The sequence below is a fragment of the Paraburkholderia sp. genome, assembly GCF_028283785.1.
Classification (GTDB): domain Bacteria; phylum Pseudomonadota; class Gammaproteobacteria; order Burkholderiales; family Burkholderiaceae; genus Paraburkholderia.
The window spans coordinates 1-57,671 of sequence record NZ_JAPWKB010000003.1; the positions used below are offsets into that span (position 1 = coordinate 1).

Genomic DNA, 57,671 nt, shown 5'->3' on the forward strand with positions numbered 1-57,671 from the left:
GAACTGCTGTGGCACATGACCTTCACTTCGGTCATTGCAGCCATTGTCGCCCATAACGTCGAGAATCACACGTTCGCTTTCAGCGCGGATTTTACCGAGTTCCTCATCGACAAATTGAAGCAGACGAAGAACAATCCGGATTTCTTCGACTCGATGAATACCTGATTAAGCAGGGATTCGATTTCGCTTTCCTTCGGGCCGCCCTGTGCGGCCCGTTTGTTTCAGGATTCGATTCGGATCCGTACCGGCTGGGTGCAGCAGTGTCGAAATCGACGGATACCATTTTTGCCTTATCGAGCGGCGCCCTGCCCGCCGGCGTAGCGGTTGTCCGGCTGAGCGGCGACAATGCCTTTGCAGTGGTCGATGCGCTGACCGGCAGTCTGCCCGAAGCGCGCCGCGCCATGATGAGAACGATTCGGACTCGAAACGGTTCAATTCTCGACAAGGGCATCGTGCTGCTTTTCCCGGGCCCGCGTTCTTTCACGGGCGAAGATTGTGCGGAATTGCAAATCCATGGCGGCAAGGCGGTCGTCGCCGCTTTGCTGGCCGAGCTGTCCTCTTTCGACCACTGCCGTCTGGCCGAGAACGGCGAGTTTTCGCGTCGGGCCTTCGACAACGGTCGTATGGACCTGCTTGAGGCCGAGGGGCTGGCGGATCTTCTGGCAGCCGAGACCGAGATGCAACGCCGGCTGGCGATCGAACACAGTTCGGGCGGCCTGTCGCAGCTTTACGCCGGCTGGGCGAGCCGGCTGACGCATGGTCGCGCGCTGATCGAGGCCGAACTCGACTTTTCCGACGAAGGCGACATTCCCGGTTCGGTATCGGAGCGCGTCTGGGACGACCTGCGCCAGCTCTGCGCGGCGCTTGAAATGCATCTGGAGGGCGCGCGCTTCGGCGAGATTGTCCGCGACGGTCTCAAGGTCGCCATCGTCGGGCCGCCGAACAGCGGGAAATCGTCGCTGCTGAATGCGCTCGCCAATCGCGACGTGGCGATCGTCACCGAGATCGCCGGGACGACGCGCGACGTTCTGGAGGTCAATCTGGATATCGACGGCTACAGTGTCCGCCTTTACGACACGGCCGGGATTCGGCAGACCGACGATGTCGTCGAGACGGAAGGCATTCGCCGGGCGCTGCTGACGATGGAGGGTGCCGACGTTGTCCTGGCACTGGAGGAGGTCAACGCCGCCGCTACGCTGCCAGGAGAAAAGGCCAACACCATCCGCGTCGGTACCAAGTCGGACTTATATGGAGAGTCGGCCGACTACGACGTCTGCATCTCGATGCAGTCCGGTTTTGGCCTGGACCGGCTTCGGACGATGCTGGCGCAGGAACTGGCGCAGCGGGCGGCGGGATTGACGATGGCGGTCCCTGCCCGCCGCCGCCATCGCCTGCTCCTGACCGAGACATTGCAGCACATGATGGCGGCGGTGGGTGACGAGATGGCTGGTCTTGATATCCGCGCCGAGCATTTACGCGCAGCTTCGCAATCATTGGGACGAATCACCGGGCACGTCGATGTCGAGGATCTGCTCGGCGTTATCTTCTCGGAATTCTGCGTCGGCAAATGATTCACGTGAAACATTGTCTCGCGCGTCGAGAACCTATGTTTCACGTGAAACTTCTTGACAAGCCGGCGCTAGTCGGAAAAACACCCGTGAACTTGGAGTGACCCGAATGTCTGATCCCGGATACGATGTCATTGTTGTCGGTGGCGGCCATGCCGGATGCGAGGCCGCAGCTGCTGCCGCCCGCATGGGCGCGCGCACGGCTCTCGTCACCCAGCATCAAGCGACCATCGGCGCCATGTCCTGCAACCCCGCCATTGGCGGTCTGGGCAAGGGTCATCTCGTCCGTGAAATCGATGCGCTCGACGGGCTTATGGGGCGCGTGGCCGATGCAGCGGGCATCCAGTTCAAGGTCTTGAATCGCACCAAGGGCCCCGCCGTGCGCGGTCCACGCGCGCAGGCTGATCGCAAGCTTTATGCGGCTGCCATGCAGGCCGCGATTGCCGAGACGGCGAACCTCATCGTTGTCGAAGGCGAAGCGGCGGAATTGAAACTGGTCGAGGGCCGGGTGACGGGCCTTTCTCTGCTGGATGGCCGCGAGTTTTCCTGCGGCGCCATCGTGCTGACGACAGGCACCTTTCTGCGCGGGCTTATCCATATCGGCGATCAGCGCACGCCCGCTGGCCGCGTCGGCGAGGCGCCGTCCAACAAGCTGTCCGAAAGCCTGATGGCGCATGGCCTCACTTTGGGCCGCCTCAAGACCGGTACGCCGCCGCGCCTCGATGGCCGCACCATTGATTTTGCCTCGCTCACCCGCCAGCCGGGCGATGACGTGCCCGAGCCTTTTTCGTTTCTGACGAAGGCGATTACCACGCCTCAGATCGACTGCTTCATCACCGAGACGACAGAGGCGGGCCATCAGGTCATCCGCGATAATATCCAGCAATCGGCGGTTTATTCCGGCGCGATCTCGGGACGCGGCCCGCGCTATTGCCCGTCGATCGAGGACAAGATCGTGCGCTTCGCCGAGCGCGGCTCGCATCAGATCTTTCTGGAGCCGGAAGGGCTCGACGATCCGACGATCTATCCGAACGGCATTTCGACCTCGCTGCCGGAGACTGTGCAGCGGGCCTTTCTGAAAACCATTCCGGGGCTCGAAAAGGCGGAGATTTTCCGGCCGGGCTATGCCATCGAATATGATTATATCGATCCGCGCAATCTGAAGCCGAGCCTCGAGACCAAGCAGATCGGCGGGCTTTTTCTGGCGGGCCAGATCAATGGCACGACGGGCTATGAAGAGGCGGGAGCGCAGGGCCTGCTCGCGGGCTTGAACGCGGCGCGGCTGGCGGGCGGCAGTGAGGCCGTGCGCTTCGACCGCAGTCAGGCCTATCTCGGCGTGATGGTCGATGATCTTGTCACGCGGGGCGTGACGGAGCCCTATCGCATGTTTACGTCCCGCGCCGAATATCGGCTGCTGCTGCGTGCCGACAATGCTGATCAGCGGCTGACGGGGCTTGGCGTCGAGCTTGGTCTGGTTGGACCGGAACGTGCCAGCGCCTTCAAGGCGCGGCAAGAGAAGATCGAGGCTGCGCGAGCCTTGCTCGACGGCTTTAAAATGACGCCGAACGAGGCCAGCCATCATGGTATCAAGCTCAATCAGGATGGCATTCGCCGCTCGGCTTTCGAGCTTTTGGCCTATCCGGATATCGAGGCCGCGCAGCTTGAAAACATCTGGCCAGAGCTGAAAGCCATTGATTCCGGCGTAATGGCGCAGATCGAAATCGACGCGAAATATTCCGTCTATCTGGAGCGGCAGGCGTCCGATATCGAAGCCTATAAGAAGAACGAGGGCTATGCGCTGCCAGCCGATCTCGACTATCAGGCGCTGCATGGGCTCTCGAACGAGATCCGCGCGCGGCTCGAAATGATCCGGCCCGAGACGCTTGGGCAGGCCAGCCGTATCGAGGGCATGACGCCAGCCGCGCTCACTTTGCTGACGGCGCGCGTCAAGCGGGCCGCTTCTGCGGTATGAAATCGCTTTTCAAAGATGCTCGTAGTCTCCGCCAGGTCTACGAACTCTCCGACGCCTGCCTTGCTCGGCTCGATATCTACGCCGGGCTTCTCACCAAATGGCAGAAGACCATCAATCTCGTCGCGCCTTCCACGCTGCCCGAGCTTTGGGAGCGGCATTTTCTCGATTCGCTACAAGTGTCGGAAGCGGTGCCGCAAGCCAAAGTCTGGGCTGATCTCGGCAGTGGTGGCGGCTTTCCCGGCCTTGTCACGGCAATCCGGCTGGCCGATGTGCCCGGCGCGAAAATGCATCTCATCGAGAGCGACCAGCGCAAATGCGCGTTCTTGCGAACTGTTTCACGTGAAAACAGGGGCGCCCGTCGAAGTTCCATGTCGGCGCGAATCGAAGAGGCTCTCAAAGTCCTGCCCCCTCTCGACGCGATCAGCGCGCGCGGCCTTGCGCCTTTGCCTCAACTGGTCGCGTTGGCGGAAAAGCCTTTGGAAAACGCAAGGGCCATTTGGGGCTTTTTCTGCCTCAAGGCCGGGATTACAAGCGCGACATTGCCGCTGCCCATGGTGACTGGGACCTTCGATATTCTGGTAGATCAGGACAAGCGCCATTCAGCCGGACTCGGTCATTCTCGCGATTCCATCCGCTGCAAATCAGACCTGTAAGCAAAACGTGCCCGTGCGCCCAGTCGCTACGTGAATTCGCGTCATCACCTTGGCGAATCAGAAGGGCGGCGTCGGCAAGACGACGACGGCCATCAATCTTGGCACCGCGCTGGCCGCCATCGGCGAAAAAGTGCTGATCGTCGATCTCGATCCGCAGGGCAATGCCTCGACGGGTCTTGGCATCGATCGCCAGCGCCGCGAGATCTCCTCCTACGACCTGATGATCGGTTCGCATGGCGTTGGCGAAGCGGCGCTGCAGACCGTCGTCCCGGACCTCTATATCGTCCCGTCGACGATGGACCTGCTCGGTGTCGAAATGGAGATTTCGCAGCAGAGCGACCGCGTCTTCCGCCTCAAGCGTGCCCTGCAAGAGCCGGATGCCAAGCAATTTTCCTATATTCTGATCGATTGCCCGCCGTCGTTCAACCTGCTGACGATGAATGCCATGGCGGCGGCCGATTCCGTGCTGGTGCCGCTGCAATGCGAGTTTTTCGCGCTCGAAGGCCTCAGCCAGCTGCTCGAGACGGTTGATCAGGTGCGCCGCACGGTCAATCCGTCCCTGGATATCCAGGGCATTGTGTTAACCATGTTCGACGCGCGCAACAATCTGGCGCAGCAGGTGGTCAACGATGTCCGCACCCATCTCGGCGAAAAGGTCTACCACACATTGATTCCGCGCAATGTGCGCGTCTCGGAAGCGCCGTCCTACGGCAAGCCGGCCATCCTCTACGATCTGAAATGCGCCGGCAGCCAGGCCTATCTGCAGCTCGCTTCCGAGGTTATCCAGAGAGAGCGGCAGCGCAAAGTGGCGGCCTGAGGCCGTCGATTGAGAAGAAGCGAGCATAGACGATGAACGATGATCTTTCGAAGCGGCGCCTGGGGCGCGGTCTGGCGGCGCTGATCGGCGAAATGGACCAGTCGGCGCCGGTCGATGCCGGCAGGCCGCCGGTCAATCCGGATCGCCTGGTGCCGATCGAATTCATCAGCCGCAACCCCAAAAACCCACGCCGGACGTTTCACGAGGCAGAGTTGCAGGACCTGGCCTCGTCCATCCGCCAGCATGGCATCGTCCAGCCGGTCGTGGTGCGGACGACGACGGCCGGCCGTTTCGAGATCATCGCCGGCGAACGGCGCTGGCGGGCGGCGCAGCTGTCCGGGCTGATCGAGATTCCGGTCATCGTCCGCGACGTCGACGACAAGACGGCGCTGGAGATCGCCATCGTCGAAAATGTCCAGCGCGCCGACCTCAATCCGCTGGAAGAGGCGCTCGGTTACGACCAGCTGATCGCCGAGCATGGCTATACCCAGAACGATCTCGGCGAGATCATCGGCAAGAGCCGCAGCCATGTGGCCAATTCGCTGCGGCTGCTGAAGCTGCCCGAATCGGTGCGCGACATGCTCTCCGGCGGCAGCCTGTCGGCCGGCCACGCCCGCGCCCTGGTGTCCACCTCCGATCCCGCCGGCCTCGCCCGCACCATCGTTGCCAAGGGCATGTCGGTGCGCGATGCCGAACGGCTGGCGCAGAACGACATCAAGGCGCAGAATGATCCGCGGCCGCCCGGCGCCCGCAAGGACGACAAGGATTCCGATACGCTGGCGCTGGAGCGGACGCTGTCCGACACGCTTGGCCTGGAAGTTGCCATTGCCCACAAGGGCGGCGGCGGGCAGATCCGCATCACCTACAAGTCGCTGGAGCAGCTCGAAGAGATCTGCCGGCTGCTGGAGCGCCGATGAGTCTTTAGGCCTTGCGGGCCGACTGCAGCGTCGTCGACAGCAGGGTCTGCAGGGCGATGCTGTCTTCCAGGCTCTGCCGCTGGCGTGTCTGAAAAATCGCCGCCTGCAGCCGGTTCATCTCGCGGCCGATGGCTTCGCCGGACCATGTCCGCAATGCCTGCTCGATTGTCGGCTTGCGGCGAAAATGCAGATGCCGGCCGTGGGTCTGCAGCACCTGCGACGCCGGCAGACGTTTTTCGTCCATTTCGGCGCGCATCACGTCCAGAAGCTGAAACTGCCGCAGGCAGCCCTGCAGCACCAGAAAGATCGATGTCTTCGAGGCGACGATTTTTTGCGTCGCGTGCAGGAAGCCGGCCGAATCCCCTTTCAGAATCGCATCGACGGCATCGTCTGCCGACACCGCGCTGGCGTCGCCGATGATATCGATGACATGCTGCTCGTCGATGGTGTCGAGACCACGGCAGTAGAGCGCCAGCTTGCGCACCTCGTTGCGCGAGGCGATGCGGTCGCCGCCCAGCAGTTCCAGCAGCATTTGCCGGGCGGCGGGGGTGATGCGCAGTTTTTCGTCGGCCAATTCATGGTCGACAAGACCATTCAGCGCCCTGACATCGTCGGCGTAGCAGGGAATGGCCATGACGGCGCGGTGGCTGTCTGCGAGCTTGCGCAAGGCTGCCGTCTTCTTCAGATCGCCGGCCTCGATGATCAGGAAAGCGGCGTCCGGCGGGTCGGCGGCAATCGCCTGCAGCCCATCGACGACGGATTTCTCATTGGCAGCACCGCGGATCCAGACCAGGCGGGCGCCGCCGAACAGGCCGATCGCATTGGTCTCGTCGATCAGTCGCCCGGGATCGTTGTGCAGATCGCCGACATCGAGCTTGACCAGAGAAAATGGGTCCTGGAGATCGACGCCGGTTTTGGCGGCGATCTGTGCAGCCCGCTCCGAGACCAGGCCGCGATCCGGGCCATAGACGACGAAGAGCCGGTGCTTGCGGGCGGCCGTCTGCAGAAATCCCTCGAACTCGTGGGATTTGATCTCCGTCATACCGCTGCCCCCATAGGCTGCTTACTTGCTGAGCGCGGCGGCGATGTCGGCACCGACAAATTGCGCCACTTCGCGCGCGGCGCGGTCTTCGGAATCGCGGATGGCGCGCTGCTTGGCAAATTCCTGGGTCGAGAAGTCGACCAGCGCCACCATCGAGCGATTGCCGGCCTTGATCACCTTGCCGTCACTGACGCGCTTGATGACGAAGGATGCCGTCACGGTCGTCCGGCCCGCCTGCGACGTATCCGAGGAGGCGAGATAGAGGACGCCCCCGGTTCCGGAAACGACGTTCAAGCTGACCATATATTGCGGGTTGGTCGGCTCGCCCGCCCCGTGGCCGGCGATGAAGATCAGCTGGTTTCTGACCTCCTGGCCGACGCGCCGCTGTGCCGCGTCGGCGGCAACGGCGTCGGTGAAGCCGACGGTCGCCATCTTCGCCGTCGCGCCGCCGTTTTCGGCATAGAGCGGACGGACCTGACAGGACGACAGCAAGGCTGGAACGGCAATCATCGTGATCGCAGCGGCGATGCGCACGAATTTGGACATGAAATCAGACGACAATGTTTACGATCCTCTGTGGAACGACGATGATCTTCTTGGGCGCCTGACCGTTCAACGCGCTTTGCACCGCGCCCAGAGCAAGGGCGGCGGCCTGCACGGCACTTTGATCCGCATCGCGGGCGATTGTCAATTCGGCGCGCTTCTTGCCGTTGATCTGCACCGGCATCATGACGTCGTTCTCGACCACCAGTGCTTCATCGAAGACCGGCCAGGGCGACATCGCCACCATCGCCGGGCAGCCGATCGCGGCTGCGCATTCTTCCGACAGATGCGGCGTGATCGGCGCGACGATGGCCACCAGGATCTCGACGGCGTCGCGCACGGCGCTGCAGAAGGCGGCATCGGCTTCGCCGGCCGCGACCTTCGCCAGCGGCGCCGACAGGGCATTGACGAACTCATAGATGCGCGCCACGGCCTTGTTGAAGGCCAGCTTGTCGTAATCGCCCTGCACCGCCTTCAGCGTCCGGTGGGCAATCTGCGAAATCGCCAGGCCGTCGCCGGCATGGGCCGGTTTCGCTTCCACCGATTTCAGGCTGTCGCAGGCTTCCGAGACCAGGCGCCAGACGCGCTGGGTGAAACGATGCGCGCCTTCGACGCCGGCTTCCGACCAGATGACGTCGCGATCCGGCGGCGAATCGGAGAGCACGAAGAAACGTGCCGTGTCGGCGCCATAGGAGGCGATGATGTCGTCCGGGTCGACAACGTTCTTCTTCGATTTCGACATCTTCTCGATGGCGCCGATGGCGACTTCCTCACCAGAGGACAAAAGCACGGCGCGGCGCTTGCCGTCGGTTTCCTCGATGCGCAGATCGACCGGCGGAATCCACTCGCGCGCGGCGCCCTGGCCACGGCTGTAGGTCTCGTGAACGACCATGCCCTGGGTGAACAGCCCCTTGAACGGTTCCTTCACGTCGACATGGCCGGTCTGCTGCATGGCGCGGGTGAAGAAGCGCGAATTTCCCGCGCGACTTTCATGCTAGCAATGGAACAGCGGTTGTCTGGGAGTGGTAAGCCCCTTCCATTCGACGTCCCCCTTCCCGACCTTGAGCAGTCGAGCGTGTCGCTCGTAAAGTTCATCGAAGAACGGCTGTCGGCGCATCAGCCTGGCGTCACGGCAGCGTCCTTGTCAGCCCAATTGCGGGACACGGGTGCAGTCGTATGCTGCGACAGCTTTGACCGCACCACAGTACAGTTTCAAAAGAGAGTTACCGCTGAGATTTCTAACTTGCAGCGCGATTACCCGCTGGTGCAGGTCTACATCTTCTCCCGGGCGGCGCTCAAACCGCAGCTGCCGCTGCCCGTCCTTGAGCTAGATCCACTATCTGATGAACAAGTACGCGAATTCGAGAAGGTCGTCTTAAGCGACGGGAGCGCACAGAATTTTTCGATCGTAAGCATGATGTCGTCGATATTGCGATCGCTTTGTGCCCATCCCCTACTTCTCCGGCTGACACTAAATTATTGGAAACGGGAGCAGACTTTCCCCAATAAAATCGGTTTTTTGTTTCAGTCGTGGCTGGATACAGTGCTCGAAACCGAGCCAGATGACGTCGTATCTAAGGCACAACGCGAGCGGGCCCTTATTGCGATGGCCCAAGCGACCGTTGTCGCTCCGATCACTATTACAGACGCCATTGCAGAATTAAGCCGCCATACTCTTCCGAGTGTTTTGCTGAATGAGCTCATCCAGTGCAACGCCGTTAGAGTGTCTGGGTCCGTTGTCGAAATTCAGCATGACGGCCTCGCAGACTACCTGCGTGCCGTGGCATTGGCGCGCAAAAGCGAACCCGAACTGTTAGGCCAAATCCCGACGCTTCCGATTCCCGCGGACTCATTCTTCCCTGTCTTGCTTATGGCGCAGCTCCCCAGTCGCCCACTTCAGACCGCGCTTTGGAAACGTTTGACATCGACCAACATCAGCTTCTATTTCGATGCCCTGCGCTATCGCTTTGATGTTTCCGATGATCTTCGGCATCTGAACTTGGAGCAGTTGTCTAGAGACTACCTGCAAGAGCTAATTCAAGGCGTCGATGAACCCCTGATCGGCTTCTTTCCTGAAATGCGCGCGTCGGTCCTCGGATTGCTAACAGGAGTTGTGGACGCTCCCCTAGCTGCCACAGGGCAGGCCACAGCAATACCCGCGGGTATCTCTTATAAGCTGCATGCTGCCGAGCCGGGGCAAGCGCGCGTAAAGCTGGCGATGCCGGAGTTCCCTGGCACAATTCGCGGAGTAAACCTCGACCTATCTCGGTTTCGAATAGACAGCGCACGGCTTCTCGGCATGACCCTTTTGCGCGACACGATGTTTGACACCCTGAAACATCTTGAGCTACTGGGCGGACCGACGTGGATAGCAGAACGTCTGCTTGGCCGTGTCCGGTACCTCGTCCGAAAGCACCGTTTCGATGTGGGAATCAGCGATGACCTCGACCACCTTGAGTCCAAGCTCAGACCACTCGCGAACTACTGGATCGACGAAGGCTCCTTCTTTGGCAGGCCGCGGTTTTCCGTCCAATCGCTCCTAGACGACATTGCTCTTTTGCGTGCAGTCGGTGTGACCGCCCTCGACACTTGGTGGAGCACCGTAGGATGGGACGATAACGCATTTACCACAGACGACGAGATCTATCGCCGGGTGCTGGACGAAGAACACCGAAGGGTGCAGACGGCCTATGCTGAAGTCGTCCGGGCATCGCTTCCGCACGTTTCTTCTGATCTGATCTACTTCCCTATATTGCCTATCCGCTGGAAATTAACAGTCCAGAAGCGTGACCGTCGCGTCGGTCCCTCTGTGATCCATTTTCATTGGTTCCCCGTGCAATGTTGGGAGGATGCCGGTGCCGACGTTTCCTTTTCCGACAGCGGACCCAGCGGCTTTCCGAAGTGGGAAGAAGCGCGAGACGCGCTAGCGAAACTCGGCAGACGCAGCACCAACATACCTCGGTTTGGTGGGTGGCGTATACAAGATCGATTCGACGGCCTCGGCTTCGCGCTGCCAATTACAACACGGGTAACGAGTGAGGCGTCCTCATGGCTTGAGGACGACCTAAAGCACCTCTTCAAGGGACTGCCACCAGGAGATGGCGCGTTCTGAGCGCAGGGATACTGTCACCTGAATGGAACCCCCAAACTGCCGGTTCCAGCCGGGTATTTTCCGTTCGGTCGCGCGAGTTGGAGTGACCGCTTCGCCCCTGCGACCTGCCATAGGCCTAACCTTGGGTTTGAAAGGCAGTTGTGGGTCGATGAGAGACCGCGGGCACTATCTGACGTGGTCGTAGGCGACCCCGATAGTTCCTCGTTAATTGAACCAAAATTCAGATAGTTCAAAGTTGAGTGAACAAGCGTGGTGCCAGGCCACGTCCGGCTGGGCCACCGAGTTCAAACTTGAATGAATCCCTACATCCAGGCCGCGTACAACCCGCAGCCAGGACGCAGGAACTCGCGCGCCCTGACCGCCTTCAGCCCGCCTGCCGCCGCGCGTACATCACGCCCCAGCCGAGCCCGAAACACCCCGCCATAAACGATCCGATCAGCACACCGAGTTTCGCGACGTTCAATGCATCCGGCTGCACGAACGCCAGCGTCGCGATGAAGATCGACATCGTGAAGCCGATCCCGGCGAGCAATGCGATCAGGCCCAGACCGCCCCACGTCATCTCGGGCGGCAGACGGCAGGCGCCGATTTTCACCAGCAACCAGCTGATCACGAACACGCCGACCGGCTTGCCGACGATCAGCGCGATCGCGATCCCGATCAGGATCCAGCGCGTTTCGATTTCGGCGAGGTGGATGCCGGTGAGCGTCACGCCGGCATTCGCAAGCGCGAACAGCGGCATGATCCCGTAACCCACCCACGGATGCAGCGCCCACTGCACTCTCACGACCGGCGGCAGCAACTCGCGTTGCGCGACGCGCAGCGTATGCAGCGGCTTCTCCAACTGGTCGAAATCGTGACCGGTGGTGACCTCCGTCTCCCTGACGTGGTCGGCCGCTTGCGACAGTTCGACGAGCACGCGCTCGTGCCGGCTGGTGGCGACCACCGGCGTCATCAGCCCGAGTACGACGCCCGCCAGGGTTGGATGCACGCCGCTGATCAGCAAACCCGTCCAGATGACCACGCCGGGCACGATGTAGGCCGGCGCCCTGCCGATCCCGATCTGCTGCATGATCACGACGGCGACCACGCCCGCGCCCGCGAGCACGAATCCGCTGTAGTCCAGCCCCGCCGAATAGAAGACCGCGATGATCAGCACGGCGATGATGTCGTCGACGATGGCGAGCGTCAGCAGGAAAATCCGCACGCTGGAGGGAATCGAGCGGCCCAGCAGCGCCAGCACACCGACCGCGAACGCGATATCGGTGGCGGTCGGGACGGCCCAGCCGCGCACCGCGTCCGAACCGTGATTCACGGCCACGTAAATGAGCGCGGGCGCCGCGACGCCGCCGATTGCGGCAGCCAGTGGCAACGCGGCCTGCCGCAAATCGCTCAACGATCCGTCGTGCATCTCCCGCCGTATTTCCATGCCGACGACCAGAAAGAAAACGGTCATCAACGCATCGTTGATCCAGAAATGGATGGGTTTGGCGAAGACGAATCCGCCGACGCCGAACGTCAGCGGCGACTCCAGAAATTCATGATAACTGTGAGCGAAAGGCGAGTTCGCCCAGATAAGCGCGAGTGCGGCGGCGGCAAGCAGGATGATGCCGCTCGCGGCTTCGACGTGCAGAAAATGTTCGAGTGCGGTGAAGGCTTGTTGCGCGATGCGTTTGGGACGCGACAGCGGGCGTGCGGATTCGTTTGGTTGCATAGACGTGTCAATTCCCGCGTGGCGGCCCGACCATCACGATAACCTGTCCCGCTGCACGATGCAGCTAACACCCGATGTGCATTTTACACAATGCCCTGCGCCGACCCGGACGATGAAACAATGCGATGAAGCGAGACTCCGTGCGACGACGTCAACGGCTTCGATGTTGACCCGGGCGTTTTAATCGGTTAGGTTCGCCGGCCATTCAATTTTATGGTTGGAGACATGACCATGCGCGCCTGGATATTCCTTTCACTCACGGTGCTGCTGATCGCACTTGGCGTGTGGCTTCATCGGCCGTCTTACACGGCGGCGGATCGCGATTATTACGCCGCGCTGCTATGCGACGTGACGGTCAACGGCACGCAGAACGATCCACGCAAAGCAATGCGCGATCTGGTCGAGAACGGCAACGCGGACTATGCGCTTCACAAGATCCGCTTCAACGGCGCCGCCGCCGACGATGCGCTGCAACGCTTCGCGACGCTGACACCGGCGCAACAGAAGCAGGCCGCTCACGACACCGCGACATGCGAGCGTCTGCTGCGGGTACAAAACCCGTCTACGGACAGTGCCCGATAACACGCCGGAAAACCGCCCGACGCATTCTCCGCTTGAGTTTGAGTTTGAGTTTGACCCGCGCATGCATCGGTTCAAACAGCCGTTTTCGAGTCTATCCACTTGCCGCGCTGAAATGGGCAAGCGTGGTAAAAAAGTCAATTTTGCGGACTTCACAATTTTGAAAAATAGTCGTCACGCCCGACCTGTGCGACGATTAATTCGACCAGTTGGTGATTAGAAAGTGTGATTCGACGGGGGCGCCATGAGTAGCAATTCACTCATTTGGGCAGCGGTACCGCATAACAGCGACGGCATCGTCTTCCAGATTCGTATTAACCACGGACTTCAGCGTTTCCACGTATGTCGCCGTGTGCTGGAACTCGCGTTCGAACTCGAACCGCGCGCATCGGACGCCCGACAACTCCAGCTGTTCTATCTCTGTTGCGAGCGAATCATGGTTCGCGCGCGAACCCGGCGCTCGACAGCCGGTTCCGACACCGTGCCGCTTCTCGTCAGCGATTTCATCGCCTCTGACCGCGACAACGTCGACAGTCGCGACGAATCCGGACGACACTCCCCACTTCCCGTTCAGACCGCCATCACGTAGAACCGCGTGCCGTGCCGTGCCGCGCGGTTTCGTCCGACCACGACTTGCGATGCGTGCACGCGTGGGTATGCCGCATGCTCGTCAAAACGGTGTCCACTCAACGAATGGAGACCGGTATGAAACTTCTCACTAACCCGAGACACTTGGGATGCCTGCGCGCCGTCGTGTCGGTTGCCGCTGTGGTGACGCTGACGGCCACGCCGCTGCTGTCGAACGCGCAAACCTCGTCGCAAAGCACCACGACCCGTCAGGCGGAAAAAGCCGATCTGAAGAATCTCGAACAGAACGGTTACAAGCCACAGGCGCAAGACCCGAAATACCCCGACGACGTTCAGGCAGCGGAAAAAAAGGCGCACGGCACGATGCCCGCCAGCGGAGCGGCGATGAAATCCCAGTGACGCGTGTGATGCGCGTGGTTGCCTGCGCCGCCATATCCAGTCGTCCATCCTCTCGCCGCAACCAGCACGAAAGCAGGTCGACCGACCGGCTTTCGTGACTGCACAACGATCAATCGATCAATCAGGCAGGCTTGCACGCGATGTTTCGCGGCTCGCCAGCATCGCGACCAGGGCCACACCCGCCGCGGCGACGAGGTACCACGCAGGTGCAAACTTGTTGCCGGTCACGTGAATCAACCATGTCGCGACGAGCGGCGCAGTGCCACCGAATAACGCGTTCGCCGAATTGAAGCAGAACGCGAAGCCGGTATAACGCACCCGCGTCGGGAAGATCTCCGCCAGAAAGCCGGGCAACGTGCCATCGTTCATCGTCAGGAGCGCGCCGAAGGCGATCTGGATCATCACGATCGTCACGAAGCTCGCACCGACCAGCCCTTGAAACAGCGGCACGGCCAGCACCGCGAACAGCACCGACGCGCCGATCAACATCGTCTTTCGCCCCACCCGATCCGACAGCGAACCCATCACGAAGATCAACCCGATATACGCGGCGAGTGAAATCGTCGCGGCGACGAACGATTGGGTTTCACCCATGCCCATTTCCGTCGACAGATACGTGGGCATATAACTCAGCACCAGATAGAAGCCGACCGCATTCAGACAGGTTGCGCCGAACGCGATCAGCATTCTGCCGCGATGCGCGCCGATCAGTTCTTTCATCGGTGCGCGGGCAACATGGTGAGCGCTTTCGAGCGCCTTGAACTTCGGCGTGTCCTGAAGCCGCACACGGATATATCGTCCGATCAAGCCGAACGGCGCGGCCAGCAGAAACGGCAAACGCCAGCCGAACGAATGCAACTGCTCGACGCTCAGTACCGCATGCAGCACCGCGATCAGAATCGAGCCGAACAGCAAGCCCGCAGCCGTACTGGCGGGAACGATGCTCGTATAGAAACCGCGCTTGCCTTCCGGCGCATATTCGGCCAGAAACGCCGACGCGCCCGCATATTCGCCCGACGCCGAAAAGCCCTGTATCAACCGGACCAGCAACAGCAACACAGGCGCGAGCACGCCGACCTGCGCATAGGTCGGCAGGAACGCGATCGCGAAGGTCGAACCCGACATGATCAGGATCGACAGCGACAGCGCGGTGCGACGCCCGATCCGGTCGCCGACATGGCCCCACACGATCCCGCCGACCGGCCGCACGATAAACGAGATCGCAAACACCGCATAAGCGGCGAGCAGGCCGGTTGCCGCATCCGTCTTCGGGAAGAACACCACGGCGATGATGGTCGCGAGATAACCATACGACGCATAGTCGAACCATTCGACGAAGTTGCCGATGAAACTCGCGATCGCGGCACGCTTGAGTACCGGACCAGCCGTCGCGGCTTGCGCAGCGTCGTTGGCCGGCACGAAGGACGACGGCATGGCTTGCGACGCAGCGTGGCCAGCGCCGACAGGCGCGGCCGGAACAGCTTTTCTGTTACTCATGTGCGATCTCCAGACATGGAAAGATCAGAAAGGAAGAGACAGCCGCTCAGGCCGCGATGATGTTGTGCTCGGGACCGTAAGGGAACCCGGTGATATTGGTTGCGCCCTTCTCGCCGACCACGAGAATGTCGTGCTCGCGATAACCGCCCGCGCCCGGCATGCCTTCGGGCAGCATGATCATCGGTTCCATCGACACGACCATGTTCGCTTCGAGCACGGTGTCGATATCTTCACGAAGTTCGAGTCCGGCCTCGCGTCCGTAGTAATGGGAGAGCACACCGAACGAGTGTCCATATCCGAAGGTCCGGTACTGCAACAGATCGTATTCCGCGTAGATCCGGTTCAGCTCATGCGCGATGTCGCTGCAACGCGCACCCGGCTTGATCAGTGCGAGCCCGGCTTCATGGACTTCGACATTGACCTTCCACAACCGCAGATGCGCATCGGAGCAGTGATCGAAGAACATCGTCCGCTCCAGCGCCGTGTAATAACCGGCAATCATCGAGAAGCAGTTCAGGCTCAGAATGTCGCCCTTCTCCACCTTGCGGGTCGTCACGGGATTGTGCGCACCGTCGGTATTGATGCCGGACTGGAACCACGTCCATGTATCCATCAGTTCCGAATCCGGAAAGCGCCGCGCGATTTCACGCACCATCGCCTGGGTCGATGCGAGCGCCACCTCGTGTTCGGGCACGCCTTCCTTTACGGCCGCCCTGAGCGCCGCACCGCCGACATCGCATACGTTTGCGCCATGCCGGATCACCGCGATTTCCTCGGCGGATTTGAACATCCGTAGACGCATCGTCTGCGCGCCGATATCGACGAATTCGACATCGGGCAACGCGGCTTTCAGCTTGTCGAGTACGTCCACGGGTACGTGATCGAACTCGATGCCGACGCGGCCCCGGTTGTCGATTTCACTCTGGATCGCACGGAAATAATTGTCGCGCTGCCAGTCGGTGTAGACCACGTTGTAGTCGCCGACGGTCCGTCGCCACGGCTGGCCGCCGTCGATATTCGCCGAAATCGACACGACCTTCTGCTGGGTGACGACCAGCCCATACTTCCGACCGAACGAGCAGTACAGGAAGTCCGCGTAGTAGTTGATGTTGTGATACGACGTGAACAACGCGGCATCGATGTTGTCCCGCGCCATCAAGTCCCGCAGCGCGTGCTGACGGCGCGCGTATTCGTCGTCCGAGAACGTGTGTTTCACCTTCTCGCCATTCTCGATCCGGATCAGGTTCTGCAATGTCATTCGCTCGCTCCTTATTGGAAACTGCCGTAGTGGTGAGCGAATGTTAGGAGTCTGCCGATTCAGAAAATTTTCAGAATCGACACCGAGCTTTCTATTTTCGACATGCGCGATCAGAGCGCATTTTGATAGCGCCGACGGTCGGATAACGGCGACACCTTGAATTGCGCCTTGTAGCGAGTCGCGAAGTGGCTGGTGGACAGGAAGCCGGTGCGCGCACAGACTTCTTCGAGCGGCAACGCGGTGCGAAAGATCAGTTGCCGCGCGCGCAACAGCCGAATCTCCAGATACGCTTGCGCAGGCGTCTTGCCCAGACGTTCGCCGAACCAGCGTTCGAGCTGACGTTGCGACACGTTCACATACGCCGCGATCTCCGCGATCGACAAGGTTTCCTCGACATTGCTTTCCATCAGTTGCAACGCCTCGTTCAATTGCAGGTGCTCCGCGCCCATGTATTGACGCAGCGACGTGCGCTGCCGCTGCTCATGGCTGCGTCGCTCGGCGACCAGCAGTTCAAGGACACGGGCGGCCAGCGTCGGGCTGCCTGGCGCCATGCCGAGAAGATGGACCATCAGGTCCAGCGGCGCGATGCCGCCGCTACAGGTATAGCGGTCGCGATCCACTTCATATAGACGGTTCGACACGGTCAGCTTCGGAAACTGCTCCATCAGGATGTCGCGATCTTCCCAATGGATCGTGCAGCGATAGCCGTTCAGCAATCCCGCGCGGGCGAGGAAATAACTGCCCGTGTCCAGCCCGCCGAGCGCCGCGCCATTGCGCGCATGCAGTCGCAACCAGTCGAGCACGGCGCCGATGCCACGACGCGGCAGTGGATTGGGTCCAACCACGAATACCGCATCGAATGCATCGCGGCTGGTGATCGTCACATCCGGCATCACACGGATACCGTCGCTCGATCGTGCGATCTCGCCGTTCACGCCGATCAACCGGTAGTCGTAGACATGACGCCCGACGATCATGTTCGCGATGCGCAATGCATCGACGGCCGCGCTCAACGCGATCAGCGAGAAGTTATCGGGCAGCAGGAAAGCATATGTCGTGACGCGCAGGTCGTGCAGACCGTCGACGCCAGCGGAGGATCGGCGCGGGGAACTGGATGGCATGAGTGAAGAGCGGACAGTGACTGACGATAAACAGTAAGCGCTCAGGATGGAGCGCGGACGCGGTGTCTATTATCGGCGCATTCGACGTGATGACGGCACTCATGGCGTTGCAGCGGAGAGCACTGCAACGAATGACCATTCCAGTGCACGACGTTAGCACTCGTAAGGTGCTCACGCACTTAATTGGCCCGTCGGCATGCTATCGCCGCTTGCCGGGTCGCGGTTTCGACATGCATATTGAAGGATCGATGCGCGCAAAGTGAATGCGGGACTGATGGCACTAACGAATTCCTTGAGTGGACCCAAACGCTGGTCTGGAACCTGCACTTTTGACTAGCGAATCGGATAGAACGATCAGAAAACCACCCATAAGGAATTCAAGAGTGCGCGTTCAGAACTACATGTCAAAGACAGCGATTGCAATCGCAACGGGGATGTTCTTCCAACTCTCTTATGCCGCCGACGTCACTGCGCAAAACCTTTCTCCGGGTCAAGGCGTGACACCGATCGGTGTAAACGGTGCCGACGCGCAATCCAGCGGTGTGCAAGCCGTAACGCCCGCCAAGGCCAGTCAGGTCGATGCTAAGGCAGTGCCGGCTTGCGTGGGCTATAACCAGTTCAACTCGCGGATCGAAGTCGCCGCCATTGCAATGCCGAGTTGCTTGCGCGTCGCACCCGAGCTAGGCGGCTTGCGCGGTGCGCTTGCGGATAAAGGAATAGGTATCGGCTTTATCTCTTCGCTCGGTTATGCCTATGACCTGAATGGCAACAATGCCGCCAGGCAGACGTATAACGGCCAGAACCCCAGCTATAACCAGACCACCAGTCTCTATCTGACTTATGACCTGACGCGAGTCGGCTTTAGCAAGAACGCGCAGTTCACGTTCTCCGCGCAATGGGCAACGTCGTCTTACCGGTCCGCGAATCCGCACGTCGCGACGATGAGTATCTTCGCGATCGATCAGCCCTTGCTCGACAAACAGGTGGAACTCATCTACGGTTTCATCCCCGGTGTGCGGCTGTTCTATGGCATGACGCTAGGCGGTAATGCATCCACGTCGGCACTCGGACCGCAAAGCGTGGTGCCGTTCCAGGTGGGTATGTCGGCCTCGGAGCCGACACCCACGTTCGATGTGATCGTCCGTGATCGCTCGTTGCGCTTTTATGACAGCTTTGCGGTGACACGTAGTTCGAGCCCGGAAGGTATCCTCAAAGACATCGAACTCAATCCGTCCGGATTCCGTCTGTCGGTGCCGGGCGCCCGTGCATTGTTCATCAATGAAATGGGCTACAAGCGCAGTGCGTCGGCCACCGCGAATTCCGCATGGTTCCGGCTCGGCACGCTCTATAACACCAGTCCTTATACGCTATACAACGCATCGGGCAAGTCGAGCAATAACTACGAAGTCTATCTGAACCGCCCCGGATTTTGTGGAGGCTCCAACTCTTGAGAGAATGGAGCCATGAACAAGAAGGTAACCAAGTTTTCCCCGGAAGTCCGGGAGCGCGCAGTGCGTCTGGTGCGCGAGCAGCGTAGCGAACATCCGTCGATGTGGGCGGCGGTCGAATCGATTGCGCCGATGATCGGCTGCACACCGCAGACACTGCACGAGTGGGTCAAGCGCGAGCAGGTCGACCACGATGAGCGCGATGGTGTGACCTCAGACGAGCGCGAGCGCCTCAAGGCCTTGGAGCGCGAAGTCAAGGAGTTGCGTCGTGCCAACGAGATTCTCAAGGTCGCGAGCGCGTTTTTCGCCCAGGCGGAGCTCGACCGCCGTTTCAAGTCCTGAAGGCCTTTATCGATCAGCATCGCGACACCTTCGGGGTCGAGCCGATCTGCAAGGTCTTGCGGATTGCCCCGTCGGGCTACCGACGCCATGCCGCGCAGCTTCGTGATCCGTCGCGGCGCTCTGTTCGCGCAATCCGCGATGAACGTCTGCGGCCGGAGATCGAGCGTGTGTGGCGGGCCAACATGCAGGTCTACGGCGCCGATAAAGTCTGGAAGCAGATGAACCGGGAGCGTATCGCGGTGGCGCGCTGCACGGTCGAACGGTTGATGAAGCAACTGGGTTTGCGCGGCGTGATGCGAGGCAAGCGTGTTCGCACGACTGTTCCTGATGCCATAGCCCCGCGCCCACTGGATCGGGTCAATCGCCAGTTCAAGGCGGCACGGCCGAACCAGCTCTGGGTTTCGGATTTCACCTACGTTTCGACGTGGCAGGGCTGGCTGTACGTGGCCTTCGTGATCGACGTGTTCGCTCGCCGTATTGTCGGCTGGCGTGTCAGCACCTCGATGACCACGGACTTCGTTCTGGATGCACTTGAACAGGCGCTTTACGCGCGACGCCCGGGCCACGACGGGACCTTGATACACCATTCGGACAGAGGGTCCCAATACGTCAGCATTCGCTATAGCGAACGGCTGGCCGAAGCGGGCATCGAACCGTCGGTCGGCAGCCGGGGCGACAGCTATGACAACGCCTTGGCTGAAACGATCAACGGCTTGTACAAGGCTGAACTGATTCATCGCCGCGCCTGGAAAACGCGGGAATCCGTTGAACTGGCAACGCTGGAGTGGGTGGCCTGGTTCAATCATCATCGATTGATGGAACCCCTCGGCTATATCCCGCCCGCCGAAGCTGAGGCAAACTACTATCGGCAACTTGAAACAGCTGCCGCTGAACCCGTATTAACTTAAACCAACCAGCCTCCACGATTCCCGGGGCGGTTCAATCTGGCCGGCACCTATCAGGTCACTAAACCATGGGGCGATGCGCGCGGTCTGTATATCGACTCCAAACTCGACTGGTCGCCTGCCGACCGCAATGCAATCAATCGCGCCGCACAGATTTCGGCGTTCTATGTCGGGCCGTTCAAGAGCCGTCCGTTCGATATGGTCGCAGTCGGCATCACGAAGAGCATGTATAGCGCCGACCTGCGTAATCGCTACGCCGCTTATCACATCGATTCGGAGCGCGACACGACGGCGTATACCGCGTCGTATGCAGCTCGTCTGGTGCGTGGCGCCTATCTGATCAGCGGCCTCACCTACACCACGCATCCGGTATTCACTCCGCACCACTCGGACGCGCTTCTGCTTCAGGAATCGCTCACCTTCACCTTCTGACCGTGGGCGCCCGGCGAGGCGCCGTCGAACCCGAACTACTCATTAGCCGCAAGCAGAAATACTATGTCGAATACACGTTCTACCCATGCATCGTCGCAGTTAAGCACCGCCGACTACCTCGCAATGGACGCGACGGCGATGGCTGCCGCCGTGTCCCTGAACAAGGTCGAACCCGCCGAGTTGCTGGCGTGTGCGCTCGCGCGTTGCGACGCCGTCGACGGCCTCGTCGGCGCGGTCAACATGCGCCATGACCAGCACGCTCGCGAACGCGTCGAACGTCTCGGCCGTTCGCCGCTTCAGCAGACCGGATTGCTGGCGGGCGTGCCGATGCTGATCAAGGATCTGAACACGTATCTGGCCGGCACGCCCACGTCGAACGGCAGTCGCTTTCTGTCCGGCGACACCGGCGCGTCGCACACGAGTACCGTCGTCCAGCGTTACGAAGATGCCGGCATGGTGATCTTCGGCAAGACAGCCACGCCCGAGTTCGGTCTCGCCACCACCACCGAATCCGCGCTGTGGGGCCCGACGCACAACCCGTGGAATCTGTCGCGCAGCGCAGGCGGTTCGTCCGGCGGCGCCGCGGCCGCGGTCGCGGCGGGCATCGTCCCGGTTGCGCACGCAACCGACGGCGGCGGCTCGATCCGCATTCCGGCTTCGTACTGCGGCGTGTTCGGTTTGAAGCCGACGCGCTACCGGACACCGCAAGGGCCGAGTACCTTCGAAGGCTGGTTCGGCGCGAGTTGCGGCCACGTCGTGTCGCGCACGGTGCGCGATTCCGCGCTGATCCTCGATGCGACGCATGGACGCGAACACGGCAGTCCGTACTGGCTGAAGGCCATGCCGCTGTCGTTCGTCGAATCGCAGCAGCGCGACCCCGTCGGGCTGCGCGTGGGTCTGCTGACCACGTCGATGACGGGCGCGCCGCTCGACGCCGAAATCGCGGCCATCCTGAGCCGCACTGCGCAACTGATGGAACAGATGGGGCATCACGTCGAACCGGCCACGCTGAAGATCGATCCGACCGCGCTGTTTACGGCGCACGGCGTCGCGTCCGGCGCGGCCCTCGTCACGGCGATCCGCGATCGCGAAGCGACGCTCGGACGCGAAGCCACGCCGGACGATCTCGAAGCGATCACGCATCACATCTACCAGCGCAACAAGGCGGTTACGTCGGAAAGTCTGTACCGGGCGCGCCTGACCTTCGACCAGATCGCGTTGTCGATGGACACGCTGATGCTGGGCTACGACGTTCTGCTGTCGCCCGTCACCGCAAGTCAGACGCCGCCGCTAGGCGAGTTGACGCTCGATCAGCCGTTCGCGTCGTACGCGCAAAAGATGATCGGCAGCGCGGCGTTCACCGTCGTCGCGAACGTCAGCGGTCAGCCGTCGATGTCGGTGCCGAGCGGCTTCACCGCCGACGGCATGCCGGTCGGCATGATGTTTACGGCCGCGTTGGGCCGCGAGGACATTCTGTTTTCCGTCGCGGGACAACTCGAACGGGCACGCCCGTGGACGCTGCCGCCGGAAGGATGGGCACGCGAGGCCGACGGGATCGCAGTTGCGACCTCGCTTCGTATCGCATGATCGGGCGGGCGTGATCTTCACGCTTTTACAGTGCGAAGCGGCTCGCTTCGCACATTCGTTTCGGAGAGGGACTTCGCAATGAGCCAGGAGATCGTCGGCGTGCGCCGGCTTTATATCCTTTTTCTGCTGTTCGCCGTCGCGGTCATCAATATGATCGACCGGCAATTGATGGGCGTCGTGATCGAACCGATCAAACGTGAGTTCCACGTGTCGGATGCGGCAATGGGTCTGTTGACCGGGCTCGCGTTCGCATCGGTCTATTGTTGTTGCGCGATACCCATTGCCCGTTACGCGGACCGCGCGAATCGCCGCAACGTGATCGTCGCGGCCTGCGCGGTCTGGAGTCTGATGACGGTCGTCTGCGGCACGGTCACCGGCTACTGGCAACTGGCCTTTGCGCGGATGGGTGTGGCGATCGGTGAGTCGGGCAGCAACGCGCCGTCGATGTCGATGCTCGCCGACCTCTACCCGCCCAAACGACGCGCCAAAGCGATCGGCGTGCTGATGCTCGCGGCGCCGGTCGGCACGCTGATCGGCATGACGGTCGGTGCGTACCTGACTTACTACCACGGCTGGCGCACGATGTTCTTCTGGCTGGGCATGCCGGGGTTGGTCGTCTCGCTGCTGCTGTGGTCGACGACGGGCGAACCGCATCGCATCCACCATGCTGGCGATATCCGGCGTCATCAGGCGGAACACGCGAACCAGAGCACACGTGAGGTACTGCGCGACGCATTCCGGTCCCGCACGTTCGTGACGATCGTCGCGGCCGGTTCGCTGCTCGCGTTCTCGGGATATGCATTCGGCACGTGGAGCACCGCGTTTCTGGTGCGCGCGCACGGGATGACCTTGCGCGACGCCGGTGTGCTGATGGGATTGTCGGCGGGACCGGGCGCGGTGATCGGTTCGCTGAGCAGCGGCTGGCTCGCCGACCGGCTGTCGAACCGCGACGTGCGCTGGCAATTGGGCGTGCCGATCATCGGCGCGCTACTGACCTTCCCGTTTGCGATCGGCTTCACGATGCTGCCCGCCGATCAGGTCGTCCATCTCGGCGCGGTGCGGATCTCCGCGATCGCCCTTTGCATTCTCGCGATGTCGGTGTTTGCGATGTGGTGGATGGCGCCGAGCTATGCGGCGATCACGCAACTCTTTCCGTCCGATCGCCGCGCGACCATCGTGTCCATCTACAACTTCGGCATTCTGGCAGTGGGCGCGGGTCTGGGACCGATCGTCGTCGGTGCGCTCAACGACGTGCTGACGAAGCATCTGGGCACCGATAGTCTGGGCGCCGCGCTTGCGCTGGCGTCGTCGGCGAACGTGGCGGCGGCGGTATTGCTCGCCACCTCGCTCAACGGATTCCTGCGCGCGATCCGCACGCCGGACCCATCGGCCGACAGCGCAAACAGCACGGGCGCGAACCGCGCCGCAACGTCACGCGCGTGACATCGAGGTGCGCCGCGCATAGGCATTGGCGTGGCGCGCCAGCTCGACGATTCCCGGCTCGATCCGCTCGACCGGGATCACCGAAAAGCCGAGTCTGATACAGCACGCCTGACTCTCTTCATTGAAGAACGGCGCGCCCGGATCGAACAGCAAGCCGTTCGCCACGCATGACGCGAGCAACGCGCGCTGGTCGATTCTGCCGGGCAATGTCAGCCACAGCGACGAGCCGCCTTGCGGAATGGAAAACGACGCTTCCGGCAGATGTTTGCGCAATGCATCGACGAGTATTTCCGCGCGCTGGCTCAGCGATTGACGTGTCGTGTGCAGAAGACGGTCGTAGTGGCCATGCTTGATAAAGAGTGCGGTGGCAAGCGCGTTGTTGCCGGGCACCTGGCGGATCATCAGACGCGACAGTTCACCGAGTCGTCGCACGACTCCCGCAGGCGCGACGATAAAGCCCACCCGCAGCCCCGGCGCGAGAATCTTCGACAGACTGCTGAGGTAAATCACGCGGTCGCATTTGTCGATGGCTTTGAGCGCGGGCAGCGGTTGTCCGATGTATTGCGTTTCGGGATCGTAGTCGTCTTCGAAAATCACCTGGTCGTGACGGACGGCGTGATCGAGAAGCGCCAGCCGCCGCTCGGTGCTCATCGTCAGTCCGGTCGGACATTGATGACTCGGCGTGCAATAGATGTACTGGCAGCGCGCCAGATCCGCCGACGTCATCACGCCTTGCGCGTCAATCGCGAGGGGCTGGATGTCGGAGCCGCCGTGAGAAAAGATGTTCCGCGCATCCATGTAGCCGGGATCTTCGATCCCGACCACTCTGCCCGGCCCGCCGAACAGTCTGGAAATCAGATACAGCCCGTGTTGCGTGCCCATCGTCAGCATGACTCCGCCGGCCTTCGCGGAAATCCCGCGACGCGGCAGCACGAAGCGGATCAACTGATCGATCAGCTCGGGGTGCCCGCCGTTGACATCGTCTTGTGCCCAGCCGTGCACCGCGTTGACTTCGAGCGCTTCGCGGTTGCATTCCCGCCACTCGGTCAATGGAAATAGACGTGGATCGAACTGGCCATAAACGAATGGATACCGATACTTTTGCCATCCGGCAGGACGGTTCAGCCACCTGTTGATCGACGCAGGCGCGAAATGCACGTTCCAGTTCGGCCGCGCGGGTTTGTCGCCCGAGTCGGCCACCTTCGCCACTTCGACACGGCGAATACCGCCGTGCACGAAATGGCCTTCACGCGCGCGCGACGTAATGTGCCCTTCCGAAACCAGACGTTCATACACCAGCGACACCGTGTTGCGCGAGATGCCCAGAACCCGGGCAAGGTCACGGCTCGACGGCAGCTTCAGACCGTCGGGCAGCCGTCCGTCGAGCACCGCGTTGGCCAGCGTCGAACGCAGCTGGATCTGCAGAGACGCTGCGGCGTTCCGGTCCAGCCTCAACAGTTGCCGCCACATCAATTCATGTTCTTGCATACGGTGCCGATTTCCATTCCGAACGGATTCACGCCAGCGAGCGGCCAACGAAAAAAGCGCGACGCCCAGATCGGAGCATCGCGCGAACTACGCTTCTCGCAGCGCAGCAAACCCTGTGAGCAGCCGCTTTTTCGTGGCCGCAACCATAAGATATCTGATATCTTATCTTCGCGCGAACGAGAAAGCAAATGCATCGACGGAAACACGGCTTCGCGCGTAGTTTGGATGCCTATGTATTGCTGTAGCGCCGCAGTCGGTCAGAGCTGCGGATTCAATTCGCGTGCTTCGCGAACGGCAGGAAACAGGAGAAACCGGCACGCGCGTTCACGTCCGGGCGCGCGGTCATCACGCGACATCAAACGAGGAAAGGCTTTCGATGAAAATAGCACTTGGCAAGTTAATCGCGGGCGTATGTCTCGCTGCAATCGGCACCACCGCCCATGCCGCGATTCCCGCAGTCGACCTGTTCCCCGCGTCCGATAGCGCGACCGCGTGTTACCGGATTCCCGCGCTGCTGACCTTGCACGACGGCACGATGCTGGCCTTCGCGGAAGCGCGGCGAACCAGTTGCGCGGACTTCGGCTACGTTCAGGTCGTGATGCGCCGCAGTACCGATGCCGGCGTCACCTGGTCGACCCAGCAGGTGGTCGCGAGCGACGGCACGTTGCAGGCGGGCAACCCGGTTCCTGTCGAAGATACGTCGGACCCGAATCATCCGAACGGCCGGCTCTTTCTTTTCTACAACACCGGCAATGCATCCGAAGCCAGTGTCCGGGCGGGCAGCGGCTTGCGGGAACAGTGGTACACCACATCGGAAGACGGCGGCCTCACGTGGGACACGCCGGTGAACATCAGTGCGCAGACTGCCAGACTGTCCGCGTCGCCGTATAACAATGCCGCAGACTGGCGCGCACTCGCGATGGGTCCGGGGCACGGCGTGCAGACCACCAGCGGCCGGATTTTCGTTGCAGGCAACCATAGCGTGGGCGCGGCGAAAAGCGATTACACCGACTACGTCGCGTACGCGTTCTACTCCGACGACCACGGGCAAAGCTTCAGTATCGTTCCGGATATCGCTTATCCCGGCTCGAACGAATCGAGTGCTGCACAACTGGGCGACGGCCGCGTGATGATCAATAGCCGCGATCAGACGGGCGTGTCGAAGGCGCGCGTGGTCGCCATTACCAGCGACGTCAACGGCACCGTGTTCGGCACGCCGCATATCGACACGACGCTGATCGATCCGGTTGCCGAAGGCAGTCTGTTGTCGGCAACGGTCAACTCGCAGGCGTATCTGTTCTTCTTGAATCTGGCGAACGCGTCGTCGCGCAAGACGTTGACGCTGCGCGCCAGCACCGACAACGGCACCACGTGGACCAAGTCGCTGCTGATCACCGCAAACGCGGCAGGTTACAGCGATATCGCGGTGATCAACGCCAGCACGATCGGCATTCTGTACGAGCAGTCAACCATCAAGTTCATGAAGGTTCCTTTCGCAACCTTGCTCGGCACGCCCTGAACGCAGCGCAGGACGGATGCGGCCGCGCTTTCTTGCGGCCACATCCGTCGCGCTAGCCGGGCGACGCCGCTGCGTCCATGCGGGCGAAGATCGTGTTGAAGTGCTTGCGGTGTGCGGTGGCGAGGCCGACCGGATCGTTCGCCTCGATCATTTCCACGATCTCCATATGGTCGCGCGCGGTCGCCTCCACCAGCCAATGCTCAGGCTGCCCCGCCGAAGCATTCAGACGATGAAACACCTGCCAGAACAGATCGGTCAGCGTGCTCAGAAACGGGTTGTCGAGATGGCGATACATGGTCGCGTGAAACGCCCGATCCTCCTGCTCGTAAAGCTCGTGCGCCTGCGCTTTTTCAAGCATCGTCGCCGCGAGTTTGCGGAGCGTGCGCACGTCGTCGAGCGTGATGCATTCGAGAATGGCCGATATCGCGCCCATCTCGATCGCGGCGCGAACCTGTAGCAGATCGCGCAAGCTGTGACCGTCCGCAATAAACGCATACGGCAGGTTATCGATGATCGAATCGAACGAAAACGCCTTTACATAGATCCCTTCTCCGTGCCGCGATTCCACCACGCCGAGCGATTCGAGACTCTTCATCGCCTCACGCAGCGACGGACGGCTAATACCAATTTCCTGCGCAAGCTGCGCCTCGGACGGCAATGGGTCGCCGAAATGCAAATCGTGACGTTCGATGTAACGCCTGATCTCCACTTGCGCCTGCCGATAGGCAGGAATACGGGTCATGGTTGTTCTCCAGTCAATTCGTATGGCCGCCAATGCGACCGGTCAATGCATCCGCCATTGCGACCGCGAGGCACTGCGCCGCCGGGACGCCAGCCAGGTCCTGGACCCTCACCGGTCCGCAATCCCGAAAAAGCGCTTGCAAGCGCAAATTTTGCGGTGCTAGCATTTGACCTCAGATATCAGATATCTGATTCTATCATGGGTCCTGGACCGAAGCTCTATTCCGGTGCATCACGACGAGAACCCGTTCGGGTGTCGGGCAACGGGCGTCCGACCTCACCGGCAGCAAAGACCATGAATCACCATCATGGTATTTACTTAGGAGATCAGAGAATGAGAAAGGCGGGGTGGCTTCCTGGTAGCGCGGCGTTGTTATGCGCGCTTTCGACGACAGCGAGCGCGCAGTCGAACGTGACGTTGTCGGGGAGAATCGATTCCGGATTCGCGTACCTGAACCAGGTGCAAACCGGATCGGGCACGAGCACGTCGCGGTTCAGCGCGCAGAGCGGCGATTGGGGCACCGGCATGTTGAACTTCAGCGGCACGGAAGACCTCGGCAACGGCTTCAAGACGATCTTCATCCTGTCGCGCTCGCTCAAGGCCGTGACGGGGACCGCAGGCGCGCAGAATCGCAAGTCGTGGGTCGGACTGTCCAACGACCGTTACGGCACGATCAAGTTCGGTCGCGATCTGTTTATCAGTAACGGCGTCAGTGCAATCGACCCCTTCGTGCAGGAGTTGTTCGGTTCGGCGTCGCTCGTGCGCGGACGCAACTGGCAGCAGACCAACAACAATATCGGCTACCTGAGCCCGTCGTATCGCGGCTTCGATGTCGCGGGCCAGTATTCGCTCGGCGGCGAAGCCGGCAACTGGAACGGCACCACCACCGGCTCGTACGGACGCTCGGACGGTTTGCAGCTGACCTATCGCGCCGGGCTCGTGGATATCCGCGCGATCTACGACGAAATGCGCGATGCGAACGGCCACTTCAGCAACGTCTTCACCGCGTCGCGCGAGTTCACGATCGGCGCTAACGTGCATCTCGGGCCGTTCATCATCCAGGGCGCGGCGACCCGCATGATCGCATCGGACACACCGGGCGGCCTCGCGAGCACCGCGAACCACTACTGGCTCGGCACCAACTATCAGGTCTCGCCCTATCTGCTGCTGACGGTCGGCGCGTATCACATCGACGTCGGCAATGGCGCCGGCAATGCAACCCACGATGCGCACGGCCACGCCACCATGTACGTGATCGGATCGACCTACAATCTGTCGAAGCGGACCTTCCTGTATGCCACTGGTGGTTACGTGCGCAATAGCGCCGGCTCGACGTTTTCGCTCGAACCGAACAACCCCGGCATGAACAACAGCAACCTCGACAATCCGCTGCCCGGCAAATCGCAGCTCGGCGCTTACTTCGGCATCAATCATTCGTTCTGACGTTCACTGAATCGGCCGCCTGGCAGCACGACGCTTGACGGTCGACTTGCGCGGCGGTCCCGCCACTTCGCATCCGCGCAGTGAATGCCTCTTTCGACGCGCACGGCGGTCGTGCCGGTCTTGCAAGCTCGCAAGCACCCTGACGACCCGCCGTCGCGCGCGCCCTCCTTCGCGGCCGTCGTATTGCGGTCGCGAGCCTGTTTCGTCACACCACTCACACTGATCATGGGAACCACACGACACCACGACGCGACGACCTTCGTCCTGTTCGGCGGCACCGGCGATCTGGCGATGCGCAAGCTGCTGCCCGCGCTCTACGACGCCGACGCCCACGACCGATTGCCGCCCGCGTTGCGCATCCTCATCGTCGCGCGAAAATTCGATACCCGCGCCGAACTCGATACCTGGCTCGAACATGACGTACACACGCATATCGCGTCGGGGCGCATCGACCCGAACGCATGGCAACGCTTCGTCGCGCGCATCGAATATGTCCGGCTCGATTTCTCGCGCCCGGAAGACTTTCCGATCCTGCAATCGGCGCTGGGCCCGCAACCGGGACAACTCATCTTCTATCTCGCGACCGGTCCGGCGCTGTTCGTGCCCATATGCCGGTCGCTCACGGCGCTGGGCCTGAACGCGACCGCGCGAATCGTGCTGGAGAAACCGCTCGGTTACGATCAGCGCTCGTCGCGACAAATCAACGATGAAGTCGGCACGCTGTTCACCGAAACCCAGATCTACCGGATCGATCACTACCTCGGCAAGGAGTCGGTGCAGAACCTGCTCGCGCTGCGCTTCGGAAACGTGCTGTTCGAGCCGCTGTGGCGACGGGAATGGATCGACAATGTGCAGATCACGATCGCCGAAGAACTCGGCATCGAAGGACGCGGTGAGTTTTACGACGGTACCGGCGCGTTGCGCGACATGGTGCAAAACCATCTGCTGCAATTGCTGGCGATCATCGCAATGGAGCCGCCGCATTCGATGGACGCCGATACTATCCGCAACGAAAAGCTGCGGGTGCTGCGCGCGCTCAAACCGGTCCCGCTCGACGATATCGACAGCATCGCGGTCCGCGGTCAGTACGACGCGGGCGTGGTACGCGGCGCGACGGTGCCGTCCTACCTCGGCGAGGCGGGCATTGCAGCGGCGAGCGCAACCGAAACCTTTGTCGCGCTAAAGGTCGAAATCGAAAACTGGCGTTGGGCGGGCGTGCCGTTTTTTCTGCGCACGGGCAAGCGGCTTGCCGATCGTGCCGCTGAGATCGTCGTCACGTTTCGTAGCGCGCCGCACGCAGTGCGAGGCATCGACCCGGCGCGGCCAGGCGCGAACCGTCTGGTGATCCGCCTGCAGCCCGACGAGGAGATCCGTTTGCACTGTCTGGCCAAGCGTCCCGGCGAAGGGATGACGCTGCAACCGGTGCATCTGAACATCGACTTCAATCGCTTCTTTGCCGCTGAACGTATGGACGCGTACCAGCGTCTGCTGATCGATGTGATTCATGGCCGTCTCGCGCTGTTCGTGCGGCGCGACGAACAGGACGCGGCATGGCAATGGGTCGAACCCATTCTCGACGCATGGACGAAACGGACCAGCCCGCCGCGACGGTATCCAGCCGGATCGTGGGGACCGGCCGCGTCGAGCGCGATGCTGGCACGCGCGGGCACATGCTGGTTCGAGGAAGAAAGTTCATAGAGCGATACGGATGCCCCATCTTCATGGGGCATCGCCCGATGCTCGCGTCAGTGTGCGCGAGCGCCGTCCCAGCGCAGCAGTTGAACCGACGACACCGCCGCGCCCTGCTGATTTTCACCACCTACCAGCAGCACGCCGTCGTCGAGCTGAAACGACAGCCCGTACGCGCGCGCTTCCGCGAGACTCCCCGCACGCTTCCATTCGTCGCCGACCAGCGCGTAGATGTCGGCATGTGCGGTTTTCTTCAGCCCGCGATGCGCGTAGTTCTGGCCGTGACGATACTGCTCCCACGCGCCGGGGAAGTTCGCGCCGCCCGCCACCAGCAGCACGCCGTTGCTGTACCCGGCGAATGCGCCTGCCAGGCCTTCCTGTTGACGCTCGCCGGGCGCGGCGATCAGATCGGCGACCGTGACCGCGCGTACCGTCTCGTCGCTTACCGTGACGCGGTTCACCTTGTACGAGCGCAGACCCGGTTTCAACTCGCCGTTGATCAACGTGACGTCGTGTCCGTTGACGGCGACGGCCGCGCCGGCCGTCGGCGGATAGGTGACCTTGCCGAGGGTTTGCCACGCGTTGTCCGCGGGTGTGTAGCTCAACACGTCCGTCGAGAACAGATAGTCCTGCGGACGCTTGCCGAAATACGCATTGGCAACTGCGGTCTTGCGCGCGTCATCGTTGCCCGCTGCCTTGATATCTTCGAAATAGCCGTTGAAGATCGCCGTATTCACGCCGCCGAAAAACAGCACGCGCCGACCATTGATCGATACCGCAACCGAGCCGAGCAAGCCAAGCGGACTGCGCGTCGGCATGCGGCTCCACTGATTGCTCGCCGGGTCGTAGCAATAGACGTCGGAGAACATCACCGTATCGACGGTATCGTCGGCGCGCTTGAGCTGACCCGCGCCGCCGAACACATAGATCTTTCCGTCGACAACGGCCGCCACGCTCTGATCGCGCGCTTCGGCGGGGAAGTCGGACAGCCGTTGCCATGTCGGCGCGGCCGCAGCGAGATCGAGCGAAAACCACGCTTTACCGGCCGAACCCAAACCTGCATAGATGACGTGGCCGAGTCGGGCGCCCGCACCGTTCTTGATCGGCGCGGGAATATCCGGGTAGGTTTCTGCTGCGAATGCGACTGCGGTACAAAGAAAAGTCATGAGCGTGCCCAAACGTAAAAGCCGAGAGAAGATTGATTTCATGTCGTATCCGGAGGCGTAGAGAGGCGGTGTCAGTGGCAGTGTCAGAAATGGTGAGTCAGACCGACGTCCCATCCCGCGCGACCGCTGGGTGCCCGTTTGTCGTACACCAGATCGGCATAAAGGAAAGTCGCTTTCGACAGGTGATACTGGTAACCCGCGCCGAGCTTCCTGGAGATCCACGGGTAGGTGGTATAGGAATCGTAATTGCCGGCAGTGTTCAGTACCTTGGTATTCAACACATCGTACGAGAGCAGCCATGTGCCCGCGCCGAACGGCACGTATAGCGCGGCCAGCGTGTTGATCGCTTTCACCTGCATCTTGTCGGTTCCGGGCGCGGTATAACCGCCCGCCTGCACACCGATCGACGCCTTCACCACGCCCCAGTCGTAAATTGCGGTCGCGCCGACGGCTTTGGTGCTGTACGCGGTCGCCTCGTATCCGAAGCCCACGTAGAGAGGGCCTTGGCTATAGCCGACCGCAGCACTGACAGGCAGCGCCCCCGTTACGCCGATGCTTTTCACGAGCGGCGTCTGAATCGTGGGCGGCGTTGCCCACACGACTTTCGGATCGCTCTGCGCAATCTGCACGCTTGCGAAAAAGCCGTTCAGATTCAGGTTCACGCTACCGGCGTTCTGGTTGCGCGCGGAGCTGAACAGATGGTTGCCGTGCAAGCCCGCGTTATTGCGCGACACATACTGGTACGTGCCGAACGGATCGCCCATGATAAAGACGACCCACGCGGGCGTCAGCTTGCGTCCGAAATCGATCGAGCCATACTGGTTCGCGACACCGATAATCGATTTCGAATCGAAGAATCCGGCTGCGCCGTTCACACCGGTTCCGCCTGTCTGCACGCCGTTTTGCAACGTGATGCTCGACTGAAGATCGAAGAAAACGGAATAACCACCGCCAAGATTCTCATTCCCTTTGAAACCCAGCAGACTGCCCTCGCCTTGTCCTTCGCGAATCTGGCCGTTGCTGTTGATCTCCCTGCCGATACTCGCATCGGCGCGTCCATACAGCGTCAACGACGACTGCGCCATCGCGAACGACATCGGCGCCCCGAGACATGCGACAAGTGACAACTTCATAGCTTTGGTATTTTTCATATCGCCAAGAGTTTTTTGTGTCTGATTGAAATGGACTTTCCTGGCTTCCTCTAACCCCACCACCCATAGGGATGCCTAAATAATATTTCTAGATTCGCTCAACTGAATTCGAACCACTGCAATCCGGATCGATTGCGCCTAGCGCGGGATCGTCACGCCAAGCTTGTTATTCACTGCCTTCACGCCCGGCACCGACGCGGCGATCTCACCGGCCTTGCCGATCTGGCCGGCTGACGAAACCCAGCCTGTCAGCGTGACCGCACCTGCCGACACGCGCGCCGAGATCACCTGTTGCGCGTCGAGATCGGGCGACTTCGCGAGCGCGTGCAACACCGCGCGGCGGAGCTTTTTGTCGGCGGCCTTGCCGGATTTTTCCGACATCGACGATGCACCGACAGCGGCGCTGCCGCTTACATCGACCGGTTTAGCAAGGACTGAGGTTGAAGCGATGACTACGAGTGCACCTACGATTTTTGCGAAATCGGTGGCTTTCATGTGTTTACCGTTTGGGTTGTGTGGCATTCAGCGATTGCACCGCGCTCGACGTTCGGGCACCTCCTTTTTAAAAAAAACGCATCCGTTAAAAAGTTTCCGTCACCTTGTTCAGATGACGCGGCGTGTCGGGATTGCGCCCGCGCGCATCCGCGAGTGAGGCCGCCATCACGTAGAACGACAGAATCGCGGCAATCGGATCGAGTGCGTCGTGGGCGGTCGTCGTCAGCGGCAAGGTCATGGCGCCGGTGCCGTCGATACCATCGGTGTCGGTGGGCGCGGCGAGCAGCACCCTTGCACCGCGTGCGCGCATGTCTGTCGCGAGCGTCAGCAAACCGGCCTGTTCGGGACCGCGCGGCGCGAACACGAGCAACGGATAGTCGCGATCGATCAACTCCATCGGGCCGTGCCGGACTTCCGCGCTCGAAAACGCCTCGGCCTGGATGCCTGAGGTTTCCTTCAGCTTCAACGCGGCTTCTTGCGCGATGGCGAGGCCCGGCCCACGACCGATCACGATCATTCGCTCGATGCCCGCCAACACGTCGATTGCCGCCGACCAGTCGCGCGTGCCGGCGTCGCTCAGTGCATCCGGCACGCTGCGCAGCGCGTCGATCAACACCTGATCGCGCTGCCAGTGCGCAACCAGTTGCGCGGACATCGACACCATGCCGATATAGCTTTTGGTGGCGGCCACGCTGACTTCGGCGCCAGCCAGAATCGGCAACGTCCATTCGCACGCGTCGGCCAGCGGCGAGACCGGCACGTTCACCGCGGACACGGTCAGCGCGCCCGCTTCGCGCAGCAGTTCCATCGTGCGCACCAGATCCGGACTGCGCCCCGATTGCGAAAACGCCAGTGCGAGACGGCCTTTGACCTGCAACGGCGCGTGTTGCAAGGTCGCGACCGACATCGGCAGCGACGCGACCGGCATGCCGATCCGGCTCATCACCAGCGACGCGAAATAGCTGGCGGCGTGATCGGAACTGCCGCGCGCCACGGTCAGCGCGACGCCTTCCGCGCGCGCGGCCAGCAGCGCGGCGAGCGCCTCGACGCGTGACGGTTCGGCGAGTTGGGCAGCGACCACTGCGGGCGACGACAGCGCCTCATCGAGCATTCTGGACAATCGTTTCTCCTTCGACATAGGTTGCGTTGAGCGTCAGCGCCCGGTCGAACACGACCAGATCGGCCCATGCGCCGGACTGGATGCGACCGCGATCGGTGACGCCGAGGTAATCGGCGGCGTGGCGCGACAGATGACGGGATACGTCCGCGAGCGGCAAGCCGATCGAGACGAGGTTGCGCAGCGCCTGATCCATCGTCAGCGTGCTGCCCGCGAGCGTGCCGTCGGCCAGACGCACACCGCCCATGCACTTGGTCACGTGCTGGCTGCCGAGCCGGTATGCGCCGTCGGGCATCCCAGCGGCGGCCGTGCTGTCGGTGACGGCGTAGAGCCGCGGAATCGCCCGTGCGGCCGCGCGGATCGCGCCCGGATGCACGTGCAGCAGATCGGGGATGATCTCCGCGAATTCCGCATGCGCGAGCGCCGCGCCGACCATCCCCGGATCGCGATGACGCAGCGGCGTCATCGCGTTGAACAGATGCGTGAAACCGGCAGCGCCATGTTTGAGCGCGCTTACGCCGTCATCGTAAGAACCGGTGGAGTGCCCGATCTGCACCCGCACGCCGCGCGCCGTGAGTTCGCGGATGATCGCCGGATGACCGGCGATTTCCGGCGCGAGCGTGACCACTTTCACCGGCGCGAGCGCCAGGTATTCCAGCACTTCGTCGAGCGCGGCGACCACGGCCGCGTCCGGCTGCGCGCCGAGACGATCGGGGCTGATATACGGTCCTTCCAGATGCACGCCGAGCAGACGCGCGGTGCCGGGCGAACGGTCGCGCACCAGCGTCCCGATTTCGCCGAGCACTTGCCGCAGTTGCGCGCGCGGCGCGGTCATCGTGGTGGCGAGCAGACTGGTGGTGCCGTGACGCGCGTGCAGCCGTGCCATCGTCTCGACGGCGGCGGCGCCCTCCATCACGTCGGCACCGCCGCCGCCGTGAACGTGCAGGTCGATAAAGCCGGGAAGAATGTACGGATCGCGGTTGCGGGCGGGATCGACGGGTTCGCCGTCGAGCGCCGCGATGCGTCCGTCGCGTATCGATAGATGACCGTGAATCCAGCCATCGGCACTCAGGATATTTCCGCGCAACATGTCAGGTCTCGTGGGTAACAGGCTGGCCGCGCCACTCGGCGACCAGGTCGTAACATTCGCTGCGGTAGTACATCTGCGTCACTTCGACAGCGCACTGACTCGCGCTATAACCGGTGCGCGTGATCTGCAGCAGCGCCGTGCCCGTCGCGACGTCGAGTTGCACGGCGACCGTGGGCGGCGCGGCGACCGCGCGAAAATGCTCGAGCGCACGCACCACCGGCGCGCCGCCATATGACAGCGTCGCGTGGGGTGAATCGGGTGAATCAGGTTCGATGCCGAGCGGCCGTGTCGTACGTTCGACGCCGATCACGGTTGCGCCGGCAATCCGCACGCGCTCGACCTGCACGACTTCCGCGCCCGGCGACACACCGAACTGGAACAACTCATCGGTGGACGCGGCGCGAATCGTCCGCGATACCTCGCGTGTACTGCGCAGGCCGGACGGTCCACGCGTCAGCATCGTCAATCCGGCGACTCGTGCGACTCCGTCATCCGGCGACCGCACGAACGTGCCCGCGCCCTGGGTGCGACGGATCAAACCCTGCTGCGCCAGCAGCGACATGGCCTTGCGCGAGGTCACTCGCGACACGTTCAACGCTTCGGCCAGCAAGCGCTCGGACGGCAGCGCGTCACCGCTGCGCCATGCACCGCGACGGATTGCGTCGGCCAGCCGGGTCGCCATCTGCACATACAGCGGCGTCGCGATACGCGGATCAGGCTGGATGTCGTGCCAGTTCACGCGCATCGACCTTCCCCACGAAAACAGCCGCCGACCGGCTCACGAAGCCGGATCGCGCGACGAGTCACGCACGCGTCACCGGTTGCGTCGCGTCGCGATAGAGCACGCACGCGACGTCGTGATGACCCGGCATCTGCACCAACGGCGGCACGGCTGTCGCGCATTGCGCGATCGCGCTCGGACAGCGCGTATGGAACACACATCCCGACGGCGGATTCAGCGGGCTCGGCACTTCGCCCGCGAGCAGGTCGCGCGGATCGAACCGCCGCGTCGGATCGGGCACCGGCGAACTGCGCGTCAGCGCCTGCGTGTACGGATGCAGACCGCCGTCCTGGATACCGCTGCGGCTCGACAACTCCATGACCCGGCCCAGATACAGCACCAGCACCCGGTCGCAGATTCCCTGGACGATCGGCAGATCGTGCGAAACGAACAGGATCGCCAGATTCAGCGATTCGCGCAGTTCGAGCAGCAGATTGACGATCTGCGCCTTGACCGATACGTCCAGCGCCGCGACCGCTTCGTCGGCGACCAGCACCTTGGGCTGCAAGGTCAGCGCACGCGCAATCACGACGCGCTGCTTCTGTCCGCCCGACAGTTCATGCGGATAGCGCTGCAACACCGACGCAGGCAAACCGACCACGTCGAGCAGCTTGCCGATGGTCGCGCGCTGCTGCGTGCGCGTACCGATCTTGTGCAGCGCGAGCGGTTCCAGCAGGCTCTGCTCGATCGTCATGCGGCCGTTGAGACTGCCGTTCGGATCCTGAAAGATCATCTGAAGGTCGCGGCGAACCGCGCGCAACGGCTTGCCGCGCAAACCCGACAGGTCTTGTCCGCGATAACGCACCGTGCCGCTCGTCGGCGGCATCATGCCGAGCGCAAGCCGCCCGAGCGTGGATTTGCCGCTACCCGATTCGCCGACGATGCCGACGATCTCGCCCGGCCGCACGTCGAACGACACGTCGGTCAATGCGTGCAGCACTTTCTTCGGTTGCAGGAACGCCTGCTGGACCGCGAACTCGCGGCATACCCGGTCGAACGACAGCACCGGCTGCACCGCCGCGCCGTCAGCCATCGTGCGGCTCGCTTCGCTCATCGTGTTCATGCCTTTTCCCAGAAATGACAGCGCACGCTATGGACTGCATCGACGCGCGATTCTTCCGGCACCTCGATCCGGCAGCGCGCCTCGACGCGCGGACAGCGATTGGCGAACCGGCAGCCTGTCGGCGCACCGACGATCGCCTCGATCTGGCCGGGAATGCCGCGCATCGTCGCGCCTTCGGACGGGCGCGGAATCGAGTCGAGCAGCGCTTTGGTGTACGGATGCTTCGGCGCGGCGAACAGGGTTTCGGTGGGCGCGGTTTCGACGATCTGGCCGCCGTACATCACCGCCACCCGATCCGCGATCTGCGCGACGACGCCCATGTCGTGCGTGATGAACACGACCGCCATGCCGCCGTCGCGCTGCAAATTGCGGATCAGATGGAGAATCTGCGCCTGGATCGTCACGTCGAGCGCGGTGGTGGGCTCGTCGGCAATCAGCACCGACGGCTCGCACGCCAGCGCGATCGCGATCATCACGCGCTGCCGCATGCCACCCGACAACTGATGCGGATACTGCCGCGCGCGCGAACGCGGATCGGAAATCCCGACCTTCCCCAGCAACGCGATCGCGCGTTCCTGTGTCTCGCCGCGCTTGCCCATGCCGTGAATCGTCAACGCTTCCTCGACCTGTTTGCCGATCCGCTGGACTGGATTGAGCGAGGTCATCGGTTCCTGGAACACCATCGAAATCCGGTTGCCGCGCATCTTCAGCATCTGCTTTTCGTCGAGCGCGAGCAGATCGACCGACGGCGCACCGTCTGCGTGCACCCACGCCTCGCCCGCGAGTTGCGCGCGCTCGTCGAGCAGGCGCATCAACGACAGCGACGTGACCGACTTGCCGCTGCCGGACTCGCCGACCAGCGCCAACGTCTCGCCGCGCCGCACCTGCATCGTGACGTCCGTCACGGCGTGAATCTGGCCGTTCGGTGAAGCAAACCGTGCACACAGATGCTTCACGTCGAGCGCGATGGCGTTTTGGCTCATATCATGCGGCCCGCAGCAGTCCGCTCTGTTCGACGATCGCGCGCACCTTCGCGGCGTGCACGTCGGACAGCACGGCATTCGGACGATTCATATGGCGATCGGTGAGCAGCCCCATCGCCTGCATCGCGGTCTTGAAACCACCGACGCCCGACGCGTTGCGGCTGGTGTCCGGAAAGCCCTGGAACACGATCTCGAACAGCGCGATCAGGCGTTGCTGTTCGGCGCGCGCGGTGTCCCAGTCGCCGGCCTTCGCCGCGTCGTAGAGGCGCACATAGCCGGCCGGATCGACGTTCGCGAGCCCCGGAACCGCGCCGTGCGCGCCGCCGAGCAGCGCGTAATCGACGGTGATTTCGGAGCCGGTCAGCACGGTGAAATCGGGCGCGCCGGCGAAATCGCGAATCACCATCCGCATGTTGCCGTCGTCGCCGCTGCTGTCTTTCAGCGCGACGATCGCCTTGCGTTCATACAAGGTGCGCAGCGTGTCGCGTTCGAGCTTGATATGCACGCAGACCGGAATGTCGTAGGCGATCAGCGGCAGATCGACCGCATCGCGGACGTAGCAGAAGTGATCGACGATCTCGGCCTGCGACGTGCGCGTATAGAACGGCGCGGTCAGCACCAGACCATCGACGCCCAGCGCGGCCGCCTGCTTCGCGTGATCGACGCAGCGATCGGTGGCCGTATCGATCACGCCTGCGATCACCGGCACGCGGCCGGCCGCTTCATCGACGGCAACGCGGATCACGTCGGCGCGGCGCGCGGCATCGAGAAACACCACTTCACTGGACGATCCGAGAATAAACAGACCATGCACCCCGCCGTCGATCAGATGCCGCACGACGCGTCGCAGCGACGCTTCGTCGATCTGCATATCCGGCGTCAACGGCGTGATGACGGGCGGCACGATACCGTGCAAAGAAAGTTGGCTCATTTTGCGTGTAATTCCTGATGGGACTTTGGATCAAAGGCGGCTCGGAGTCCGTCGCCGAAAAAGTTGGCGGCTAACGCCGTCACAACGATAAGAATGCCCGCGGGCAACCACATCCACGGATAGGCCTGCATCATCGACGCGTCGGTCGTCAGGCTGAGCAGGCTGCCCCAACTGGCGAACGGCATCTGGACGCCGAGGCCGAGAAAGCTCAGACCGGCTTCCATCATGATGGCCGACACGAAGTTCAGACTGGCGAACGAAACGATCACGTCGGTGGTGTTCGGCAGGCAGTGACGCACGATGATGTACGCGTCGCCCGCACCCATCAGCCGGGCCGCCGCGACGAAGTCGAGTTCGCGCACGGTCAGGATCCGGGCCCGCACCAGCCGCACCGCCAGCGGTGCGGTCAACACGCCGATGATCACGACGGTCTTGCCCGTGCCCGGCCCGAGCACCGCCGCCAGCGTCAGCAGCACGATGGTGGTCGGGAAAATCATCACCACGTCGACGATGCGCATGATCAGCGTGTCGATCTTGCCGCCGAAGTAACCGGCGATACCGCCGAGCACCAGCCCGATCGCCACCGACAGCAATGCGCTCAGGACACCGACCGTCAGCGACACCTGGCCCGCCGCGAGCGTGCGGGTGAGCATGTCGCGGCCGGTTTCGTCGGTACCGGACCAGTGGGCTGCCGACGGCGGCAACGACACCGACATCAGATCGATCGTGTTCGCGCCGTACGGACTCATCAGCGGCCCGACGATGCACATCAGCACCACGATGCCGAAGATCGCCAGCCCGGACACCGCGAGGCGGTTGCGCATGAAGCGGCGCAGAACGGGCGACTTCATCCGGCGTGCTCCAGGTGTGGCCACGCCGGGCACGGCCAATTTCTGTTCCATTCGAAACTCTCCATCATGGACGGCGCGTGCGTGCAGCAAGCGCGCGGGCGCACCGCCGTGTCTGCGGCCGGAACCATGTCAGTTAAGGGCGATGCGCGGATCGATCAGCGCATACACGACGTCGGTCAGAAGATTGACGACCAGCACCGCAATCGCGATCCACAGCGTGATGCCCATGATCAGCGGGTAATCGCGCGCCGCGATGCCGTCCAGCAGCAGCGTGCCCATGCCCGGCCACGAAAAGATCGTCTCCAGAAACACCGCGCCGCCGATGATGTTCGCGAAGTTCGCCCCGATCACCGTGACGATCGGAATCAGCGCGTTGCGAAACGCGTGCCGCGTCAGCACTTGCGAGCGGCTCAAGCCTTTTGCGCGCCCGGTGCGGATGTAGTCCTGCGTCAGCACTTCGAGCAGACTGGCCCGCGTGTAGCGCATCAGGATCGCGACGTACTGGATCGACAGCACGGATGCGGGCAGGATCAGGTGCCACAGGATGTCCCCGGCTCCGCCTTTGCCGGGCGTCGCGTAACCGCCGGTCGGAAACCAGCCGAGCGTCATCGACAGGAAATACAGCGCGAGAATGCCGACGAGAAACACCGGTCCGCTGACGCCGATATACGCCAGCAGCGCCAGCCCGTGATCGACGACGCTGCCTTTCATATGCGCGCTGACGAGCCCCAGCAGCACACCGAGCACCACGCCGATACCGATGCCGGTTCCGGTCAGCAGCAAGGTGGCGGGCACGCGCCGCGCAATCTCGCGGCTGACCGGCGAGCCATCTTTGTAGCGGTAGCCGAGATTGCCCTGCGCGACTTCCTTCACCCAGAAATAGAACTGCGCATACGCGGGCCGGTCGAGACCCAACTGATGACGTAACGCTTCTTTCTGCACTGCCGTGATCTCGCGCCCGGGCGGCGAGAACGCATCGACCGGATCGCCCGGCGCAAGCCGCACGAACACGAATACGACGGCGAGCACTGCGAGCAGGATCGGGATGTTGAGCAGGAACCGCTTGATCAGATAATTAGCCATGTCTGCCACTCACGAAAGCGGCGAACGCAACGCTCGCCGGAGATCGGGCCGTCGGGCCGTCATTTGATCGACCAGCGTTCGGCGTGATCCATATAGCGTCCGCCGCCGGGCGCCGGTGTCCAGACGAAGTCCTGCACGTGCGTGGACACGCCCGCGAAACGATTGGCTTCGAGAATCGGCAGCCACGGCAGGTTCGCGTTGGTGTAGCGGCACACGTCCTGGTAGATCGCCGGACGTTTCGCGACGTCCGATTCCGCGCGGCCCTGATCCATCAGCGCGTCGAGTGCGGGCATGTTGACGCGCATCACGTTGTAGCCGCGCGGCGGCGCATAGTCCGACTTCAATACGCTGGTCAGCACGTCGGGGTCCGGGCCATTGGTCACGCCCGCATACACCATCGAGAACTTGCCGCCGCGCACCAGTTCGCCGTAGGTCGGCGCATCGACGAAACGCGGTTGCACGTTCACGCCGACTTGCGCGAGCATCGACTGGATCACCGCCATCGCGTTCTTCGATACCGGGTCGCTGTAGTAGGTCAGCAGTTCGATCGGCTGTCCCGCGATCTTGTCCCAACCGGCCTGCGCGAGCAGTTGCTTCGCTGCGGCGGGGTTGAATGCGTACGGGTTCAGATTACCGGGCACATAGTGCGAATCGGTCAGCACGCAGTTCGCGAGCTTCGCCTGACCGGCATACAGGTTCTTCACCAGCGCGGCGCGATCGATCGCCATCAGCAAAGCCTGGCGGACCCGCACGTCCTTGAAGCGCGGATCGGCGAAATTCAGACCGACGTAATTCAGCACGCGCGACGGACCGGCGACCGTGCGGAACTTGTCCGATTTCGTATTACGGACCTGCGCCAGCGACATGTAGCTGTATTGGATATCGCCGGACTGCAACGCGAGGACGGCCGCGCCGTCGTCCTTGAAATAGCGGTTGATCAGCGTGTCGACTTTCGGACGGCCACGGTAGTACTGCGGATTGGCGTCGAGTTCGACGTACTGGTCCGGCACGTACTTGCCCCACTTGTACGGGCCCGTGCCGACCGGCCCGGTCTTCCACCACGACGCGGTGCGCAGGTCCTTGACCGGGACGTTTGCCAGCGCGTGTTGCGGGACGATCATCACGTTCGTCAACGCATCGAGCAACGCGAGATTCGGCTTGTCGAGGTTGAGGACCACGGTGTAGTCGTCGGGTGCATCGACGCTCTGGATATCGGACAGGCGTGCCCAGAACTGATTCGGCAAGTCGGGATTCTTCAGCAGATCCAGCGTGAACTTCACGTCTTTCGCCGTGAATTTCTGGCCGTCCTGCCACTTCACGTCCTTGCGCAACCGGAAGGTGATTTTCCTGCCATCGGGCGACACGGTCCAATCGCTGGCGAGATCGCCGTCGATGCGGCTCATATCGACGTTATAGAGCACCAGCGTGCCGAAATACTTGTTGAACCAGCTATATCCTGCCGTCGCCGTCAACGGATTGAACTGCTGCGGTGCACCGGCCGGACCGGTATCGAAGGCGCCCGTCATCGTGCTGCCGGCGGCCTGCGTCGCGCCCAGAATGGCGCCGGTTGCGAGCACGCAGACAGCCATCGCGTGGGTTCCATTGCGGAATTTCATCCTCTAGCTCCTTGGTTCGGTTTGCTTGCAACGCCCGGCCCGCCTGGGTGCCGACCGGTTGCCTGTTGTGTCGCCCATTGCGCCGCGCCGATCAGGCCCGAATCCGCGCCCAGTGCGGCAGGCATGACAGCGATCCGCGTCAGTGCCGGACCGGCCTGTAACGCCGCGCGGATCCGTTCGGGCATCGACGGCGCCAGCCCCACGCTGCCGCCGATCACGACCTGCCCGATGTCGACCAGCATCGCGCAATTGGCGATCGCTTCGGCCACCGCCGTGGCTGCGCGGGTCAGAATCTGCGCGGCGCGGCTGTCGGTTGCGGCTCGCCCGAAAACCGCGCGACTATCGAGCGGCTCGCCGAACCAGGCCGTGGCCTGGCGCGCGATGGCCGTGCCCGACGCCACGCTTTCGAGGCAACCGGTACGGCCGCAACCGCAACGCACGGGCGCGTCGAGCGGCAGCGTGCCGAGCGTCGCGTGACCGATATGTCCGGCGAGTCCCGATGGTCCGACCTGCAAGCGATGCCCGAGCACAAGTCCGCCGCCGACACCCGTGGACAGCGTCATGTAAAGCAGATTGCCGACCGCCCGTCCGCCTGCGCAATATTCGGCCCACGCCGCCGCCTGCGCGTCGTTCAGCATCACGACGGGGCAGCCGAAACGCGCGGCCAGGAAGTCGTGCAGCGCGAAGCCATTCCAGAACGTAATGATGTTCCGGTTGACCGCATGAATCCGGCCTTCGCTGACAAAACCCGTACTCGCGACCGCGACCCGTTCCGGCGACGGCAAACCGGCCGTGAGCGCGTCGATCGCGGCGGCGAAGCCGTCCACCGCTTGCGGCATCGGCACCTGTCTGCGCGTGACAATCTGCTCGCCGTCGATCATCGCGGCCGCGATCTTGGTGCCGCCGATATCGAACGCGAGAATCACGACTGCGTCTCCGCCGTTGCGCTCATCGCGTCGACGAACCAGCCGGTGATGTGTTCGACCCGCGTAATCGCCGAGCCGACCGTCACCGCAAACGCGCCCGCTTCCAGCGCGCGTGCCGCGTCTTGCGCCGTTTTGAGCCGCCCTTCGGCGACCACCCGAAAACCGCGCGAGCGCCATGCGGACATCAATGCATAGTCGGGTTCGGTCTGGTTCGTTTCGGTTTCCTGCGTATAGCCGGACAGCGTGGTCGCAACGATCTCGAAGCCCAGTTTCGCGGCGGCGATACCGTCGGCTTCGGTCGCGCAATCGGCCATCGCGATTGCGCCCGCCGCGTGCACTGCATCGAGCAGCGCCGCGACCGGAACCGGACGTGTGCGAGCGGTCGCGTCAACGGCGATGATCTGCGCGCCGGCATCCGCGAGCGCCTTCACATCGGCAACGTAAGGCGTAATACGCACTGCGCTGTCCGGCAGATCCCGCTTCACGATACCGACGATCGGCACATCGACCACAGCCGACACCGCGTGCACGTTTTCGACACCTTCGATCCGCAACCCCGCCGCTCCACCCGCGACGGCGGCAAGCGCCATCGCGACGATCGTATCGACGCGATCCATCGGGCCGTCCGTGACCGGTTGGCACGACACGATGAGTTTGCGGCTGAGTACTTCGACGTCCATATTCGGCATCCCGTGAGTGGCTGGTCCGATACGACGAGACGGGTGAACATCTCTTTCTTACCGGATGATATTGGATATCTGATATCTGATCTTAGCACTGCAATTTTAGCTTCGCCAACTGTTTTGTTGGACTGGATTGCGATGCCGGTTTTGAGGGAGCGAAACGGAATACCCGCTATTCGCAGGCGTCGAATTCACGGCGGATATGGATCGCACCGTCGCGCAAGCTAACGATCTGACGATACGGGCGCGGGTCGGCCGTCGGGAAATCGGAACGGAAATGCGCGCCGCGACTTTCGGTGCGCGCGCGCATCGCGTGCATCAGCACGCTTGCGACGCGCACGGCGTGATACGCATCGAATCCGCAGACCAGCGGATTGCACGCGGCGTCCAGTGCATCGAGCACGTCGAGGGACGTCGACAACGACGCGTGGTCGCGAAGCACGTTCGCATCGGCCCACAACCGCTCCCTGACGCTGCGGAGCATGTCGCTTGCCGCTGCGGGCGCGAGCGTGGAGGTGGCGGCGGCGTCGAAGCTGGCGCACCATCGGCGGAAATCGCGTTCGATCTCGTCGAACGACGGCGCGCGCCGGTCCGCTTCGATGTAGCGCGCGGCCGTCTCGATCGCGCGGCGGGCGAACACGAGACTTCCGCCGACCGAGTTTCCGCCGAGCCGATTCGCGCCCTCGATCGCCGACGCTACTTCGCCGACGGCAAACAGTCCGGCGATTGCAGTTTCGCCGTGGTCGTCGATGCGGATGCCACCGTTGCAACTGTGCGCGAACGGCGCAACGCAGATTTCATCGCGACACATATCGATGCCCATGTCGCGCTTCAACCAGTCGAGATACACCGCATAGAAATCGGACCGCTGTTCATACAGCGCTGCGTGAAAGGTCAGACGCACGCCGCTGGAGCCTGCGCGAATCGCCTGCATCATGCGTGTGTCGAAGGTGCGCGACGCGTAGTCGGTGCTGAATGGCGCATAGGTACTGCGTTCGGCCCACATCGCCTGCGCGGCGGATGCGGACATATCGGCGAGCAGATCGCGGCCCTCGCGATCGAACATGCCGGTGCAGTATTTCAGCGTGTGCTCGCCGAATAGCACCTTGTATCGGGGCGATACCAGCCCGGGAATGAACTGGATATATTCCATGTTGACCAGTTCGCAACCGGCTTCGAGCGCTGCGGCGTGGCCGCCGCCATAGAGATGGTTCGGATAGAGATTGTGGCGATACAGGCTCGCCATGCCGCCCGTCGCGAGAATCATCGTCTTGCAGCGGACCAGTAGCCACTCGCCATCGCGCTCCAGTACCGCGCCGACGACGCGCCCCGCCTCGGTCTGGATCCTGACGAGGCCGGTCCGTTCGAGCGGCACGATCGCTTCGTTGCCGGCGACGATGTCCCGCGCCCGCTGCGACGCCCCCGCCCAGTCGCCGATCATGAATATCTTGCGCGCATGCGCGGCGAAACATGCGGGACGGCCGTCCGCGCGCAACCAGGGTTCGAAGCCGATCGCGTCGAGCGAATCGATCACGTTCGGCGAATCACGCAGATACGCATCGACGATGGACGGATCGTTCATCCCCTGCGCCGCGCGCGCGATGTCGTAGCGAAACGGCTCGATGTCGTCGGCGTCGTTCGTGACCTGAACGCCGAGACTCGCTTTCTTCGGGAAATAGCTAGCGCCACCGGCAATCTTGCCTTTCGTCGCGAGGATCGTGCGCCAGCCGCGCCCGGCCGCCTGCGTCGCGGACACCAACCCGCCAATGCCGGCACCGACGACGAGTACGTCGCAATCCAGTCTCGTCAGATCGGGCGGCATGCGTCATCCATTCATGTTTGATATCAGATATCTTAACATTTGGAGACTCTAATCCGTCGTGGGGTTTTCCCGCCGTTCCGCACACTCGACGTGGGGAACGGCGTTGGCGCGCTGACGCGGCGCCGCGCGTCAGGTCAGGCTGTTTCCTTGACCTTCGAGATGCCGCCGATTCGCGAGAAGATCGTGTTGAAGTGCTTTTCGTAGGCGCTGATCAGGCCTTTGAGGTCTTTCGCTTCGATCATCTTGACGATATCGGCGTGATCGCGCGCCGACGCTTCCTGCGCCTTGCGCGTGGGCGACGCGCTGCTCTGATCCATGCGATTGAACACGCGCCAGAACAGATCGGTCAGCGTGTTGAGAAACGCATTGCCGAGACAGCGATACATGGTTGCGTGAAACTGGCGGTCTTCGTCTTCGAATAGTTCGCCCGCTTTCGCTTTTTTCATCATCCGGCTTGCCAGTTCACGGAGTTCCTGAACCTCTGCCGGCTTGATCTGCTCGATGACGGACGGGACCGAACCCAGTTCGATGGCCGCGCGCACCTGCAACAGATCCTTGAGACTGCGGCCGTCGGAAACGAACGCGTACGGCAGGTTTTCGATAATCGAATCGAACGAAAACGCTTTGACGTAGATGCCCTCGCCATGACGCGATTCGACGATGCCCAGCGACTCCAGACTCTTCATCGCCTCGCGCAGCGAAGGCCGGCTGATACCCAGATCTTGCGCGAGAACGCCTTCAGGCGGTAATGCGTCGCCGAATTGCAGCTTGTGGTCTTCGATATATTTTTTTATTTCTATCTGGGCCTGCCGATAGGCCGGAACACGAGTCGTCATTTGAGTTTCACCATGTCATAAACATTCACGTCGTTGCGCTGAACGCTTCATCCCGACATTTTGAAATGCGCATTGCCGAAGAATCAAAAACGTCGGTCAGACATCAGATATCCGATTGTAGCATTGCGAACTGCGTGCTGCGCTGCCGGGCACGCCGGTTCGCACTCCGGCTTTTGCGCATCCACTGATGGATTCCGACGTAACATCGATCCGGACACCCGACGCATTCCCGGAGACACCACAATGCACACGGCCGAATCTAAAACCATCAGCATCTCGATCGATCGCAGCCCGCAACAGGTTTATGACTTTACCGTGCAACCCGCGTCGTTCGCGCGCTGGGCGTCGGGTCTCGGCACACCGCTCGGCAACGAAGGCGCCGTGTGGCGCTTCGAAGGCGAGAGCGGCCCGGTGTCGGTTCGTTTCACCGAACCCAATGCGTACGGCGTGCTCGATCACGCGGTGATCCTGCCCGACAGCACGGAGATTTACGTGCCGATGCGCGTCGTCGCAAACGGCGCGGGCACTGAGGTGCTGTTCACGCTGTTCCGCGTCGCGGGCATGAGTGACGAGAAATTCGCCGCCGACGCCGATTGGGTGCTGCGCGATCTGACTGCGCTGAAAACCCTGCTCGAAGCAGAGTAATCCAGACGGCGCGATCATCTCCACGATGACGGCGCAGCGCTAGGTTGGATCCAGAAAGCCATTCCGGAACGCTCGCAACACGTCCTCCGACCCATCGACGGCGTCGAACATCTGTCCCGCCGCGCGCGCTATAAGATCGCTTTCCAGCAACGCATAGCGTGCCCGGTCGCCGAGAATCGCTTCGATTGCGTCGAAGGTCGGCGGCAACACGACACGTCGCGCGTCCTGACCCAGCAGGCCAGCGGCCGCGAGCGTCAGATCGAATCCGTGTTGCCGGAGCAGTTCGCCACCGACCTCCCAGATCCGCTCAGCGTTACCGGCATCGAGATAATGCCGAAGCAGCAACAGCAGGTCCGACGCGTCCTTGTTGCTCTGCGCGCGCCGATCTTGCCACGCGAGCAATTTCAGCACTGCGAGCGCGGGCAGCGTCACCACCGGCACGACCAGACCCGCGTCGACTTCGACGTCGACGGCCGTATCGAAAGCCTCCTGAAAGCCCAGTACACGCATCACGGTTTCACCGGCCGGTGGCCATCCGATCGAACCTTCGGGCTGTTCGATCTGCCCGAAAGGAACCAGATCCAGCGGCACCGGGCGACCGGTTTCCGGGTCGCGGAACATCAGCCTTTGCTGCGCGTTGCGGTCTCGCGCGAACAGGCCCGTTCCCTCCAGCGCCGCGATAAACGCTTCGTGCGCGTCCCAGCTGACGGCGCACACGGCGACATCGACATCACGGGTTGCGCGGTCCGGACGCTGTCCGTAGACGTGCCACAGCAGGATGTCGCGCGCGGTCGCACCCGCGACGACACACGCCGCGCCAAGCTCGCGTGTGGTGTCGCACACGCGGCCTAGCAGCGCGAGCGTGGTGGGATGAAGCGGACGCGCGTCGCTGACTTCAAGCCGCGTGCGTGGCGAGATACTGTTCATTGATAACGTGAGCGGTCTCGATGTTGCGGCTGTCGCCGGAAGCGATCAGGTCGGCGTAAATCAGCAACGGATGAACCAGCGACGGCTTCGTTTCCGGCGGCCAGCCCTCCGCAAGTGCGTCGGGCCAGAATGCCTCGACGATCTCGACGTCGCCGTTCGGATCGGGGCGCAACCTCGCCTTCAGCAGGAAATCGTGCGTGGGCGCGGTATGACTGTAGATCGTCACGTTCGCGGAACGCAGATTGTGGGTCAGCTGTTCGGCGGCGGCCTCGCCGCCAAGGCGGGCATCGAACGCTGCGAAGTCGAAAGACTGCCACCAGTCGCGCGACGTGCTGGCGAATTGCTGCGACGCGAGTTTGGTGCGCAGCCGCGTCGGATAGAGCGCCGTCCATTCCTGTGCGAATTTAGGCCAGTCGGGAATCAGGCGCTCGCCGTTCCGGCGCGCCGCGACAAGCCCGCGATGAAGCAGGTCGTCGATGACCTGATTGACCGTGCTGAGCGCGACGCCGGAGGTTTCGGCGATGGTCCGGAACGGTTCCTTGACGAGGCCGGGCTGCGTTGCGAGCGCGAACATGACCTGCATGCCCTTGCGGGTGGTCGCGCGTGTGGCGGGCCTGGCGACGGCCGCCGCAGGCCTCGGCCGGCCGCCGATCAGGATGGTGGCCTCGGGTTCGTTGATATAGACGTTGCCGGCCGTGTCGATGAAAGGCGAATTCCGTTCGATCAACTGCCGGGCAAGATCCGGCGCGATAAACGGCGCGACCAGCAACAGCGGGCGCGCGCCAGCGTGGGTGGAACCGGCGCGCCGTGAGTCGAGCACCAGACCGGGCGCCCTCGCCCGCGCTTCGATATGCGCGGGCAATCTGAACTGCTTGCCCGCGACGTCGAACTGGATCGTCGCATCGACCATCGGCCCCGCAAATTCGTCCGTGGAGACGGCTTTCGCCCGGAACACGCGCGTGGCGTCGGCGAAGGCGGTGCATGCCTGCGCGAGAACCTGATGACCCGTCAATGAAAGCGCTGATCCGGATGGCACGGCGACGTCCTTCTGTACGATTTTTATAGAGTGTACTGAAAAAACGTACAGAGTCAATAAATCGTACAATCAGAACGTAAACCCTTGATATCTATTCAATATCAGACCGTTCTCAGCGTCGAACCGCAAACCGCCCGTTACGGTGTTTGCAGCGTGCCGTCGGCCAGCCGCGTTTGCGTCCACGTCGTCACCGTGTTTTCGCACGGATATTTCGCGGCCTCGACCTCGTCGATATCGACGCCCAGACCCGGCTTGTCGTTCGCATAGACGTGCCCGTTGCGGAACTCGGGCAAGCCGGGGAACACGTCCAGCAGCGCGGCGCGCGGCCCTTTCAGCGCCTGGATGACGAAGTTCGGCGGCTCGGTGCCGGACCATTCCTGAACGCCGAAGTTACGCGAGGCGAGATCGATGTGAATGTTGGCCGCGTGCGCGAGCGGCGACATATCGCCCGGTCCGTGCCACGCCGTTCTCACGCCGAACTGCTCGGCGAAAATCTGCAATTTGCGCCCGGCCGTAATGCCGCCGATCTGACTCAGATGCACCCGGACGAAATCGATCAACCGTTCGGTGATCAGGAATCGCCATTCGTACGGGTTGTTGAACAGCTCGCCCTGCGCGAGCGGCGTGGTCGTCTTCGCGCGCAACTGACGCAACCATTCGCCCTCTTCCAGCGCGATCGCATCTTCGAGGAAGAACAGCTCGAACGGTTCCAGCTCGCAGGCAAAACGTATCGCGTCGACGGGTTTGAGCCGTTCGTGGACGTCATGACACAGCTCGATATCGAAGCCCAGACGGCTGCGCAATCCGTCGAACAGCTTGAGGGTTTCGCGCATGTATTTGCGGCTGTCGAGATACACGCCGTCCGCGGAACCCTGCGGCGCATGCGCCGGCGCGCGACCGAAACCGCCGCCGCCATAGCCGCCGCTCTGACAGCGGATATGCGTGATGCCCTGCTCGCGATAACGCTGGATGTTGTCGCTCAGTTCGCTCAGATCGCGACCGTCCGCGTGACGATAGACCGGCACGCCTTCCCGGCACTTACCGCCGAACAACTGATAGAGCGGCATATTCGCCATCTTGCCCTTGATGTCCCAGAGCGCCATGTCCACACCGGAGATCGCGTTGTTCTCGATCGGGCCGTTGCGCCAGTACGCGTTCTGATGCATCAACTGCCACAGTTCCTCGATCGCCTCCGCGTCACGACCGATCAGCAACGGCCGCATGTATTCCTCGATCAGACACTGGACCGCCACGTGACGGTACGCAAAAGTCGCGCAACCCAAACCGAACAGCCCCGGTTGATTGGTCTCGATCTTCACGACGATCAGGTTGATGCCTTCCGGCGCGGTGAGGATGACTTTTACGTCCGTAATCAGGGTTGCCATTGTCTGTTTGCCTTTGAATCGGGAATTGCGGACCGGCCACGCCGCATCGTGCGATGCACGACGCGCGCAGCCGGTCGGGAGATCAGGTGCGGCTGACCGCGAGTGCGTCGTCGCGGCGGTTCAGTTCTTTCGAATGCGCGGGCACGGTGATCATCAGGATCACCGACAGCAGCAGTCCGCCCGCCATGAAGATGTACGACGCCGCCGGGCTGCCGGTCGCGCCGTTCAGATAGCCGACCACCCACGAACCGAGGAATGCGCCCAATGCGCCGCATGCGTTGATCAGACCGATCGCGCCGCCGAGCACGTTGCTGGGAATCAACTCGGGCACCAGCGCGAAGAACGGTCCGTACGGTGCGTACATCGTTGCGCCCGCAATCACCAGCAACGCGAACGACAGCCAGAAATGCGTGCCGCCGACCAGATACGACGCGACGAACGCGATGGTGCCGACGAGCAGCAGCGGCCACACGAACAGCTTGCGGTTATGGGTCTTGTCCGACAGCCACGAGCCGAGCAGCATCAGCACGATCGCAGCCAGATACGGCACGGCGGCCAGCCATCCGACCGACACGATATCGATCGTCGCCGCGGCCTTGAGAATGGACGGCAGCCACATGATGAAGCCGTACACGCCGATGCTCCACAGCGCGTGGATCGCACAAAACTTCAATACGATCGACGAGCGGAACGCGCTCTTGTAGTCGCGCACGGGCGCGATATGCGCCTGCTCGGATTTCAGACGCGCCTGCAATTCGTTTTTCTCGTCGTCGCTGAGCCAGCTTGCGTCGGCCGGGCGATCCTTGACCGTGAACCACCACACCACGGCCCAAATCAACGCGGGCGCGCCTTCGATCACGAACATATGGCGCCAGCCGAAACCATGCACCAGATAGCCGGACACCACCGACATCCACAGCACCGTCACCGGATTGCCGAGAATCAGGAACGTGTTTGCACGCGAGCGTTCGGTACGCGTGAACCACCGGCTGATGTACATCAGCATCGACGGCATCACGGCGGCCTCGACCACACCCAGCACGAAGCGCAGTACCATCAGCATCGGAATATTGCTGACCATGCCAGTCGCTGCCGCGCACAGTCCCCACAGGATCAGACTGAAAAAGATCAGTTTCTTGACGCTGTTTTTCTGCGCGTAAATTGCCCCCGGCACCTGAAACAGGCAATAGCCGAGAAAGAACAGCGAACCGATCAGCGACGACGTGCCGTGCGTGATGCCCAGATCGCGATCGATACCCGCTGCCGCTGCAAAACCGTAGTTCGCACGATCCAGATACGCGAGGCTGTAAGTGATGAAGATGATCGGCATCAGATACCACCATCTCTGTACTGCGAACGATTTTGCGCTTTCCATGACGTCTCCTGAGGATGCTACGGGTATCACACGCTAGATGCGATTTCGTCGAGGCCGCTTTGTGGTTGTTGGATCGGCCTCGTCTTGCTGCTGATGCTGATGCTGCTAAACGTCTAAAGCACGGCGAGCCAGCCGCCGTCGACATAGATGATCTGACCGTTCACATAGCTCGATGCCGCCGACGACAGAAACACCGCCGTGCCCACCAGCTCTTCCGGCTTGCCCCATCGCTGCGATGGATTGCTGCTCTTGACCCACGCGTCGAAGGTGGCGTTCTCGACCAGCGGCTTGTTCATATCGGTCAGGATGTAGCCGGGTCCGATTGCATTCGCCTGAATATTCGACGCGGCCCATTCGGCACTCATCGCGCGCGTCAGCATCTTGATGCCGCCCTTCGCCGCCGTGTACGGACCGACCGTTGCGCGTGCCGCTTCGCTTGTCAGCGAGCCGATATTGACGATCTTCCCGCCCGTGCCGCGCGCGATCATCCGTTTCGCCGCCTGCTTCGACACGATGAACGCGCTGGTCAGATTCGTATCGATCACGCGCTGCCAGTCGCTGAGTTCGAGTTCAACGAGCGGCTTGCGAAACTGGATACCGGCATTGTTGATCACGATATCGATCGCCACGCCCGCCTCGTCCCACTTCGCAAACGCGTCGGCGACGGCGTTTTCGTCGGTCACGTCGAACGCGCGCCCCGATGCGTCAAAGCCTTTCGCGTTGAGTGCTTCGACCGCTCCGGCCACGGTTTCGGCACGCGTGCCGTTCAGGATCACGCGCGCGCCCGCGCTCGCCAGCCCTTCTGCCAGCGCCAGGCCGATACCGCGCGCCGAACCGGTCACCAAAGCCGTGCGGCCGCTCAAATCGAATAGTTGCGTCATGCATGTCTCTCAGACTGGGGTTGGATTGATCGTGTCGTCCAGCCGCGCACGGTCTTCGAAATCCTGCTCGGCGCGCGCGATCAGCGTCAGCACGGCCGCTTCCGCGGCGACAGGATCGCCGCGCTCGATCGCGACGCACAGCGCTTCGTGCATCGGCAGCGAGCGCGCCGGACCGCCCGCGATTTCCGAGCTCAACTCGAAACTCGTGCGCAAGATCGCCGACAGCGCGTTCTGCATCTGCTGGACAAACTGGTTGTGACACGCAGCGAGAATGGCTGCGTGGAAGGCAAGGTCGGCGGGCACGTACTCGGCGTGCCCGGCCACTGCGCGTTCCATCGCCTTGAATGCACGACGCAAGGCGGTGCGGTCCTCCGGCGTCGCACGCTTCGCCGCGAGCTTCGCCGCGGCCGGTTCGATGATCAGCCGCAGTTCCATCAAATCCTGGATCAGACCGGCATCGACCGTGCCGGATCGCGCGCGCCACGTAATCACGTCGGGATCGAAGAGTTGCCATTCGGAACGCGGCAGCACGATCGTGCCGTACCGTCGGCGGACTTGCAGCATGCCCTTCGCCGACAGCGATTTCATCGTCTCGCGGATCGTGATCCGGCTTACCTGCAACTGCTCGGCGAGCACGGGTTCGGCAGGCAGGATGTCGCCGGGCGCGAACTGACCTGAGCAGATCTGTTCGCCCATCTGATCGAGAACACGTCGGTGGAGGGTCGCCATAAATCACTCTCTAGATCATACGTATGATGTAGAGAGTAGTTATTGGCAGCAAAACAGGCAATCAGGGTTGACCCTTGCGTGCGGGTGAACCCCCACGCAACGGGGCCTGCATCCGGACAGCCGTCGGTTCCGGCTCGTCCGCTAGTCCGCCGAAAACACGACGGCCGCCGTATCGCCGACCTGCGTGAACGAGCGCACGAACCGGTAGACCTGTCCGTCGAGCGGCATCCGGTTGATGCCTGAACGGGTCAGCGCCAGCATGTCGTTGGCCATCGGTATCGCGATCGATCCGACCTGCTTCAACTCTTCGCGCAGCCCCGAAGGATCACCGAGATACACGGTGCAGAGGTCAGGCGTGTGTCGCATCATCACGATGCTTGCGCCGCTGTCGAGCGAGCGTTCGAGAAACTCCGCCAGCTTCTTCAGCGAGTCCGGTATGGGTTCGAGATGGTCGTCTACTGTTTTGAATTCGTTCGTCACTTTGCGCTCCCTGGCCTCGCGGCCGCTTACCTGTTTCGTCACGGCTTCGCGTTACATCATGGTCCGTCGCCGCGATAACGATATATGCAAAATGAAGCGATGGGTATGCCTGCGACGCTTCGTTGCGATGTGCAATGCCGTAGCCCGTCTCTTATCCAACACTTACCGCGTTTTTCCCCACGCAAATAAGTACCGCATCGGACCGCGCAATACACCTTTCCGAATGTGCTTCTCAAACTTACCGGACGTCCATGTTCGATCACAACATCGCGTGGCTCGCGTAACCTCCGGCTTTTCAATCACGCTGGTAATGCATGCTCCGCTTCAGACAGATCGAAGCCTTCCGTTGTGTCATGACAACCGGCACCAGTGTCAGCGCAGCGCAGAAGATGCACGTGACGCAACCGGCGATCAGCCGACTCGTCGCGGACCTCGAAGCGTACGTTGGATTCCGACTTTTCAATCGCGTCAAAGGCAGACTCGAACCTACCGAGGCTGGCCGACGTTTCTACCTGTCTGTCGAAGAGAATTTTCTTGGGCTGGAACGGCTCAAGCAGGTCGCGGACTCGATTCGCAGCGAGGTCAGCGAAGGCTTGACGGTTGCGTGTTTGCCGGTGATCGCGTCGACCTTGCTGCCACCGGTGCTAAGCGCCTTTTACGCGGAAACCGACGACATCACCGTGCAGGTCGAATCGGTGAAAGTGCCTGACGTCCTTTCGAAACTGCAAAATCATACGGTCGATGTCGCGTTGAGCATTGCGTTCGCGGCAGCGCCCGGCATCGAGGTCGAACCGCTGATCAGCATGCCGGCGTTGTGCGCGATGCCCGCGGATCATCCGCTCGCGACTCGCAGCGTCGTGCATCCGCAAGATCTCGAAAACGAACGGATGATCGGCTGGATGCCGAATTCGCACCATACGTACGAGCTCGAACTGGCGCTGTTCAAATCGAACACGTCGCGTCCGCGTTATACCGTCGTGACCGACACGGCCCACACCCGCTATGCGATGGTCGCGCACGGACTCGGGCTCTCGGTGGTCGAGCCGTTCGCATCGAAAGTCTGGCGCGCGCACAACATCGTTGTGCGGCCTTTCGAGTCGCCCGTGCGCTACGATTATGTGATCGCCTATCCCCGCACGAGTCTTCGCTCCGATGTCGTCGCGAGCTTCCGCAAGTCGGCGCTGAAGGTGATTGCCGAATACGACTTCGGCATCGAAACTTAGCCCGCCAAACGCAAATCGAGCGGTGCACACGAGGTCATTCCAGCGCGCTGGAATGACCTCTTTTCGTTCAGATGTTCAGACGCTCAGAAGAACTTGAACGGCATATTGACCGTCAGGCGATATTCCTGGCTGGTCGTGTCCGAGTAGTACGTCGAGCCGACGTGCCATGCCGCGAACAGCGAAACCTTGGTGCCCTTGAACCTACCGCTTTGCACCTTGTACGACGGCATAAAGCCGATCTCGTGATGGCGGCCCTGAATGTAGCTGCCGTTCTTCCAGTACAGGTCGTGATAGGTCGCGCTCGACGATGCATTCTCCGACGCACCCGCCGACGCGTTCGCGCCCCATCCCGTCACTGCCCACAGCATCGCCTTGAAACCCGGCAAGCCCGCCTGATCGCCGTAGAAGGTGTAGCGCAATTGCAGCGACTGTTCGTGCGGCGCGTTGTAGTCGACGTCCATCGAGTTCGCGAGATACACGCCATTGGTCTGGTTCACGTAGTCGAAGAACTGGTTGCCCAGGATCTTCTGATACGCGACCAGCACTTCGCTAAAGCCGTGCTGCGCCGAAAGCGACAGACTGTATGCGTTACTGTCGATCGGGCCTTGACGGTTCTCGCCGTCGCCGCGCGTCGCGTACAGATTCGCGAGACCGGTCCATTTGATCGTGTTCACACTGCCGATGCTATCGGTCACCGAACCGTAGTATTGCTTCCACACGTCTTGCGCCTGATCCGCATACAGCGAAGCCGTGCCGTTCTCGCTGAAATTCCAGTTGCCGCCGAACCACGTCAAGCGGTCGAATTGCGTTCCGCCGTAACTGGTGCTCAATTTCTGCAGATAGTCGGTGCCGCGCGCGCGAACCGCGTCGAAGCTACCGGCATCCAGCGACAGCGAACTCCATTCGTTGCTGGTCATCGTAATGCCGCGGAAAGTCGGCGGCAGCGCGCGGTTGTCGTGCGGTTCGACGAACGGATTCGTGACTATCTGCTCACCGTAACGCACCACGGTTTCGGAGATCCGCGCCTTCACGTCGAAGATTCCCGGATACGCCCACGCCAGCTGGTTGGCGCCGTTGCCGGTCTTCGACACGTGCACCATGTTGCCCGCGCCGGTTCCGCCGTCGAGCTTGAGCGCGGCATACAGCGACGCATCGATACCGAAGCCGATCAGCCCTTTGGTGAAACCGGATTCATAGTTCAGCATCGCCGACTGCACCCATGCATGACGACGCGCGGAACCCGTCACGTCCGCATAGTCCGAGTAATTGCGAAACAGCACGCTCAAATGACTATCCGCGATAAAGCCCTGGCTTTTCGCCTGGCTCGATACCTGGACGATTTGCGATGCGGTTTGAGCATCTTCCGCATTGACGACCGCATTCTTCGTTTCCGCTGCAGGCGACACGCCACCGGCAGCGACGGACGGCGTCGCGACTGGCGCGCCGGACTGCGGCCCGTTGTCGTCCGCGAACGCGGGTTGCATGGCTGCAAGCACACATGAAACAGCTACGGCGATACTGGTTTTGTTCATCGCTGGATCCCGAGATCGTTTTTTTGGTGAAACCGGCTATGACTGC

General features: G+C 62.1%; 51 protein-coding genes and 1 other annotated feature. Of the genes, 18 read left to right on the forward strand and 33 right to left on the reverse strand.

What is annotated here, in order from left to right; translation table 11 throughout:
- Nucleotides 1–260: 260 nt before the first annotated feature.
- From mnmE to PW947_RS02250, 5 genes are all read left to right on the forward strand, one after another.
- Nucleotides 261–1,571: a tRNA uridine-5-carboxymethylaminomethyl(34) synthesis GTPase MnmE gene (mnmE, locus tag PW947_RS02230; protein WP_299629317.1), complete on the forward strand. Its 1,311-nt coding sequence runs from the start codon at nucleotides 261–263 to the stop codon at nucleotides 1,569–1,571.
- Nucleotides 1,572–1,677: 106 nt separating this feature from the next.
- A complete protein-coding gene (gene mnmG / locus PW947_RS02235; protein WP_299629319.1) occupies nucleotides 1,678–3,540 on the forward strand; it encodes a tRNA uridine-5-carboxymethylaminomethyl(34) synthesis enzyme MnmG in 1,863 nt (620 codons plus the stop codon).
- Nucleotides 3,537–4,193, forward strand: a complete 657-nt coding sequence (locus PW947_RS02240; RefSeq protein ID WP_299629321.1) for a 16S rRNA (guanine(527)-N(7))-methyltransferase RsmG — start codon at nucleotides 3,537–3,539, stop codon at nucleotides 4,191–4,193. Before mnmG ends, PW947_RS02240 begins: the two co-directional genes overlap by 4 nt.
- Nucleotides 4,194–4,242: 49 nt before the next feature.
- A complete protein-coding gene (locus PW947_RS02245) occupies nucleotides 4,243–5,010 on the forward strand; it encodes a ParA family protein (RefSeq protein ID WP_366146083.1) in 768 nt (255 codons plus the stop codon).
- Between the two features lie 32 nt (nucleotides 5,011–5,042).
- Nucleotides 5,043–5,927 carry a ParB/RepB/Spo0J family partition protein gene (locus tag PW947_RS02250; RefSeq protein ID WP_299629323.1) on the forward strand — a complete coding sequence of 295 codons (885 nt, stop codon included), beginning with the start codon at nucleotides 5,043–5,045 and terminating at the stop codon, nucleotides 5,925–5,927.
- A 4-nt stretch (nucleotides 5,928–5,931) separates the two neighbouring features.
- On the opposite strand, the gene holA is transcribed toward PW947_RS02250, so the two are convergent.
- From holA to PW947_RS02265, 3 genes are read right to left on the reverse strand one after another with little or no spacing between them, the layout of a single operon-like run.
- Nucleotides 5,932–6,969 carry a DNA polymerase III subunit delta gene (gene holA, locus PW947_RS02255; RefSeq protein ID WP_299629325.1) on the reverse strand — a complete coding sequence of 346 codons (1,038 nt, stop codon included), beginning with the start codon at nucleotides 6,967–6,969 and terminating at the stop codon, nucleotides 5,932–5,934.
- Nucleotides 6,970–6,990: 21 nt separating this feature from the next.
- Nucleotides 6,991–7,515, reverse strand: coding sequence for a hypothetical protein (locus PW947_RS02260; protein ID WP_299629327.1), 525 nt, complete (start codon nucleotides 7,513–7,515; stop codon nucleotides 6,991–6,993).
- Nucleotides 7,516–7,519: 4 nt separating this feature from the next.
- Complete coding sequence (locus PW947_RS02265) at nucleotides 7,520–8,464, reverse strand: class I tRNA ligase family protein (RefSeq protein ID WP_299629329.1); 945 nt, start codon at nucleotides 8,462–8,464, stop codon at nucleotides 7,520–7,522.
- On the opposite strand from PW947_RS02265, the gene PW947_RS02270 reads away from it, so the two are divergent.
- Nucleotides 8,447–10,624, forward strand: coding sequence for a hypothetical protein (locus PW947_RS02270; RefSeq protein WP_299629331.1), 2,178 nt, complete (start codon nucleotides 8,447–8,449; stop codon nucleotides 10,622–10,624). The two genes, PW947_RS02265 and PW947_RS02270, sit on opposite strands and share 18 nt — an antisense overlap.
- Before the next feature lie 364 nt (nucleotides 10,625–10,988).
- Here the strand turns inward: PW947_RS02270 and nhaA are convergent, their stop codons facing one another.
- Nucleotides 10,989–12,338 carry a Na+/H+ antiporter NhaA gene (nhaA, locus tag PW947_RS02275; protein ID WP_299629333.1) on the reverse strand — a complete coding sequence of 450 codons (1,350 nt, stop codon included), beginning with the start codon at nucleotides 12,336–12,338 and terminating at the stop codon, nucleotides 10,989–10,991.
- 231 nt (nucleotides 12,339–12,569) lie between these two features.
- Between nhaA and PW947_RS02280 the strand changes: the two genes are divergently transcribed.
- Entirely contained in the window at nucleotides 12,570–12,920 is a 351-nt protein-coding gene (locus tag PW947_RS02280) for a hypothetical protein (RefSeq protein ID WP_299629335.1), read from the forward strand.
- Between the two features lie 702 nt (nucleotides 12,921–13,622).
- Nucleotides 13,623–13,904 (forward strand): DUF4148 domain-containing protein, encoded by a 282-nt coding sequence (locus PW947_RS02290; RefSeq protein WP_299629339.1) that lies wholly within the window; start codon nucleotides 13,623–13,625, stop codon nucleotides 13,902–13,904.
- A gap of 117 nt (nucleotides 13,905–14,021) precedes the next feature.
- On the opposite strand, the gene PW947_RS02295 is transcribed toward PW947_RS02290, so the two are convergent.
- From PW947_RS02295 to PW947_RS02305, 3 genes are all read right to left on the reverse strand, one after another.
- A complete protein-coding gene (locus tag PW947_RS02295) occupies nucleotides 14,022–15,338 on the reverse strand; it encodes an MFS transporter (protein ID WP_299629623.1) in 1,317 nt (438 codons plus the stop codon).
- Between the two features lie 109 nt (nucleotides 15,339–15,447).
- Nucleotides 15,448–16,659 carry a M24 family metallopeptidase gene (locus tag PW947_RS02300; RefSeq protein WP_299629340.1) on the reverse strand — a complete coding sequence of 404 codons (1,212 nt, stop codon included), beginning with the start codon at nucleotides 16,657–16,659 and terminating at the stop codon, nucleotides 15,448–15,450.
- Between the two features lie 110 nt (nucleotides 16,660–16,769).
- On the reverse strand, nucleotides 16,770–17,780 hold the full coding sequence (locus PW947_RS02305; RefSeq protein ID WP_299629342.1) for a GlxA family transcriptional regulator: 1,011 nt from the start codon (nucleotides 17,778–17,780) through the stop codon (nucleotides 16,770–16,772).
- Between the two features lie 401 nt (nucleotides 17,781–18,181).
- Here PW947_RS02305 and PW947_RS02310 point away from each other — a divergent pair, with 401 nt between their 5' ends.
- The 5 genes from PW947_RS02310 (at nucleotide 18,182) to PW947_RS02330 (ending at nucleotide 23,937) form a co-directional block, all read left to right on the forward strand.
- Nucleotides 18,182–19,231 carry a hypothetical protein gene (locus tag PW947_RS02310; protein ID WP_299629344.1) on the forward strand — a complete coding sequence of 350 codons (1,050 nt, stop codon included), beginning with the start codon at nucleotides 18,182–18,184 and terminating at the stop codon, nucleotides 19,229–19,231.
- Between the two features lie 12 nt (nucleotides 19,232–19,243).
- Nucleotides 19,244–20,478 (forward strand): IS3 family transposase gene (locus PW947_RS02315; RefSeq protein WP_299629346.1). Its coding sequence is split into 2 segments (ribosomal slippage): nucleotides 19,244–19,535 and nucleotides 19,535–20,478, totalling 1,236 coding nucleotides; the frame shifts between segments, so codons are not numbered across the junction.
- Nucleotides 19,525–19,641 (forward strand) — a sequence feature (AL1L pseudoknot). (Overlaps the previous gene by 117 nt.)
- Before the next feature lie 36 nt (nucleotides 20,479–20,514).
- Complete coding sequence (locus PW947_RS02320) at nucleotides 20,515–20,907, forward strand: carbohydrate porin (protein WP_366146089.1); 393 nt, start codon at nucleotides 20,515–20,517, stop codon at nucleotides 20,905–20,907.
- A gap of 63 nt (nucleotides 20,908–20,970) precedes the next feature.
- Nucleotides 20,971–22,494 carry an amidase gene (locus tag PW947_RS02325; RefSeq protein ID WP_299629348.1) on the forward strand — a complete coding sequence of 508 codons (1,524 nt, stop codon included), beginning with the start codon at nucleotides 20,971–20,973 and terminating at the stop codon, nucleotides 22,492–22,494.
- 78 nt (nucleotides 22,495–22,572) lie between these two features.
- On the forward strand, nucleotides 22,573–23,937 hold the full coding sequence (locus tag PW947_RS02330) for an MFS transporter (RefSeq protein WP_299629350.1): 1,365 nt from the start codon (nucleotides 22,573–22,575) through the stop codon (nucleotides 23,935–23,937).
- Here PW947_RS02330 and PW947_RS02335 read toward each other — a convergent pair.
- A complete protein-coding gene (locus PW947_RS02335) occupies nucleotides 23,926–25,425 on the reverse strand; it encodes a PLP-dependent aminotransferase family protein (protein ID WP_299629352.1) in 1,500 nt (499 codons plus the stop codon). The genes PW947_RS02330 and PW947_RS02335 overlap by 12 nt on opposite strands.
- Nucleotides 25,426–25,801: 376 nt before the next feature.
- On the opposite strand from PW947_RS02335, the gene PW947_RS02340 reads away from it, so the two are divergent.
- The gene (locus tag PW947_RS02340; RefSeq protein ID WP_299629354.1) at nucleotides 25,802–26,944 is read left to right on the forward strand and encodes a sialidase family protein; all 1,143 of its coding nucleotides are present in this window, start codon (nucleotides 25,802–25,804) and stop codon (nucleotides 26,942–26,944) included.
- Nucleotides 26,945–26,996: 52 nt separating this feature from the next.
- Here PW947_RS02340 and PW947_RS02345 read toward each other — a convergent pair whose 3' ends face one another.
- The gene (locus PW947_RS02345; protein ID WP_299629356.1) at nucleotides 26,997–27,686 is read right to left on the reverse strand and encodes a FadR/GntR family transcriptional regulator; all 690 of its coding nucleotides are present in this window, start codon (nucleotides 27,684–27,686) and stop codon (nucleotides 26,997–26,999) included.
- A 333-nt stretch (nucleotides 27,687–28,019) separates the two neighbouring features.
- Between PW947_RS02345 and PW947_RS02350 the strand changes: the two genes are divergently transcribed.
- Both PW947_RS02350 and zwf read left to right on the forward strand, forming a co-directional pair.
- Entirely contained in the window at nucleotides 28,020–29,129 is a 1,110-nt protein-coding gene (locus tag PW947_RS02350; RefSeq protein WP_299629358.1) for a porin, read from the forward strand.
- 225 nt (nucleotides 29,130–29,354) lie between these two features.
- On the forward strand, nucleotides 29,355–30,827 hold the full coding sequence (gene zwf / locus PW947_RS02355) for a glucose-6-phosphate dehydrogenase (protein WP_299629360.1): 1,473 nt from the start codon (nucleotides 29,355–29,357) through the stop codon (nucleotides 30,825–30,827).
- 47 nt (nucleotides 30,828–30,874) lie between these two features.
- Here the strand turns inward: zwf and PW947_RS02360 are convergent, their stop codons facing one another.
- The 16 genes from PW947_RS02360 to PW947_RS02435 all read right to left on the reverse strand — a co-directional run bounded on the left by PW947_RS02360 (nucleotide 30,875) and on the right by PW947_RS02435 (nucleotide 47,412).
- Nucleotides 30,875–32,098, reverse strand: coding sequence for an N-acetylneuraminate epimerase (locus PW947_RS02360; RefSeq protein ID WP_366146084.1), 1,224 nt, complete (start codon nucleotides 32,096–32,098; stop codon nucleotides 30,875–30,877).
- Nucleotides 32,068–33,117, reverse strand: a complete 1,050-nt coding sequence (locus tag PW947_RS02365; protein WP_299629363.1) for a porin — start codon at nucleotides 33,115–33,117, stop codon at nucleotides 32,068–32,070. The genes PW947_RS02360 and PW947_RS02365 overlap by 31 nt, the downstream gene beginning before the upstream one ends.
- A gap of 156 nt (nucleotides 33,118–33,273) precedes the next feature.
- Nucleotides 33,274–33,516, reverse strand: a complete 243-nt coding sequence (locus PW947_RS02370) for a BON domain-containing protein (protein WP_299629365.1) — start codon at nucleotides 33,514–33,516, stop codon at nucleotides 33,274–33,276.
- Between the two features lie 199 nt (nucleotides 33,517–33,715).
- Nucleotides 33,716–34,741: an SIS domain-containing protein gene (locus PW947_RS02375; RefSeq protein WP_299629625.1), complete on the reverse strand. Its 1,026-nt coding sequence runs from the start codon at nucleotides 34,739–34,741 to the stop codon at nucleotides 33,716–33,718.
- A complete protein-coding gene (gene nagA, locus PW947_RS02380) occupies nucleotides 34,731–35,837 on the reverse strand; it encodes an N-acetylglucosamine-6-phosphate deacetylase (protein WP_299629366.1) in 1,107 nt (368 codons plus the stop codon). Before nagA ends, PW947_RS02375 begins: the two co-directional genes overlap by 11 nt.
- 1 nt (nucleotide 35,838) lies before the next feature.
- Nucleotides 35,839–36,576: a GntR family transcriptional regulator gene (locus PW947_RS02385; RefSeq protein ID WP_299629367.1), complete on the reverse strand. Its 738-nt coding sequence runs from the start codon at nucleotides 36,574–36,576 to the stop codon at nucleotides 35,839–35,841.
- Nucleotides 36,577–36,640: 64 nt separating this feature from the next.
- Entirely contained in the window at nucleotides 36,641–37,681 is a 1,041-nt protein-coding gene (locus PW947_RS02390; protein ID WP_299629368.1) for an oligopeptide/dipeptide ABC transporter ATP-binding protein, read from the reverse strand.
- Nucleotides 37,678–38,664: an ABC transporter ATP-binding protein gene (locus tag PW947_RS02395; RefSeq protein ID WP_299629369.1), complete on the reverse strand. Its 987-nt coding sequence runs from the start codon at nucleotides 38,662–38,664 to the stop codon at nucleotides 37,678–37,680. The genes PW947_RS02390 and PW947_RS02395 overlap by 4 nt, the downstream gene beginning before the upstream one ends.
- Before the next feature lies 1 nt (nucleotide 38,665).
- Nucleotides 38,666–39,595: a dihydrodipicolinate synthase family protein gene (locus PW947_RS02400; RefSeq protein WP_299629370.1), complete on the reverse strand. Its 930-nt coding sequence runs from the start codon at nucleotides 39,593–39,595 to the stop codon at nucleotides 38,666–38,668.
- The gene (locus tag PW947_RS02405) at nucleotides 39,592–40,497 is read right to left on the reverse strand and encodes an ABC transporter permease (protein ID WP_299629371.1); all 906 of its coding nucleotides are present in this window, start codon (nucleotides 40,495–40,497) and stop codon (nucleotides 39,592–39,594) included. The genes PW947_RS02400 and PW947_RS02405 overlap by 4 nt, the downstream gene beginning before the upstream one ends.
- A gap of 78 nt (nucleotides 40,498–40,575) precedes the next feature.
- Nucleotides 40,576–41,529, reverse strand: coding sequence for an ABC transporter permease (locus PW947_RS02410; protein ID WP_299629372.1), 954 nt, complete (start codon nucleotides 41,527–41,529; stop codon nucleotides 40,576–40,578).
- Between the two features lie 59 nt (nucleotides 41,530–41,588).
- Nucleotides 41,589–43,145, reverse strand: coding sequence for an ABC transporter substrate-binding protein (locus tag PW947_RS02415; protein WP_299629373.1), 1,557 nt, complete (start codon nucleotides 43,143–43,145; stop codon nucleotides 41,589–41,591).
- Entirely contained in the window at nucleotides 43,142–44,071 is a 930-nt protein-coding gene (locus PW947_RS02420; protein WP_299629374.1) for an ROK family protein, read from the reverse strand. The genes PW947_RS02415 and PW947_RS02420 overlap by 4 nt, the downstream gene beginning before the upstream one ends.
- Nucleotides 44,068–44,751, reverse strand: a complete 684-nt coding sequence (locus tag PW947_RS02425) for a putative N-acetylmannosamine-6-phosphate 2-epimerase (protein ID WP_299629375.1) — start codon at nucleotides 44,749–44,751, stop codon at nucleotides 44,068–44,070. Before PW947_RS02425 ends, PW947_RS02420 begins: the two co-directional genes overlap by 4 nt.
- Before the next feature lie 175 nt (nucleotides 44,752–44,926).
- Nucleotides 44,927–46,576: an FAD-binding protein gene (locus PW947_RS02430; RefSeq protein WP_299629376.1), complete on the reverse strand. Its 1,650-nt coding sequence runs from the start codon at nucleotides 46,574–46,576 to the stop codon at nucleotides 44,927–44,929.
- Between the two features lie 134 nt (nucleotides 46,577–46,710).
- Entirely contained in the window at nucleotides 46,711–47,412 is a 702-nt protein-coding gene (locus PW947_RS02435) for a FadR/GntR family transcriptional regulator (protein ID WP_299629377.1), read from the reverse strand.
- A gap of 243 nt (nucleotides 47,413–47,655) precedes the next feature.
- On the opposite strand from PW947_RS02435, the gene PW947_RS02440 reads away from it, so the two are divergent.
- Nucleotides 47,656–48,057, forward strand: coding sequence for an SRPBCC family protein (locus tag PW947_RS02440; RefSeq protein WP_299629378.1), 402 nt, complete (start codon nucleotides 47,656–47,658; stop codon nucleotides 48,055–48,057).
- Nucleotides 48,058–48,096: 39 nt separating this feature from the next.
- Here the strand turns inward: PW947_RS02440 and PW947_RS02445 are convergent, their stop codons facing one another.
- From PW947_RS02445 to PW947_RS02475, 7 genes are all read right to left on the reverse strand, one after another.
- Nucleotides 48,097–48,984, reverse strand: coding sequence for a nucleotidyl transferase AbiEii/AbiGii toxin family protein (locus tag PW947_RS02445; RefSeq protein WP_299629379.1), 888 nt, complete (start codon nucleotides 48,982–48,984; stop codon nucleotides 48,097–48,099).
- The gene (locus tag PW947_RS02450; protein ID WP_299629380.1) at nucleotides 48,953–50,020 is read right to left on the reverse strand and encodes a type IV toxin-antitoxin system AbiEi family antitoxin; all 1,068 of its coding nucleotides are present in this window, start codon (nucleotides 50,018–50,020) and stop codon (nucleotides 48,953–48,955) included. Before PW947_RS02450 ends, PW947_RS02445 begins: the two co-directional genes overlap by 32 nt.
- A 137-nt stretch (nucleotides 50,021–50,157) precedes the next feature.
- Nucleotides 50,158–51,405, reverse strand: a complete 1,248-nt coding sequence (locus tag PW947_RS02455; RefSeq protein ID WP_299629381.1) for an enolase C-terminal domain-like protein — start codon at nucleotides 51,403–51,405, stop codon at nucleotides 50,158–50,160.
- A gap of 82 nt (nucleotides 51,406–51,487) precedes the next feature.
- Entirely contained in the window at nucleotides 51,488–52,780 is a 1,293-nt protein-coding gene (locus PW947_RS02460; RefSeq protein WP_299629382.1) for an MFS transporter, read from the reverse strand.
- Between the two features lie 113 nt (nucleotides 52,781–52,893).
- Entirely contained in the window at nucleotides 52,894–53,661 is a 768-nt protein-coding gene (locus PW947_RS02465) for an SDR family oxidoreductase (RefSeq protein WP_299629383.1), read from the reverse strand.
- 9 nt (nucleotides 53,662–53,670) lie between these two features.
- Nucleotides 53,671–54,390, reverse strand: coding sequence for a FadR/GntR family transcriptional regulator (locus tag PW947_RS02470; RefSeq protein ID WP_299629384.1), 720 nt, complete (start codon nucleotides 54,388–54,390; stop codon nucleotides 53,671–53,673).
- 141 nt (nucleotides 54,391–54,531) lie between these two features.
- On the reverse strand, nucleotides 54,532–54,870 hold the full coding sequence (locus tag PW947_RS02475) for a hypothetical protein (RefSeq protein ID WP_299629385.1): 339 nt from the start codon (nucleotides 54,868–54,870) through the stop codon (nucleotides 54,532–54,534).
- Between the two features lie 314 nt (nucleotides 54,871–55,184).
- Here PW947_RS02475 and PW947_RS02480 point away from each other — a divergent pair, with 314 nt between their 5' ends.
- The gene (locus PW947_RS02480) at nucleotides 55,185–56,093 is read left to right on the forward strand and encodes a LysR substrate-binding domain-containing protein (RefSeq protein WP_299629386.1); all 909 of its coding nucleotides are present in this window, start codon (nucleotides 55,185–55,187) and stop codon (nucleotides 56,091–56,093) included.
- A gap of 83 nt (nucleotides 56,094–56,176) precedes the next feature.
- Here the strand turns inward: PW947_RS02480 and PW947_RS02485 are convergent, their stop codons facing one another.
- Nucleotides 56,177–57,625 carry an OprD family outer membrane porin gene (locus tag PW947_RS02485; RefSeq protein ID WP_299629387.1) on the reverse strand — a complete coding sequence of 483 codons (1,449 nt, stop codon included), beginning with the start codon at nucleotides 57,623–57,625 and terminating at the stop codon, nucleotides 56,177–56,179.
- Nucleotides 57,626–57,671 lie beyond the last annotated feature (46 nt).

Coding starts and splice junctions, on each gene's coding strand:
- mnmG (WP_299629319.1), top strand. CDS start 1,678: ATGTCTGATCCCGGATACGATGTCATTGTTGTCGGTGGCGGCCATGCC.
- PW947_RS02240 (WP_299629321.1), top strand. CDS start 3,537: ATGAAATCGCTTTTCAAAGATGCTCGTAGTCTCCGCCAGGTCTACGAA.
- PW947_RS02250 (WP_299629323.1), top strand. CDS start 5,043: ATGAACGATGATCTTTCGAAGCGGCGCCTGGGGCGCGGTCTGGCGGCG.
- holA (WP_299629325.1), bottom strand. CDS start 6,969: ATGACGGAGATCAAATCCCACGAGTTCGAGGGATTTCTGCAGACGGCC.
- PW947_RS02260 (WP_299629327.1), bottom strand. CDS start 7,515: ATGTCCAAATTCGTGCGCATCGCCGCTGCGATCACGATGATTGCCGTT.
- PW947_RS02270 (WP_299629331.1), top strand. CDS start 8,447: ATGGCCGGTCTGCTGCATGGCGCGGGTGAAGAAGCGCGAATTTCCCGC.
- PW947_RS02265 (WP_299629329.1), bottom strand. CDS start 8,464: ATGCAGCAGACCGGCCATGTCGACGTGAAGGAACCGTTCAAGGGGCTG.
- nhaA (WP_299629333.1), bottom strand. CDS start 12,338: ATGCAACCAAACGAATCCGCACGCCCGCTGTCGCGTCCCAAACGCATC.
- PW947_RS02280 (WP_299629335.1), top strand. CDS start 12,570: ATGCGCGCCTGGATATTCCTTTCACTCACGGTGCTGCTGATCGCACTT.
- PW947_RS02290 (WP_299629339.1), top strand. CDS start 13,623: ATGAAACTTCTCACTAACCCGAGACACTTGGGATGCCTGCGCGCCGTC.
- PW947_RS02295 (WP_299629623.1), bottom strand. CDS start 15,338: ATGCCGTCGTCCTTCGTGCCGGCCAACGACGCTGCGCAAGCCGCGACG.
- PW947_RS02300 (WP_299629340.1), bottom strand. CDS start 16,659: ATGACATTGCAGAACCTGATCCGGATCGAGAATGGCGAGAAGGTGAAA.
- PW947_RS02305 (WP_299629342.1), bottom strand. CDS start 17,780: ATGCCATCCAGTTCCCCGCGCCGATCCTCCGCTGGCGTCGACGGTCTG.
- PW947_RS02310 (WP_299629344.1), top strand. CDS start 18,182: ATGTCAAAGACAGCGATTGCAATCGCAACGGGGATGTTCTTCCAACTC.
- PW947_RS02325 (WP_299629348.1), top strand. CDS start 20,971: ATGTCGAATACACGTTCTACCCATGCATCGTCGCAGTTAAGCACCGCC.
- PW947_RS02330 (WP_299629350.1), top strand. CDS start 22,573: ATGAGCCAGGAGATCGTCGGCGTGCGCCGGCTTTATATCCTTTTTCTG.
- PW947_RS02335 (WP_299629352.1), bottom strand. CDS start 25,425: ATGCAAGAACATGAATTGATGTGGCGGCAACTGTTGAGGCTGGACCGG.
- PW947_RS02340 (WP_299629354.1), top strand. CDS start 25,802: ATGAAAATAGCACTTGGCAAGTTAATCGCGGGCGTATGTCTCGCTGCA.
- PW947_RS02345 (WP_299629356.1), bottom strand. CDS start 27,686: ATGACCCGTATTCCTGCCTATCGGCAGGCGCAAGTGGAGATCAGGCGT.
- PW947_RS02350 (WP_299629358.1), top strand. CDS start 28,020: ATGAGAAAGGCGGGGTGGCTTCCTGGTAGCGCGGCGTTGTTATGCGCG.
- zwf (WP_299629360.1), top strand. CDS start 29,355: ATGGGAACCACACGACACCACGACGCGACGACCTTCGTCCTGTTCGGC.
- PW947_RS02360 (WP_366146084.1), bottom strand. CDS start 32,098: ATGGGACGTCGGTCTGACTCACCATTTCTGACACTGCCACTGACACCG.
- PW947_RS02365 (WP_299629363.1), bottom strand. CDS start 33,117: ATGAAGTTGTCACTTGTCGCATGTCTCGGGGCGCCGATGTCGTTCGCG.
- PW947_RS02370 (WP_299629365.1), bottom strand. CDS start 33,516: ATGTCGGAAAAATCCGGCAAGGCCGCCGACAAAAAGCTCCGCCGCGCG.
- PW947_RS02375 (WP_299629625.1), bottom strand. CDS start 34,741: ATGCTCGATGAGGCGCTGTCGTCGCCCGCAGTGGTCGCTGCCCAACTC.
- nagA (WP_299629366.1), bottom strand. CDS start 35,837: ATGTTGCGCGGAAATATCCTGAGTGCCGATGGCTGGATTCACGGTCAT.
- PW947_RS02390 (WP_299629368.1), bottom strand. CDS start 37,681: ATGAACACGATGAGCGAAGCGAGCCGCACGATGGCTGACGGCGCGGCG.
- PW947_RS02395 (WP_299629369.1), bottom strand. CDS start 38,664: ATGAGCCAAAACGCCATCGCGCTCGACGTGAAGCATCTGTGTGCACGG.
- PW947_RS02400 (WP_299629370.1), bottom strand. CDS start 39,595: ATGAGCCAACTTTCTTTGCACGGTATCGTGCCGCCCGTCATCACGCCG.
- PW947_RS02405 (WP_299629371.1), bottom strand. CDS start 40,497: ATGGAACAGAAATTGGCCGTGCCCGGCGTGGCCACACCTGGAGCACGC.
- PW947_RS02410 (WP_299629372.1), bottom strand. CDS start 41,529: ATGGCTAATTATCTGATCAAGCGGTTCCTGCTCAACATCCCGATCCTG.
- PW947_RS02415 (WP_299629373.1), bottom strand. CDS start 43,145: ATGAAATTCCGCAATGGAACCCACGCGATGGCTGTCTGCGTGCTCGCA.
- PW947_RS02425 (WP_299629375.1), bottom strand. CDS start 44,751: ATGGACGTCGAAGTACTCAGCCGCAAACTCATCGTGTCGTGCCAACCG.
- PW947_RS02430 (WP_299629376.1), bottom strand. CDS start 46,576: ATGCCGCCCGATCTGACGAGACTGGATTGCGACGTACTCGTCGTCGGT.
- PW947_RS02435 (WP_299629377.1), bottom strand. CDS start 47,412: ATGACGACTCGTGTTCCGGCCTATCGGCAGGCCCAGATAGAAATAAAA.
- PW947_RS02440 (WP_299629378.1), top strand. CDS start 47,656: ATGCACACGGCCGAATCTAAAACCATCAGCATCTCGATCGATCGCAGC.
- PW947_RS02445 (WP_299629379.1), bottom strand. CDS start 48,984: ATGAACAGTATCTCGCCACGCACGCGGCTTGAAGTCAGCGACGCGCGT.
- PW947_RS02455 (WP_299629381.1), bottom strand. CDS start 51,405: ATGGCAACCCTGATTACGGACGTAAAAGTCATCCTCACCGCGCCGGAA.
- PW947_RS02460 (WP_299629382.1), bottom strand. CDS start 52,780: ATGGAAAGCGCAAAATCGTTCGCAGTACAGAGATGGTGGTATCTGATG.
- PW947_RS02465 (WP_299629383.1), bottom strand. CDS start 53,661: ATGACGCAACTATTCGATTTGAGCGGCCGCACGGCTTTGGTGACCGGT.
- PW947_RS02470 (WP_299629384.1), bottom strand. CDS start 54,390: ATGGCGACCCTCCACCGACGTGTTCTCGATCAGATGGGCGAACAGATC.
- PW947_RS02480 (WP_299629386.1), top strand. CDS start 55,185: ATGCTCCGCTTCAGACAGATCGAAGCCTTCCGTTGTGTCATGACAACC.
- PW947_RS02485 (WP_299629387.1), bottom strand. CDS start 57,625: ATGAACAAAACCAGTATCGCCGTAGCTGTTTCATGTGTGCTTGCAGCC.